Origin of the sequence: Tabrizicola sp. (genome assembly GCF_031377265.1) — a bacterium.
GTDB lineage: Bacteria > Pseudomonadota > Alphaproteobacteria > Rhodobacterales > Rhodobacteraceae > JAUYQR01.
In genome coordinates this window covers 1-42251 of the sequence record NZ_JANMET010000001.1, presented here as the reverse complement: position 1 = coordinate 42251, position 42251 = coordinate 1, and the positions used below count along the sequence as shown (strand labels likewise).

The 42251-nt window shown below is 63.8% G+C and carries 41 protein-coding genes and 1 pseudogene; 23 read left to right on the top strand and 19 right to left on the bottom strand.

Annotated elements, in window-relative coordinates; all coding sequences use genetic code 11:
- The 9 genes and pseudogenes from RMO18_RS00210 to trpS form a co-directional block, all read right to left on the bottom strand.
- A pseudogene (locus RMO18_RS00210) lies at positions 1–100 on the bottom strand (Type II secretory pathway, pullulanase PulA); the annotation flags it as partial.
- 7 nt (positions 101–107) lie between these two features.
- Positions 108–1058, bottom strand: coding sequence for a D-glycerate dehydrogenase (locus RMO18_RS00205; RefSeq protein ID WP_309663220.1), 951 nt, complete (start codon positions 1056–1058; stop codon positions 108–110).
- Complete coding sequence (locus tag RMO18_RS00200) at positions 1058–1393, bottom strand: tRNA-binding protein (RefSeq protein ID WP_309663219.1); 336 nt, start codon at positions 1391–1393, stop codon at positions 1058–1060. The genes RMO18_RS00205 and RMO18_RS00200 overlap by 1 nt, the downstream gene beginning before the upstream one ends.
- Positions 1390–2202 (bottom strand): pyrroline-5-carboxylate reductase, encoded by an 813-nt coding sequence (gene proC, locus RMO18_RS00195; RefSeq protein ID WP_309663218.1) that lies wholly within the window; start codon positions 2200–2202, stop codon positions 1390–1392. Before proC ends, RMO18_RS00200 begins: the two co-directional genes overlap by 4 nt.
- Positions 2203–2247: 45 nt before the next feature.
- A complete protein-coding gene (locus RMO18_RS00190) occupies positions 2248–2460 on the bottom strand; it encodes a helix-turn-helix transcriptional regulator (RefSeq protein ID WP_309663217.1) in 213 nt (70 codons plus the stop codon).
- Complete coding sequence (locus RMO18_RS00185; RefSeq protein ID WP_309663216.1) at positions 2457–2903, bottom strand: hypothetical protein; 447 nt, start codon at positions 2901–2903, stop codon at positions 2457–2459. The genes RMO18_RS00190 and RMO18_RS00185 overlap by 4 nt, the downstream gene beginning before the upstream one ends.
- A gap of 68 nt (positions 2904–2971) precedes the next feature.
- Positions 2972–3475: a YbjN domain-containing protein gene (locus RMO18_RS00180; RefSeq protein WP_309663215.1), complete on the bottom strand. Its 504-nt coding sequence runs from the start codon at positions 3473–3475 to the stop codon at positions 2972–2974.
- Positions 3476–4089: 614 nt separating this feature from the next.
- Complete coding sequence (locus RMO18_RS00175) at positions 4090–4380, bottom strand: hypothetical protein (protein WP_309663214.1); 291 nt, start codon at positions 4378–4380, stop codon at positions 4090–4092.
- Positions 4377–5444, bottom strand: a complete 1068-nt coding sequence (gene trpS, locus RMO18_RS00170) for a tryptophan--tRNA ligase (protein WP_309663213.1) — start codon at positions 5442–5444, stop codon at positions 4377–4379. The genes RMO18_RS00175 and trpS overlap by 4 nt, the downstream gene beginning before the upstream one ends.
- Before the next feature lie 81 nt (positions 5445–5525).
- Between trpS and RMO18_RS00165 the strand changes: the two genes are divergently transcribed.
- Positions 5526–6215, top strand: coding sequence for a rhomboid family intramembrane serine protease (locus RMO18_RS00165; protein ID WP_309663212.1), 690 nt, complete (start codon positions 5526–5528; stop codon positions 6213–6215).
- Here the strand turns inward: RMO18_RS00165 and murJ are convergent.
- The 3 genes from murJ to RMO18_RS00150 are packed head-to-tail and all read right to left on the bottom strand — an operon-like array spanning position 6206 to position 11713.
- Positions 6206–7750 carry a murein biosynthesis integral membrane protein MurJ gene (gene murJ, locus RMO18_RS00160; RefSeq protein ID WP_309663211.1) on the bottom strand — a complete coding sequence of 515 codons (1545 nt, stop codon included), beginning with the start codon at positions 7748–7750 and terminating at the stop codon, positions 6206–6208. The genes RMO18_RS00165 and murJ overlap by 10 nt on opposite strands.
- Positions 7747–10500 (bottom strand): [protein-PII] uridylyltransferase, encoded by a 2754-nt coding sequence (locus tag RMO18_RS00155; RefSeq protein ID WP_309663210.1) that lies wholly within the window; start codon positions 10498–10500, stop codon positions 7747–7749. The genes murJ and RMO18_RS00155 overlap by 4 nt, the downstream gene beginning before the upstream one ends.
- A 43-nt stretch (positions 10501–10543) precedes the next feature.
- Positions 10544–11713 (bottom strand): penicillin-binding protein activator, encoded by a 1170-nt coding sequence (locus RMO18_RS00150; protein ID WP_309663209.1) that lies wholly within the window; start codon positions 11711–11713, stop codon positions 10544–10546.
- Between the two features lie 136 nt (positions 11714–11849).
- On the opposite strand from RMO18_RS00150, the gene rsmI reads away from it, so the two are divergent.
- The 3 genes from rsmI to gshB are packed head-to-tail and all read left to right on the top strand — an operon-like array spanning position 11850 to position 14026.
- The gene (gene rsmI, locus RMO18_RS00145) at positions 11850–12674 is read left to right on the top strand and encodes a 16S rRNA (cytidine(1402)-2'-O)-methyltransferase (RefSeq protein ID WP_405053985.1); all 825 of its coding nucleotides are present in this window, start codon (positions 11850–11852) and stop codon (positions 12672–12674) included.
- Positions 12671–13024 carry a YraN family protein gene (locus tag RMO18_RS00140; protein WP_309663207.1) on the top strand — a complete coding sequence of 118 codons (354 nt, stop codon included), beginning with the start codon at positions 12671–12673 and terminating at the stop codon, positions 13022–13024. Before rsmI ends, RMO18_RS00140 begins: the two co-directional genes overlap by 4 nt.
- 57 nt (positions 13025–13081) lie before the next feature.
- Positions 13082–14026, top strand: a complete 945-nt coding sequence (gshB, locus tag RMO18_RS00135; protein WP_309663206.1) for a glutathione synthase — start codon at positions 13082–13084, stop codon at positions 14024–14026.
- A gap of 464 nt (positions 14027–14490) precedes the next feature.
- On the opposite strand, the gene RMO18_RS00130 is transcribed toward gshB, so the two are convergent.
- The 4 genes from RMO18_RS00130 to cobU form a co-directional block, all read right to left on the bottom strand.
- Positions 14491–16005: a YifB family Mg chelatase-like AAA ATPase gene (locus tag RMO18_RS00130; protein WP_309663205.1), complete on the bottom strand. Its 1515-nt coding sequence runs from the start codon at positions 16003–16005 to the stop codon at positions 14491–14493.
- Between the two features lie 43 nt (positions 16006–16048).
- Positions 16049–16921, bottom strand: coding sequence for a glutathione S-transferase (locus RMO18_RS00125; RefSeq protein WP_309663204.1), 873 nt, complete (start codon positions 16919–16921; stop codon positions 16049–16051).
- 78 nt (positions 16922–16999) lie between these two features.
- Positions 17000–17569: a histidine phosphatase family protein gene (locus RMO18_RS00120; protein ID WP_309663203.1), complete on the bottom strand. Its 570-nt coding sequence runs from the start codon at positions 17567–17569 to the stop codon at positions 17000–17002.
- Positions 17566–18126: a bifunctional adenosylcobinamide kinase/adenosylcobinamide-phosphate guanylyltransferase gene (cobU, locus tag RMO18_RS00115; protein ID WP_309663202.1), complete on the bottom strand. Its 561-nt coding sequence runs from the start codon at positions 18124–18126 to the stop codon at positions 17566–17568. Before cobU ends, RMO18_RS00120 begins: the two co-directional genes overlap by 4 nt.
- Before the next feature lie 66 nt (positions 18127–18192).
- Here cobU and RMO18_RS00110 point away from each other — a divergent pair, with 66 nt between their 5' ends.
- From RMO18_RS00110 to RMO18_RS00065, 10 genes are all read left to right on the top strand, one after another.
- Positions 18193–19071, top strand: coding sequence for an RNA polymerase factor sigma-32 (locus RMO18_RS00110; protein ID WP_309663201.1), 879 nt, complete (start codon positions 18193–18195; stop codon positions 19069–19071).
- Positions 19072–19221: 150 nt separating this feature from the next.
- Positions 19222–20472, top strand: coding sequence for an MFS transporter (locus RMO18_RS00105; protein WP_309663200.1), 1251 nt, complete (start codon positions 19222–19224; stop codon positions 20470–20472).
- Between the two features lie 87 nt (positions 20473–20559).
- Positions 20560–21753 carry a bifunctional phosphopantothenoylcysteine decarboxylase/phosphopantothenate--cysteine ligase CoaBC gene (gene coaBC, locus RMO18_RS00100; RefSeq protein WP_309663199.1) on the top strand — a complete coding sequence of 398 codons (1194 nt, stop codon included), beginning with the start codon at positions 20560–20562 and terminating at the stop codon, positions 21751–21753.
- Positions 21754–21798: 45 nt separating this feature from the next.
- Positions 21799–22266 carry a dUTP diphosphatase gene (gene dut / locus RMO18_RS00095; protein WP_309663222.1) on the top strand — a complete coding sequence of 156 codons (468 nt, stop codon included), beginning with the start codon at positions 21799–21801 and terminating at the stop codon, positions 22264–22266.
- Positions 22263–23288 (top strand): HesA/MoeB/ThiF family protein, encoded by a 1026-nt coding sequence (locus RMO18_RS00090; protein WP_309663198.1) that lies wholly within the window; start codon positions 22263–22265, stop codon positions 23286–23288. The genes dut and RMO18_RS00090 overlap by 4 nt, the downstream gene beginning before the upstream one ends.
- 315 nt (positions 23289–23603) lie before the next feature.
- Entirely contained in the window at positions 23604–25217 is a 1614-nt protein-coding gene (locus tag RMO18_RS00085) for a hypothetical protein (RefSeq protein ID WP_309663197.1), read from the top strand.
- A gap of 112 nt (positions 25218–25329) precedes the next feature.
- On the top strand, positions 25330–26112 hold the full coding sequence (locus tag RMO18_RS00080; RefSeq protein ID WP_309663196.1) for a transporter substrate-binding domain-containing protein: 783 nt from the start codon (positions 25330–25332) through the stop codon (positions 26110–26112).
- 37 nt (positions 26113–26149) lie between these two features.
- Complete coding sequence (locus RMO18_RS00075) at positions 26150–26956, top strand: amino acid ABC transporter permease (protein WP_309663195.1); 807 nt, start codon at positions 26150–26152, stop codon at positions 26954–26956.
- A gap of 105 nt (positions 26957–27061) precedes the next feature.
- On the top strand, positions 27062–29074 hold the full coding sequence (locus RMO18_RS00070; protein ID WP_309663194.1) for a M3 family metallopeptidase: 2013 nt from the start codon (positions 27062–27064) through the stop codon (positions 29072–29074).
- Between the two features lie 27 nt (positions 29075–29101).
- Positions 29102–29569 carry an MgtC/SapB family protein gene (locus tag RMO18_RS00065; RefSeq protein WP_309663193.1) on the top strand — a complete coding sequence of 156 codons (468 nt, stop codon included), beginning with the start codon at positions 29102–29104 and terminating at the stop codon, positions 29567–29569.
- Positions 29570–29576: 7 nt separating this feature from the next.
- Here RMO18_RS00065 and RMO18_RS00060 read toward each other — a convergent pair whose 3' ends face one another.
- Positions 29577–30539 carry a GlxA family transcriptional regulator gene (locus RMO18_RS00060; RefSeq protein ID WP_309663192.1) on the bottom strand — a complete coding sequence of 321 codons (963 nt, stop codon included), beginning with the start codon at positions 30537–30539 and terminating at the stop codon, positions 29577–29579.
- A gap of 68 nt (positions 30540–30607) precedes the next feature.
- Here RMO18_RS00060 and RMO18_RS00055 point away from each other — a divergent pair, with 68 nt between their 5' ends.
- The 7 genes from RMO18_RS00055 (at position 30608) to RMO18_RS00025 (ending at position 38290) form a co-directional block, all read left to right on the top strand.
- Positions 30608–31522 carry a 3-keto-5-aminohexanoate cleavage protein gene (locus RMO18_RS00055; RefSeq protein ID WP_309663191.1) on the top strand — a complete coding sequence of 305 codons (915 nt, stop codon included), beginning with the start codon at positions 30608–30610 and terminating at the stop codon, positions 31520–31522.
- A 4-nt stretch (positions 31523–31526) separates the two neighbouring features.
- On the top strand, positions 31527–31862 hold the full coding sequence (locus RMO18_RS00050; protein WP_309663190.1) for a hypothetical protein: 336 nt from the start codon (positions 31527–31529) through the stop codon (positions 31860–31862).
- Positions 31863–31884: 22 nt separating this feature from the next.
- Positions 31885–33342, top strand: a complete 1458-nt coding sequence (locus RMO18_RS00045; protein ID WP_309663189.1) for a carnitine 3-dehydrogenase — start codon at positions 31885–31887, stop codon at positions 33340–33342.
- Positions 33339–34091 (top strand): SDR family oxidoreductase, encoded by a 753-nt coding sequence (locus tag RMO18_RS00040; RefSeq protein ID WP_309663188.1) that lies wholly within the window; start codon positions 33339–33341, stop codon positions 34089–34091. Before RMO18_RS00045 ends, RMO18_RS00040 begins: the two co-directional genes overlap by 4 nt.
- A gap of 10 nt (positions 34092–34101) precedes the next feature.
- The gene (locus tag RMO18_RS00035) at positions 34102–35265 is read left to right on the top strand and encodes an acyl-CoA dehydrogenase family protein (RefSeq protein ID WP_309663187.1); all 1164 of its coding nucleotides are present in this window, start codon (positions 34102–34104) and stop codon (positions 35263–35265) included.
- Positions 35266–35517: 252 nt separating this feature from the next.
- A complete protein-coding gene (locus RMO18_RS00030; protein WP_309663186.1) occupies positions 35518–37494 on the top strand; it encodes an acetate--CoA ligase family protein in 1977 nt (658 codons plus the stop codon).
- A 7-nt stretch (positions 37495–37501) separates the two neighbouring features.
- Positions 37502–38290, top strand: a complete 789-nt coding sequence (locus RMO18_RS00025) for a carnitinyl-CoA dehydratase (protein WP_309663221.1) — start codon at positions 37502–37504, stop codon at positions 38288–38290.
- 6 nt (positions 38291–38296) lie between these two features.
- On the opposite strand, the gene RMO18_RS00020 is transcribed toward RMO18_RS00025, so the two are convergent.
- Positions 38297–38833, bottom strand: coding sequence for a dihydrofolate reductase family protein (locus tag RMO18_RS00020; RefSeq protein WP_309663185.1), 537 nt, complete (start codon positions 38831–38833; stop codon positions 38297–38299).
- Positions 38834–39010: 177 nt separating this feature from the next.
- Between RMO18_RS00020 and RMO18_RS00015 the strand changes: the two genes are divergently transcribed.
- Together RMO18_RS00015 and RMO18_RS00010 are read left to right on the top strand one after the other, a co-directional pair.
- Positions 39011–39490, top strand: a complete 480-nt coding sequence (locus RMO18_RS00015) for an OsmC family protein (protein ID WP_309663184.1) — start codon at positions 39011–39013, stop codon at positions 39488–39490.
- A 102-nt stretch (positions 39491–39592) separates the two neighbouring features.
- Positions 39593–41203, top strand: coding sequence for a GMC family oxidoreductase N-terminal domain-containing protein (locus RMO18_RS00010; protein ID WP_309663183.1), 1611 nt, complete (start codon positions 39593–39595; stop codon positions 41201–41203).
- Positions 41204–41392: 189 nt separating this feature from the next.
- Here RMO18_RS00010 and RMO18_RS00005 read toward each other — a convergent pair.
- Positions 41393–42251: sulfatase-like hydrolase/transferase (locus tag RMO18_RS00005; RefSeq protein ID WP_309663182.1), on the bottom strand; the 859-nt coding region annotated here is incomplete at its 5' end.

Here is a 42251-nt window from a genome sequence, read left to right as displayed (position 1 = left end):
CGTCCTTCAACGCCCGCGCCTCATAGGCCAGCGTGAACGCGGTGCCCCCGGTCTTGGGGATGTGGACGAACAGAAATCCCCGCCCCCGCGACACGATCATTCCGTCCTCACACCCGGTTCGGCGGATCGCGCCCTTCCAACTGCGCGATCAGGTTGTCGACGGCCATTAACCCCATGTTTTCACGCACTTCCAGCGCCGCTGTGCCCAGATGGGGCAGCAGGGTGACATTCTCCATCGTCAGGAATTCGGGCGGAACCGAAGGCTCAAACTCATAGACATCCAGCCCGGCGCCAGCGATCCCGCCCGCCTGCAGCACGGCGATCAGTGCTGCCTCATCCACCACATCCCCGCGCGAGATGTTCACGAAAATGCCGCCCGGTTTCATCGCGGCGAAGGCAGCGGCATTCATCAGATGATAGGTCGCCTTGCCACCAGGAACCGCGACCACCACAAAGTCAGCCGCCATCGCCTCGTCCATCGCAACCTGACGCGCCGGAAGCCCGGGGTCAGCCACGGCCGAACGGTTGAAGAAAATCACTGACATTCCAAAGCCATAGTGACACCGTCGTGCAATCGCCTTGCCGATCCGTCCCATGCCGATGATGCCCACCGTCTTGCCCGAAACATGGGCGCCCAGCATCTGCGTCGGACCCCAGCCGTGCCATTTTCTCGCCCGCAGCAGACGCTCACCCTCGCCCGCGCGCCGTGCGGTCATCAGAATCAGCGTCAGCGCAATGTCAGCCGTGGCATCGGTAACGGCACCGGGCGTGTTGGTCACCATCACCCCCGCCGCCCGCGCCGCATCGACATCGATGTGGTTGTAACCGACCCCAAAGTTCGCCAGAATCTTCGCGCGGGGTGCAGGAACATCAGCAAAAACATCAGGTTGAAAGCGGTCACCCAAGGTTGGCAGCACCGCGTCATAGTCCCGCAACGCCGCGCGCAACTCGGCTGCCCTCAGCGGGGCAGTGTCGTTGCGCAGCGTCACGTCAAAACGCGCGCGCGCTGCGGCAAGCACACGGTCAGGCAACTGTCGGGTGATCAGAAGTCGCTTCATCAGAACATCTTTCCGCCAAGGGGCACATCGTGGCTGGGGCCGATCAGGACAACTGCACCATCATCGTCTGGCAGCCCGAGGACAAGCACCTCGGACATCACCGGGCCAATCTGGCGCGGGGGGAAGTTCACCACCGCCAACACTTGTCGGCCAATCAATTCCTCAGGCCGGTAATGCACGGTGATCTGCGCGGAGGACCGCTTTTCACCGATCTGCGGCCCGAAATCGACCCAAAGCTTGTAGGCCGGCGTGCGCGCTTCGGGGAACGGTTCGACGCGGGTAATCCGGCCGACGCGGATGTCGACGGCCTCGAAATTGGCATAGGTGATGCTCATTTGCCCAACTCCCGCCCGCGGTCGGCTGCAGCTTTTACTGCCCGTTTAAGAAGGGCTGGAAAGCCGGTCGCCTCGTCCATCAGCACGGCCAGCGCCGCCGCCGTCGTACCCCCCGGCGAGGTGACATTGATCCGAAGTTGTGCTGCAGTTTCAGGCGATTGGTAGGCCAGCTCCCCCGCTCCGCAGACGGTGGCGCGGGCTAGTTGCATGGCGGTGGCGGGGGGCAAGCCTTCGGCCTCGCCCGCCGCGGCCAGGGTTTCGATCAGGTGGAACACATATGCGGGGCCGGAACCGGAGACGGCGGTCACCGCATCCATCAGGTGTTCGCCGTCAAGATCCACCACCTCGCCCACCGCCGCCATCAGCGCGCGCGCCATTGCCATGTCTGTGGCGCTGGCGCTGGCATTCCCGCAGAGCGCGGTGATGCCGCGCCCGACCATGGCGGGCGTGTTCGGCATGGTGCGGACAATGGGCGTGTCAGCCCCGAGGGCATGCTCGAAGGTGGCCATCGTGGTGCCTGCTGCGATGGAGATGAAAAGCGTGCCGCCATTGCCAAGAGCCTGGAGCGCGGGCAGGGCCGTGCCCATCATCTGCGGCTTTACGGCCACGAGCGCGACGGCAGGCTTTGGCGGCAGGGTTTCGTTCAGATGCACGCCGGTGGCCTGCAACCAGTCGCTGGGGTTTGGTTCGATCACCCAGATCGAGGCGGGCGGCACACCGGCGGCCAGCCACCCGGTCAGCAGCGCCGTCCCCATCTTGCCGCATCCCAAGAGAATCAAGCCCTGGCGGGCTACAGCTTCCAACGCCATCGACAGCTCCGTTTTAATGCAAGTTAGGCGTAGTGCCGCGTGCCATCAATCGCCATCTGGCGTGATGTCCAGCAGAAACAACTGCTCTACCGGAACGGCGAAGTGGCGCGCCAACCGGATTGCCAGCTCAAGCGAGGGCAGATAGCGCCCCTGCTCCAGCGAGATCACCGTCTGGCGCGAGACACCAAGCGCCTGCGCCAGATCCGCTTGAGTGAGGCCCCGTGCTTCGCGAGTCGGGCGCAGGATGTTGCGGATCATCGCCGGCGGGCCGCAATGTACCCGGCAAGGAAGCGGCTTGTGGCGGCGCTGGCCGAAACAGTGACAAGGGCGAAGATCAGTCCTTCCGTTCGGGTCAGCGCAAAACTGCCAAGCCAGTTCCATGCCGCATCGGTCAAAGCCAGCAGCACCAGCAGAAAGGCCGCGCTGTCCAGCACGCGATAGCCGACGCGTTCGGCCACGGCCTCGATCTGTTCCTCACGCTCATCTGCTACCGTTCGTCTGCCGTCTTGATACATCTGGCGCGCCCAAAGCAGCGCAAAGGTGATGCCGACCGCAATCACAAGCCCGACAACCAGAGCCGCAAGCTTGACAGCCGAGTGCTGTCCCAGCGAAAGGCCGTCGGTCATCACAACGACGAAAACCGCGTAGGCAAGAGCAATCGCCCCGGCACCGCGCAACTGGAACGTGGCAAAAGATGTCATGTCGTCCTCCAATGTAAAGTATCCTTTACGTAGGGGGGGAGCGACAGCTGAGTCAAGGGTACTTTACATCACGCGCGTCCGTAAGCCTCGGCAATGGCGACGTTCATCGCCTGCGCCGGGGTGTTGCCGCCCCATGCAACCATCTGGAACGCCGGGTAAAAGCGCTCCGCTGCCATCACCGCGCTGGCGATCAGCCGGTCGATCTGTTCAGGCCCCGCGATCTGCCCGCCCGAAAGCAGCAGGCCATAGCGCCAGACCATCAGCTTTTGCTCCAGCCAATAGGTGAAAGCGCCGGTCCAGACCATGTCGTTGCAGCGGTTCAACACGTCATACAGCTCGGAGAGCTTGTCTTCCGGCGGCTCCATTTCGAAGGTGCAGATCAGGCGCAGCGTCTCATCCTGCGGCGACCATGCGAGGGTCAGCGAATAGGTCCGCCATTGCCCCTCGACCGCCATGGCGATCTGGTCGTCGGTCACGCGGTCAAATTCCCAAGCATGGTGCTCGGCCAGCGTTTCGACGATGTCGATTGGGTGAAGGTCATCCATCGACGAGAAATCTTCGGAAAGCGACATTGCCCGGCCTCATTATGAAGCTTCTGGAGGGCCGCGACCCACTAGAAGCTGGGTGTCTGGCAAGGTTCAGCGTTTGCCCGACACTGCCCTTACTAGATATGGTGTGGGCAAAGCGAAAGCCTGTAAAGCTATTTCTTCCAAATTCTCCTGTGGAGAAGTCGAAAAACGCATTTGGAGTCGCAGGAGAGTCAATGGCTTGGCAAAAGCAGGTGTCTTGCGGGTGGCTGGTACGCGCGCTGGTTGCAAAGCCGTAGCCGCGGGCAAAAAAAGCCCCCGTGCGGGGGGCGCACGAGGGCATGTCGGGCGGGGACCTCAGGGCACAGGGGACAGACCCGATGAGGTTACAGGGATGGGGACAGACCAGCCCGTCCGGACAACATGAGTCGTAGCTGGGTTTGGAATCGGGAGTATGACATGCGAGGGCCTCGGCTGACGCCTTGGCCGCGGCGGCGCGAATACGGGGCGCGAACGCAGGCCGCAAAAAGTGATGGTCTGGATCAGGTTCGCCGCGGCCGCGCCAAAGCCCGCGACCAGCCCCGTCGTCAATTCGGCCACCGTATCTGACACCCGAAGCGAGGCGTGAAACAGCCGGAATCCTTATCGCACGCCCCGGCTTAACTGGTGGACAACGGAATGCAGGGTTCTCCACAGGGCGCGGCAGGGGCGTGCAGGGCAATCCTGTTGCGCGCACCTTCGGCCAGACGGCTGGATAGCAGCGTGAACGGAGGTTCGCGGGCGGATTCGTCCGCGATCATCCTGTCGGTTGGCGCTGCAATCCCTTCGGCGGTTCTTTCGACCAACAGGGTAGGAACGCGAATGGTTGCGATGGTGGCGGCGGACCGGTACGTCAGGCCCGCCGAGCCGAGCATCAGGAAAACGAGGAGAAGGCGGTAAAGCCCGCTCATCTGCCCCGGGAGCGGATCATGCCAGTGATGTCATGCACCTGATCAAGGATGGGCCGTGCTATGGCATCGGCGCGGTCAGCGCCTTCACCTAGGATGCGGTCTATCTCGCCGGGGTCTTTCATAAGGCGCGACATTTCGCTGGTGATCGGTGAAAGCTTGGCCACCGCAAGATCGGCCAGCGCCGGTTTGAAGGTGCCGAACTGGGCGCCAGCGTAGTCGGCAATCACCTGTGCGGGCGTGTGTCCGGCAAGGGCAGCATAGATGTTCACCAGATTGCGCGCTTCCGGCCGGTCGCGCAGCGCTTCAACAGTGTCAGGCAAAGGCTCGGCATCGGTCTTGGCCTTGCGGATCTTTTTGGAAATGGTGTCGGCATCATCGGTCAGGTTGATCCGCGATTGATCCGACGGGTCGGACTTCGACATCTTCATCGTGCCGTCACGCAAGGACATGACGCGCGTGGCGGCGCCCTCGATGATTGGTTCAACGATGGGAAAGAAGTTCACCCCGAAGTCGTTGTTGAACTTCATCGCGATGTCCCGGGCAAGCTCCAAATGCTGTTTCTGGTCTTCACCCACTGGCACCATCGTGGCCTGATAAACCAGAATGTCAGCCGCCATCAGCGAGGGGTAGGCAAACAGCCCCAACGACACGTTTTCCGAATTCTTGCCAGCCTTGTCTTTGAATTGCGTCATTCGGCTCATCCAGCCCATGCGGGCGACGCAGTTAAAGATCCAGCCCAGTTCGGCATGGGCCGAAACCTGGCTTTGGTTGAACAAGATGGACCGCGCCGGGTCGATCCCGGCAGCGATGAAGCCTGCGGCCGCCTCGCGCGTTTGCTGGCGCAGTTTGGCGGGGTCTTGCCAGACAGTGATCGCGTGCAGGTCGACGAGGCAATAGACCGTCTCGATCCCCTCGTCCTGCTTTTCCACAAAACGCTTCAACGCGCCAAGGTAGTTGCCAAGGGTCAATCCGCCAGACGGCTGAATGCCCGAAAAGATTCGGGGCTTGAAAACAGGTTGCGTTTGGCCGGCCAAATGGTCTGGCGAGGACTGTGACGCTGGCATGTGACGCTCCGTCTGGAATAACCGCTGGAACCCGCGTAATCGAAGGGGCAACGGGCGTCAATTGCCCGCACCGGAGGGAAAATGGACCAAGATCACAATGCCGCGCCGCTGAACCCGCTGCCCCCGATCGTTTGGCTGATGGTGCTGCCGATGCTGGCGATGGAGCTGGTGCTGAGCCTTGCCGATCGCGGCATCATCGGCGGTCCGCAAGCCATAGGTTGGCGCATCCAAGCGGTGGAGCGGTTTGCCTTCTTCCCCGAGCTGATGCGCTATATGGTGGAAACCGGAACGTATTCGCCAGACGGGCTGATCCGGCTGATCAGCTATCCTCTGATCCACGGCACGTTCACCCACGCCTTGTTTGCGATTGTGATGGTGCTGGCACTAGGCAAAATGGTGGGCGAAATCTTTCGTTGGTGGGCGGTGCTGGTGGTGGTACTGGGGGCGGCAATCGCGGGTGCCTTGGCCTATGGTTTCCTGGTGCCCGGCCTTCGCGCGCAACTGATGGGGGCCTATCCGTCCGTCTATGGGTTGATCGGGGCCTTCACCTTCCTGCTGTGGGTGCGGCTGGCGGGAACCGGGACAACCCGTTACCGCGCCTTTTCGCTGATCGGAATGCTGCTTCTGGTGCAGCTTTTGTTCGGGGTGCTGTTTGGCAGCTCGTGGGATTGGGTCGCCGATATCGCCGGGTTTGCCGCAGGGTTCCTGTTGTCATTCGTGGTCAGCCCCGGCGGGTTCGGGCGCGTGGTCGCCATGATCCGTCAGCGCTGACGTATCATCGCCTTCAATTCGGCAGGCCGGACGGCGCGCAGACCGACCGCCGCCACCGCATAGCTGGCAATGCCAAGAAAGATCAGCAGGAATAGCCCGAAGATCCGATAGGCGCGCAGCTCGAGCATCGGTTGCAGCAAACTCCAGCCCACCCACAGCGCGGCACCCATCAGGGCTGATGCCAGCGCGATGCGCCAAAGGCGTGACAGAAAGCGGGCATCGAAACGCGCTTCTTCGCCCATCGCCCGCGCTCCCCACCAAAGCTGCGCGACCATCACCCAGGCTGACAGCGTGGTGGCCCAGGCCGCTGCGGAAAAGCCGATCAAGGGCATGAGACTGAAGGCCAATGTCGCGTTCAGTGCCAGCGACCAGACCGCATAGCGTAACGGTCTGCGTGTGTCTTCGCGGGCATAGAACAGCGGTTGCAGGGCCTTTTGCAGCACGAACGCAGGCAGGCCCAAGCCGTAGATCGCCAGTGCAAGGGCGGTGGCAGCCGTGTCCTCCACCCCGAACGCACCGCGCTGATAAAGCACCTCGGTGATCGGAAGCGCGATCAGCACTAGCGCCACCGCGGCAGGCAGGGTCAGCAGCAAGGCAAATTCGGTGCCACGGTTGAAAGCCTCGCGCCCGCCTATTGCATCCCCGGCCTGAAGCCTGCGCGAAAGCTCGGGCAGCAGAACGGTGCCAACAGCGATCGCCACCACTCCAAGCGGCAGCTGATACAGCCGGTCTGCATATACCAGCCAAGAGATCGCTCCCTCGGTCCCCGAAGCGACCTGGCGCGAGACCAGCAGGTTTATCTGCAACACGCCGCCAACCAGAAGGACAGGCCCCATGTTGACCATCATCCGCCGGAAATCCGGGGTGAGGCGGGGTAGCCGCAGTCGGGGGATAAAGCCGATCCGCCGCGCTGCGTAAAGCGTCCAGCCAAGCTGCGCGATGCCGGTGATCGGCGTCGTCCAGGCAAGCGTCGTCCCTATGTCCCAGCCCTGCTGATGCGCCAGCACCATCGCTGCGATGAAGACAAGGTTCATCAAGACCGGCACAGCGCCCGCCTCGGCAAAATGGCCATGCGCGTTCAGGATGCCTGACAAAAGCGCGAACAGCGAGATAAAGCCGATATAGCAAAAGGTGATCCGGCCGAAATCCACCGCCATGTCAAAGCGGCCGTCGCCCACAAAGCCTGCGGCCATCGCCCAGACCAGAAGCGGCATGGCGACGGTGCCCAGGATGCTGACGAAAACAAGAAAGATGGTCAGGCCAGAGAAGGCATTTTGCGCAAACTCCTCCGCGCCCGTTCCTGACTGAAGCTTCTTGGAATAGAGCGGCACAAAGGCCTGATTGAAGGCACCCTCGGCAAAAAAGCGGCGGAACATGTTTGGCAGCGAAAATGCCACGTTAAAGGCATCGGCCACGGGGCCCGCACCAAGATACGCCGCCATCATCAATTCGCGCACCAGGCCTGCCCCGCGCGAAACCAGCGTCCAGCCGCCAAGGGTAACAATGCTGCGGATCATCCGGCGTTGGCCGCTCATGTGTTGGCCCTTTCGGCGCCTTCGGCAATCGCCTGCCGCAGCTTGCGATCCAGCGCTTCCTGCTTTGGCTTGGCGTGCAGTTTCAGGCCAAACATGTCTTTCACGTAGAACGTATCCACCACCTGCGCCCCATATGTCGCGATCACGGCTGAAGCGATGTAGATGTTGTTATTGGCCAGCGTGCGGGTCAGGTCATACAGCAGGCCGGGACGATCGCGGGTGTCAACTTCGATGATCGTGTAGATTTCGGACCCTTCATTGTCAAAGGCGATATGGGTTGGAAAGCGGAACTCGCGGTCGCGCTTTTTGATCTTGTCGCGGTCCTTCAATGCCTCGCGGGCCAGAACCTCGCCGCGCAACGTCTTGTCGATCATGCCGCGCAGACGGGGCAGGCGGCTGACCTCATAGGGCTTGCCCTCGATGTCCTGCACCCAGAACACCGCCGTCGCATAGCCATCTTTCGAGGTATAGGTGCGCGCGTCGACCACGTTGGCCCCAACCAGCGCCAGCGCCCCCGCAAGACGCGAAAAGATGCCAGGGTGATCGGCCAGCGCAAAGCAGGCGCGGGTGGCATCACGGTCGGGGTCCGGATGCAGGTCGATGCGGATCTCGTCATCGCCAAGCCCAAGAAGAAGGCTGGCAAAGACGGCATGGGTATCGGTGGACAATCCTTGCCAGTAGGGCGCGTAATGGCGGGATGTTTCATGGTCGAGCGCGGCTTTGTCCCACGTCACCAACTGTTGGCGCAGGGCGAGCTGGGCTTCGTCCTTGCGGTTTTCGCGGTTCACCGTTTCAAGCCCGCCTTCCAGCGCATCTGCCGTCTGTTTGTACAGCTGCCGCAGCAGCATGGCCTTCCAGTTGTTCCATGTGCCGGGGCCCACGCCGCGAATGTCGCATACCGTCAGCACGGTCAGCAGATCCAGCCGCTTGCGCGTTTTCACCGCCTTGGCAAAGTCGCGCACCGTGCGCGGATCGCCGATATCGCGTTTTTGCGCCATGTCAGACATCAGCAGGTGATACCGCACCAGCCATTCCACCGTTTCGCTTTCTTCAGCGTTCAGGCCCAGTCGCGGGCAGATCCGCCGCGCGATCTGCGCGCCCAGGATCGAATGATCTTCGGGCCGCCCCTTGCCGATGTCGTGCAAAAGCAGCGCCACATAGATCACCCTGCGGTTCACCCCATCTTTCAGGATGCCTGAGGCGACAGGCAGTTCCTCGACCAGCTCGCCGCGTTCGATCTGGGCAAGGATCGAGATCGTCTGGATGATATGCTCGTCCACCGTGTAGTGGTGATAGACGTTGAACTGCATCATCGCGACAATGGCTTCGAACTCCGGGATGAAGGCCCCCAGCACGCCCAATTCGTTCATCCTTCGCAGCGCCCGTTCCGGGTTGCCATGCAACAGCAACAGGTCGAGGAAAGTCCCGACTGCCTCAGGATCGGCGCGCATGTCATCGTCGATCAGGGTCAGGTTGCCCGCGATCAGCCGCATGATGTTGGGGTGCAACAGATATCCCGTCCGCAGCGCCTCTTCGAACACCCGTAGCAGATTCAGCTTGTCCGCAAGAAAGGCAGCGGGATCGATGACGTCAATTCGCCCTTGAACCAGCTTGTATTCCGGCCTCACACGCTTGGTGCGCTTGAAGATACCAAAGAGCGATGCCTCGCGCTTGGCGTGACGGGCCTCAAGCTCGGTCAGGAAGATGCGTGTCAACTCGCCAACCCGGGTGGCCTGACGGAAGTAGTCCTGCATGAAGTATTCCACAGCGCGCCGCCCCGCCGCGTCGCGATAGCCCATGCGAGCGGCCACTTCGACCTGCACATCAAACGTCAGCACATCGCTAGCACGCCCGGTGATGTAGTGCAGATGACAGCGCACTGCCCAGAGAAAGTCTTCGGCTCGGGTGAAGGTGTCATACTCTTCGCGGCTCAGCAGCCCGGCCCCAACCAGCCCCTCGGCAGAGGGCACGCGGTGCAGGTATTTGCCAATCCAGTACAAGGTCTGCAAATCGCGCAGACCGCCCTTGCCCTCCTTGACGTTGGGTTCCAGCACATAGCGTTGACCGCCTTGCCGCTTGTGCCGTTCGGCGCGTTCCGCAAGCTTGGCCTCAATGAACTCCGGTCCCGAATTGCGAAACAGATCTGACCACAGCCGGTCGCCAAGTTCCACTGCCAGAGGTTCATGCCCGGTGATGAAACGGTACTCCAGAAGGGCAGTCCGGATGGTGATGTCCTCGCGCCCAAGGCGGATGCAATCCTTCACTGTGCGGCTTGAATGGCCCACCTTCAGCTTCAGATCCCACAGCATGTAAAGCATGCTTTCGATCACGCTTTCCGCCCAGGGTGTGATCTTCCACGGCGTCAGAAACACCAGATCGACATCGGAATGCGGTGCCATTTCAGCCCGCCCGTAGCCGCCCACCCCCAGCACGGCGATCCGCTCGGATTCGGTCGGGTTGGCAAGCGGGTGCAGACGGTAAGCGATCGCCATTGCGGCTTTCACCAACCCGTCGGTCAGCTGCGCCTGCGCCGTAATCAAGCTGCGCGAGTTCTTCGGGCGCTCAAGGAACGTCTGGGCGAGACGCTCATTGGCCTGCGCGCGTGCTTCGGTCAGATGGCGGACGGCAATGGCGCGCGCTGACCGTGGCTCTTGTCCTACGGTCAGGTCAGCCGTGATCGCTTGGGTCAGTGCAACCGGATCGACAATGATGTCGAATTGGGCAAGGGGCAGCCCGGATTGAAGCGTCATTCTCGCTCTGACCCCTGTGGTGGGTTAAATGGCCCGCGCGCCGTCAGAACCCGGCACCGGAAAAGCTGCGGGGGCTTGGGTCAATCACCACAACCTGATTGTTGCTGATCTGCGCCACGGCCAAGCCTCGTTCGTTGGTGCCATTCGGAAGGAAGCGGAAGATGCCCGAAACGCCCACAAAACCTGCACCCTGCGTCAGCTCGGCTTGGGTCAGCGCATCGGCCTTGCCCTGTCGCACCAACGCGCCGATGGCCGCAATGCCGTCATAGGCAAGGCCTGCCACCTGCACTGGCGGCGACCCGTATGCGGCCTGGTATCTGGCCTGGAACTGGCTGGAGAGACCCGGATCAGGCATCGCGAACCAGCCCCCCTGCACTCCCGGCAGCGAAAGCGTTGCTGCCGGAACATCCCAGCGGGTCAGGCCGATGAGTTGCGCCGATGTCCGGCTCAGCCCGTTTTCGGCCAGCAGTTGCGTGACCAAAGGCAATGCCCCAACCGTATCCGCCGTCAGGAATACGGCGTTGGCACCCGAAGACTGCGCCTTCTGCACAATCCCTGCCGCAGTCTGCGCAATGCCGTTTTGCGAGAATTCATAAGAGGTTACGCCAACAACGCTTCCCCCTGCCGCTGCAATTCCACCTTCAATCGCGGTGCGGCCAACGTTGCCGGCCAGGTTCTGGTCGTGAACGATGAGAACCTTGTTCTTGCCGTTGCGCACCGCATAGGTCGCCAACCGACGCGCGGTGTTCTCAAAGGTTTGGCCCAGCACGAAGACATTGCCACCGGCGATGGCCGCGTTGTTCGAAAAGGCAAGTACGTTCACCCCGCGCGGCGCCACCGCTGCACCAGCCGCGTTTGCCTCTTCGGAATAAAACGGGCCGAGGATGATCTTTGCCCCCTCGTCGACAGCCTGAATTGCCATTGCACGGGCCGCCGCAGGGCTGCCGCCGGTCTTGTAGACCCGCAAATCAATGGTGACACCCGACAAATCGGCCATTGCTAAGCGGGCTGCGTTTTCAAGGTTTTGCCCGAAAACCTCATCTGTGGCCGAGCCTGAGCCCGACGGGATCAGCAGCGCCACCTGCACCGAGCCGCCGCTGCCCGGCTCGCTGACCGGCCCGCGTGAGGGCACACACGCCGAAAGCATCATCGCAATCAACACAAGAGCAAAGCCAGCCAGCGACTTGCGGGCCCGATGAATTGCGGACAACATAGTACTTCCTCACTTACAGAGACACGGCAACACGGGCCAAGTTAGTTGGTTCGGGAAGGGAAGTAAACTTGTGAGGCAGCCCAATTGGACAGCTTCTGGCGGTGATCAGCCAGCCCTCCGCCCTGTTTCGCCGGGGCTGCACTTCGTGTCGACGCCCATTGGTGCCGCGCGGGATATCACTCTGCGTGCGTTGGATGTTCTGGCGGGCGCGGATCTGCTGGTGGCTGAAGACACGCGCACTCTGCGGCACCTGATGGAGATTCATGGCGTGGCCTTGGGCACGCGACAGGTGATTTCATATCACGAACACAGCGGTGACGCCGTCCTCGCCCGCCTGCTGGCGGCGCTGCGCGAAGGCAAGTCGGTTGCCTATGCCTCCGAGGCGGGCACGCCGCTGATATCGGACCCCGGCTTTGTGCTGGCGCGTGCGGTCGTGGCGGAAGGGCTGCCGATACTGGCTGCACCTGGGCCGTGTGCCGCGATCTGCGCGCTGACCGTCTCGGGCTTGCCGTCGGACCGTTTCCTGTTTGCGGGCTTTCCTCCGACCACCCGTTCCGCCCGACACGCCTTTCTGGCCGAGTTGAAACCGGTGCAAGCAACACTGATCTTTTACGAAAGTCCCAAACGCGTTCACAGTTTGTTAGAAGATCTGGCGGAATGCTTGGGGGGCGCACGCGAGGCCGTCGTTTGCCGTGAAATGACCAAGAAGTTCGAAGAAACGACGCGCGGGTGTCTGGCTGATCTGGCCGAAGCATTTTCGACCCGCTCGCCAAAGGGCGAGATCGTGGTGCTGGTGGACCGGGCGAAAGAAGCCCCCGCAGAGGCAGGGGCACTGGAGGCGGCGTTGGGCAAAGCAATGGAAGGGATGACCATGAAGGACGCGTCGGCACTGGTCGCCGAAGCCTTTGGCCTGCCCCGGCGCGAGGTCTATCAGCTTGCCCTGAAACGGCAGCGGGAATGAGCGGGCTTACCTCCTACCACGCGGGGCTTGCCGCCGAGGATCAGGTGGTGCGCCACTATGCGCGGATCGGGATCGAGATTTGCGCTCGCCGTTGGCGCGGCACTCGCGGCGAGATTGACCTGATTGGTCGGCGCGGCGACGAGGTGATTTTCATCGAGGTCAAAAGCAGTAAGACCCATCAGTGGGCCGCCGCACATTTGTCGGTCGGCCAGATTGCCCGCATTTGCGACACCGCGACCGAGTTTCTGGCTGGCGAGCCGAAGGGGCAACTCACCGACATCCGGATTGATCTGGCGCTGGTCGATGGCACCGGCCGGATCGAAATCATCGAGAATGCCTTCGCCGGCTGAATTGCATCTGCCGCCGGGTTGGGCCATCAAAGGCGTCCAAACTACGCGGAGAAAGCGATGTCTTTGAAAGTTGCCCTGCAGATGGACCCGATCGGGTCGGTCAACATCAACGCCGACAGCACGTTTCGGATTGCCCTTGAGGCGCAGGCGCGGGGGCATTCGCTGTTTTTCTACACGCCCGACCGGCTTGCGTTTGTCGAAGGCCGGGTCATGGCGCGCGGCTGGCCGATCGAGCTGCGCCGTGAAGTGGGCAATCACGTGACCTACGGCGCGGAGATCGAGGTAGATCTGGGGGACTATGACGTAGTCTGGCTGCGGCAGGATCCGCCGTTCGACATGGGTTACATCACCACCACGCATCTGCTGGAGATGATCCACCCGAAGACCCTGGTGGTGAATGACCCCTTCTGGGTGCGCAACAGCCCCGAGAAGCTGCTGGTGCTTCGCTTTCCCGACCTGACGCCGCCCACCGCGATTGCCCGCGATCTGGCGACGATCCGGGCGTTCAAAGCGCGCCACGGGGATATCATTCTCAAGCCGCTGTACGGCAATGGCGGGGCGGGGGTGTTCCGGCTGGACCCGAACGATCGCAACCTGTCGTCCTTACATGAGATGTTCATGGGGATGAACCGGGAGCCGCTGATCGTGCAGAAATTCCTGCCCGCCGTTTCCAAAGGGGACAAGCGGGTGATCCTGGTGGATGGCGAGCCGGTCGGGGCGATCAACCGGGTGCCGCAGGACGGGGAGACCCGGTCGAACATGCACGCGGGGGGGCGGCCGGAGAAGGTGGGGCTGACCGCGCGGGATCTGGAGATTTGCGCGCGGATCGGGCCGGTGCTGCGCGAGAAGGGGCAGGTTTTCGTGGGGATCGACGTGATCGGGGACTGGCTGACCGAGATAAACGTGACCTCGCCCACCGGGTTGCAGGAGCTGGAAAGGTTCGACGGGACCAATGCTGCGGCGCGGATCTGGGAAGTGATCGAGGCGAAGCGGCGGGGGTGATGTCCACGCGTGGACAGCCTTCGCGTATCAATAGAATCAATGGGTTAGATTTTCACTTTAGGAAACTGTTAAGGTTTATGCCCCTGCCTGCGCCGATTTTTGGCTGATGCTGCCCGGGTGCCGCGGGACCGCGGTCTGTCCGCTCACCTTCAAACCCTGACGGGCTGGAGATCCACGTAAGAGCGTATCTGCAGCGTGGCATGCTTGGTGGTTGATCTCAGGCAAGTCTTCGGATGTGCAACCGGGGAAGTCAGGAGAAGACGCGAAACATTTCTGATCTGCAGCGGTCCTTCCGGGTGCGCCTCATAGTCAACCGCCGCAGAAGTTGTGGCTTACTTCGGCGTTGGCTTTGGAGTGTTCAACAACAGCTCTGAACCAACCGGCCCGTTCATCGACGGACACGGACGCGCGGTGTCCTACATGTTCTGAAGACATGGCTTGGCACCCTACCTTGCAGCGGGGTGCTAGCCTTTCACCCCTACGGCAAGGCGGAAGCTGACCGCTTCGGCCACGTGCGGCTGGCGGACCTGATCTGAACCCGCCAGATCGGCGATGGTGCGGGCCACGCGCAGCACCCGGTGATAGCCCCGCGCCGACAGGCCGAAGCGTTCGGCGACGCGGGCGATCAGGGCCTTGCCTTCGGCATCGGGGGTGGCCACCTCCTCGAGCAGCGCGCCTTCCAGATCGGCGTTGACCCGGGCGTCGGGGTGATCGGCGAAGCGATTGGTCTGTACGGCGCGGGCAGTGGCAACTCGGGCGGCCACGATGGCGGAAGATTCGCCGTTTGCGGGCAGGTCGAGGTCGGAATAGGCCACGGGTGGGACTTCGACCCGCAGATCGAAACGGTCCATCAAGGGGCCGGAAATGCGGCCAAGGTAATCTTCGCCACACAATGGCACGCGGGCGCAGGCGCGGGCCGGATCGGACAGGTAGCCGCATTTGCAGGGGTTTGCAGCGGCGATCAGGAGGAACCGGCAGGGATAGCGGATGTGGGCATTGGCGCGGGCCACCATGACGGTGCCGGTTTCAATCGGTTGGCGCAGGGTTTCGAGGACGGCGCGGGGAAATTCCGGGAATTCGTCGAGGAAGAGGACGCCGTTATGGGCAAGGCTGATCTCGCCCGGTTTAGCGCCTTTGCCACCGCCGACAATGGCGGCCATCGAGGCAGTGTGGTGCGGTTCGCGGAACGGGCGCTGGCGCGAGATGCCGCCTTCGCTGAGCAAGCCCGCAAGGGAATGGATCATCGAGGTCTCCAGTGCCTCGGTGGCCGAAAGCGGCGGCAGGATGCTGGGCAGGCGCGCGGCCAGCATGGATTTGCCAGACCCCGGCGTGCCGATCAGCAGGGCATGATGGCGGCCGGCGGCGGCAATTTCCAAGGCGCGTTTGGCGCGTTCCTGACCCTTTACCTCGCTGAAATCACGGCTGAAATCCGGGGGCAGCACTTCGCCCGCTTCGGCTGGTGTCAGCGGGGATTGGCCGCTGTAATGGCGCACCACCTCTTCCAGCGAGGCGGCGGCGAGAACTTGCGTTGCGCCGACCCATGCAGCCTCGGCCCCGCAAGCCTTGGGGCAAAGGAGCGCGCGGTCGTCCAGTGCTGCAGCCATCGCTGCGGGCAGCGCGCCGATCACGGGCACGAGGCGGCCGTCGAGGGACAATTCGCCCAAGGCCACCACGCCCTCGACCTCGTCTTTCGGGATGATGTCGAGGGCGGCGAGCAGGGCCAGGGCAATTGGCAGGTCGAAGTGTGAGCCTTCCTTGGGCAGGTCGGCAGGCGAGAGGTTGACGGTGATGCGCTTGGACGGCAGGGCGATCGACATCGATTGCAGGGCGGCGCGGACGCGTTCCTTGGCCTCGGACACTGCCTTGTCGGGCAGGCCCACGAGGTTGAAGGCGGGCACACCAGCCGACAGCGCGCATTGCACTTCGACAATGCGCGCCTCGACCCCTTCGAAGGCCACCGTGTAGGCCCGTGCGATCATTCCTGCCCCCGTTAAGCTTGGTTAACGGGTAGGGCGGAATGGTTTACGAGTGGTAAAGAGCCATGAACTTCGGCCAGGCATCGGCATCGGCCACGGTCTTGTCGCGGCAGACGGCGTTGCAAAAGCCGAAGCGGCGGCCATAGAGCTCCAACGCGTGGGTGACAGGCTTGCCGGAATAGGGGCAGGCGGCATTTTCAGTGTCGGTTCCGGGGATCGCGCGGGCGGGCAGGCGGACCGGGCCGGGCCAGTCGCGGCGGGGGTAATCGCGGCGGTAGAAGTCTTGATCGGCACCGTCGATCATGCCCATCGCCCGCCAGCGGCGGAACGAGGGGTGCGACAGATGCGCTGCGACATACATCGCCGCATCGGGGCCGACGGGCAGGTTGTAGCCGGCGATGCGCCCCGCGACCGGGGCGAAGAACACGTCGGCGGCGGAATAGGCACCGCAGAGCCAGGGGGTGGTGGATTTTGTCGTTTGGCGCGCCCAGGACCAAAGGGTTTCGAGGCGGGCGAGATCGGCCAGAACGGCCTCGGTCGGCTGGCAGTCGGTGTAGCTGGCGCGCAGGTTCATCGGGCAGTGGCTGCGCAGCGCGGTAAAGCCCGCGTGCATTTCGGCGGCCAGAACCCGGGCGGTGGCGCGGGCGTGCGGGTCGGCGGGCCACAGGCCTGCGTCGGGGTGGCGGGAGGCCAGTTCCTCGGCGATGGCGATGGTTTCGGGGACGACGGTGCCGTCCGGGGTGCGCATGGTGGGGGCGGTGCGGGCGGGGAAATAATCCTTGAGGACAGTGGCCAGCTCGTCTGTGTAAAGGCGAGCGCTGTGGGTTTTCACCGGAATGCCGAACGCGTCAAAAAGAAGCCAGCCGCGCAGGGACCAACTGGAATAGGCGCGGTCGCCGATCACGAGGTCATAGGTCATTTATGCTGTCCTTTCGGTGTGCCCGCATATGAACGACATGCAGATGGATCGGAAAGCAAAGATTTGTGGGGCAGGCCATCACGGAAGGTGATTGACGCTGGCGGCAGTCCAGTCGTTGCCGTCATGGGCAAGGCAGGTGACCGAGAGGTTGTCGATCCGTTGACCCAGCGCCTGATACGGGGTGAGGCCCGCAGAGCGTTGATATTGCGTCAGGATCACGCCAAAATGGGCGACGATGATTATGTCGGGATGGGCGGGGAGGCGGGTGACTGCAGCCGCGACCCTTGCCGCGGCCTCATGCCAGCTTTCGCCGCCGGGGGGCGTGACGTGGCCCGGTTCTTCCCAATACTGGCGGCTTAGGTCCGGCCAGCGATCTGACACCTCGGCAAAGCCAAGACCGTCCCAGTCGCCAAAGTGAAACTCGCGCAGGGCGGGATCGTGCGGCAGGCGGGGGCGGCCGTGGCACAGCGCGTCGGCGGTGGCTGTGGCGCGGACGAGGTCAGAGGAAATCACCGGCGCATGTGCGGGCAGGTATGCGTTCAACCGGGCAAGGGCGGCGGTGTCGGACAGATCGGCCGGAATATCACGCCAGCCGGCGAAGGCGTTGGTATGCGTCGGGCCATGACGCACCCACCAGAAGCGGGTCAAGAAAGCCCCTCCAGCGCACCTTTGAGCACGAGGGGCAGGCCCGCAACGACGGTGACGACAAGGCCCGCTTCGGCGGCAAGCCTCTGGTTCAGGCGGCCCTGCGCATCACGGAAGCTGCGCGACAAGGCATTGTCGGGAACTATGCCCCAGCCAACTTCGTTGGTGACGATGACAACGGGTGCGCGGCAAGTGGCAAGGGCTGCGCACAAGGCGATGGTTTCGGCATCAAGGTCGTGGTCGGCAAGCAGATGGTTGGTCAGCCAAAGGGTGGCGCAATCCACAAGCACGGCTTCGCCCGGCTGGGCGGCAGAGAGGGCGTCGGCGAGGGCAAGGGGCGCTTCGACGGTGGTCCAGGCGGGGCCACGGTCGGCCTGATGACGGGTGATGCGGTCGCGCATTTCGTCATCCCACGCCTCGGCGGTGGCGATGTAGCGGCGCGGGCGGGCGGTGGCGGTGATGAGGCGTTCAGCGAAGGTGGATTTGCCCGACCTCGCGCCCCCGATCACAAGCGCTAGTGCCGGCAGGAAGAAAGTCGAGGCGGCAGGTGATCCGTTCACACAGATGCTCCGTATAAAAACTGTAAAAGATGCGCACCTGCAGAGATTGCAGATTTGGGGGTCACCATGGCACTTGATGGATATAATGACCAAAAGATGTCCCGCCAAGCGATGAAGGCGGAACTGCTGGATGCCGAGACCGAATTGCGCCTTGCTTATGCCTGGCGCGACCAGCGTGATGAAAAGGCACTGCATCGTTTGATCACCGCCTACATGCGGCTGGCGATCAGCATGGCGTCAAAGTTCCGCCGTTATGGCGCGCCGATGAATGACCTTATTCAAGAGGCGTCGCTGGGCCTGATGAAGGCCGCTGACAAGTTTGACCCCGATCGTGGCGTGCGGTTTTCGACCTACGCCGTGTGGTGGATCAAGGCCAGCATTCAGGACTATGTGATGCGCAACTGGTCGATGGTGCGGACCGGGTCCACCTCCAGCCAGAAGGCGCTGTTTTTCAATCTGCGACGGGTGCAGGCCAAGCTGGAGCGCGAAGCAGCGCAGCGCGGCGAAACGCTGGATGGCTACCAGCTGCGCCAGATGGTCGCGACCGAAGTTGGCGTGTCGATGGCCGATGTCGAGATGATGGAGGGGCGGCTGTCGGGGTCCGACTATTCGCTGAACGCCACGCAATCAAGCGATGATGACGGGCGCGAATGGATTGACGCCCTGGAAGATGATGGCGTGCAGGCTGCCGAAGTGGTCGAAGGCACGCATGATCTGGCGCATCTGCGGACGTGGCTGGTCACGGCGATGCAGGGCCTGAACAAACGCGAACGCTTCATCGTGGCGGAACGCAAGCTGCGCGAAGAGCCGCGCACGCTCGAATCGCTTGGGGTGGAGCTGGGGCTGTCGAAAGAGCGGGTCCGTCAGCTTGAGGCGGCGGCGTTCGGCAAGCTGCGCCGCAGCCTTGAGACGCAAAGCCGCGAAGTGCACCACTTCCTGCACTGATCCGGGCGCCACCGTCGCAGTGCGATGGCCGGAGCGCTTGCCGCAGGGCGTTTGGTGTAGGACAAAGCGCTTGACGAGGCTGCAGCCCCGGCTGTGACCCAAAGCGCGGGGCTGAGTGATGCTTGCGGCCGAACCCTTGGCAAATGATCCATGACGGCGTTCGGTCGCCTCGATGTGCTGCGGGAGCCGTCGTATGTGCGGTTCGTGACCGGCTATGGTCTGTCCTACGTGTTTTACTGGATCACACTTCTGTCGATCGGCTGGTGGATGTGGGAAACCACCGGGTCTGCGGCATGGGTCGGCATTGCCTATTTCTGTGACCTTTTCCCTTCGGTCCTGATCACGCCTTTTGCAGCAGCGCTTGCAGACCGGGGTGACCGGTTTCGCATCTTGAAAACCATCCTGTGGCTGCAGGTCTGCACCGGGCTGACACTGGCTGCGGTGGCGGCGTCAGGGATGCTGACGCCACCGGTTCTGGCGGGATTTGCGTTTGTTGAGGGCACGTTGGTGGGGTTCAGCCAGCCTGCGTTCTTTGGCCTTTTGAACCGTCTGGTCACCGCACGGAACCTGTCGGCGGCCGTGGGGGTGAATGCCAGCGTGGTGCAGACGAGCTATATCCTTGGGCCGCTGCTGGCGGGGGTGCTGTTTTCATTCGGGCTTGGCATGGCACCCTTGGCCTTTGCCGCCAATGCGCTGGGAACATTGGGGTATCTGTGGTGCCTCGGCGGTATTGCGTTGCACCCGCAACCTGCCAAAGAGGCGGGTCCGGCGCCCGCGTTGCTGCAAGAGATGGCGGCGGGGCTGACGGTGTTCTGGACAAACCCGGTGGTGTTTCGCGCGACCGTGTTCATGCTGGCGGTGGCGGCGCTGCAACGGCCGCTGATCAGCCTGATGCCGGCGATCAATGACCGCTTTGCGCTGTTCGCGCCGGCCTATTTCACCCTACTGACCGCGAGCTTCATGGCGGGCGGGCTGTTGGCGGGGCTGATCCACGCAAGGCGCAACTCTGACGTGGGGCAGGAAGTGGCGACGGGGCGGGCGATGGTGGCGCTGCTGCTGCTGTTTGCGGCGTTGTTTCCACTGTTGGCGTGGTTTCCGGGTGGCACGGTTCTGGCGGTGGTTGGCCTGTTTCTGATTGGTCTGGCGGGCAGCTATGTGATGACCGGAAACTCCACCATCTTGCAGACCCGCACGCCTGAACACATGCGCAGCCGGGTCTTGGGCAACAACTTGATGCTGTTTCGCGGCGCGGGGGCGGTGTCGGTGCTGTGCGTGGGGCTGCTGGCGGACGCGTGGGGCTTTGGCATTGCGATGACTGCCGCCGTGGTCTTTGCTGGCGGAGTGTTGGCGATTGCGCTGCGGCGTGGGGGTCAGCCGGATCAACCGCGCGCGGGAAGTTGACGCGCGCGGGGAGTTGACGCGCGCGGGGAGTTGAGTTTGCCCGCCGTGGCCCCTAACGTGGCCAAGTCGTGAATGGGGAGCCCGCCGATGTTGCACGGAAAACGGATCCTGCTGATCGTGGGTGGCGGGATTGCGGCTTACAAGTCGTTGGAATTGATCAGGCTTGTGCAAAAGGCCGGGGGAACGGTGACCCCCGTTCTGACGCGCGCCGGGGCTGAATTTGTCACGCCGCTTAGCGTTTCCGCGTTGGCCGGGGCCAAGGTGTACACCGATCTGTTCGATCTGACGGATGAGGCGGAGATGGGCCATATCCAGCTGAGCCGTGCGGCCGATCTGCTGGTGGTGGCCCCGGCGACGGCGGATCTGATGGCCAAGATGGCGGGCGGGCGGGCGGATGACCTGGCCTCGACCCTGCTGCTTGCCACTGACAAGCGGGTGCTGGTGGCGCCCGCGATGAACGTGCGGATGTGGACGCATCCGGCAACCCAGCGCAACCTTGCAGTGCTGCGGGATGACGGGGTGCTGACTGTCGGTCCGAACGAGGGCGACATGGCTTGTGGTGAATACGGGCCGGGGCGGATGGCCGAACCGGCTGAGATTGTGGCAGCAATCGCGGCGGCGCTGGGTGGTGGGCCGCTGGCGGGGAAACACGTCATCGTGACCTCAGGCCCGACGCATGAACCGATTGATCCGGTGCGATACATTGCCAATCGGTCGTCCGGCGCCCAAGGCACGGCGATTGCGGCGGCGCTGCGCGATCTGGGCGCGCGGGTGACGTTTGTAACCGGGCCTGCGGTGATGCCTGCGCCATCGGGCGTGACGGTCGTGGCGGTGCAGACGGCGCACGACATGGCTACGGCGGTGGCTGTGGCCTTGCCTGCAGATGCGGCGGTGATGGCTGCGGCAGTGGCGGATTGGCGGGTGGCTAATGCAACCGGGCAAAAGATGAAGAAGGACGGGTCGGGGAAAGCCCCGGTGCTGGAGTTCGCGGAGAACCCGGACATTCTGGTGACCGTGTCGAAGGGGCCGGGGCGGCCCCGGCTGGTGGTGGGGTTCGCGGCCGAGACGGATGACGTGGTGGCGCATGCGACGGCCAAGCGGCTGCGCAAGGGCTGCGACTGGATTGTGGCCAACGACGTGTCGGCAGACACCGGGATCATGGGCGGAACCGAAAACGCGGTGACACTGATTTCAGACGCGGGATCAGAGGTTTGGCCACGGATGAGCAAAACCGAAGTCGCGCGGCGGCTGGCAGCAAGGATTGCCGGGGCCTTGGCCTGAGGCAGGCCGGTGGCGAAGATGTTTTCGAACGGAAAAGGGGATGCGATGCGCCCGGTGCTGAGGGTTCTGTGGGAGGATTGGGCGGACCGGGGCTTGCCCCTGCCGGCCTACGAGACGGCGGGGGCGGCGGGGGCGGATATCCGCGCGAACCTGTTGCCGGCGGAGCGTGCTGATGGCGTGACGCTGGGGCCGATGGAGCGGCGGATCGTCGCGACAGGCATCCGCGTAGAGATTCCGCCGGGGTTTGAGATGCAGATCCGGCCACGTTCAGGGCTGGCGCTGAAGCATGGGATCACGCTGCCCAACACGCCGGGCACCATCGACAGCGATTATCGCGGACCGTTGGGAGTGGCGCTGGTCAACCTTGGGGCGGAGCCTTATACGGTGCGGCATGGTGACCGGATTGCCCAGATGATCGTGGCACCGGTGGTGCAGGTGGCGTTCGAAGTGGTTGAAATTCTTGGTGAAACCAACCGCGGGGCAGGCGGGTTTGGATCGACCGGGCGGTCATGATCGGGCTTTTGGGATTTGCGGCGATCTGGGGCGCGGCGCGGTGGTTCAGGTGGCGCTGGCCTTGGGCTGCGCTGTGGGCCTGGTGGGCGGCGATCATGATCATCCACGCGCCGCTGCAGGTGGACAATCCGCTGCGCGCGGTGGTGGGCGGCGATTTCCGGGGCTGGTTGGTGTTTGGGCTGCTGGCGGCGGTGGTGTCGATCTATCGGCTGGTTTTCAAGGCGCTGCGGGGGCGAGCGGTGGTGGCACCGGTGGCGGAGGCGGGGCCGTTCCGGGCGGCGGAACTGGATCGCTATGCGCGCCACATCCTGTTGCGCGAGATTGGCGGGCCGGGGCAGAAGCGGCTGAAAGCGGCGCGCGTGCTGGTGGTGGGCGCGGGCGGGCTTGGGTCGCCGGCGATGCTGTATCTGGCGGCGAGCGGGGTTGGCGTGATCGGGGTGATTGATCCGGACGAGGTCGAAAACTCCAACCTGCAGCGGCAGATCATTCATACGGATCAGCGGATCGGGATGCCGAAGGTGTTTTCGGCGGAAATCGCGATGAAGGCATTGAACCCGTTCATCGAGGTACGGCCCTATCACCGGGCGTTGGACGAGGCGACAGCGGCGGCGTTGATTGCTGATTATGATCTGGTGCTGGACGGGACCGACAATTTTGACACGCGCTATCTGGTGAACCGGGTTTGCGCGGCATTGGGCAAACCGTTGATTTCCGGGGCGATCACCCAGTGGGAGGGGCAGTTGAGCCTGTTCGATACTGCCAAAGGAACCCCCTGTTACGCCTGCATCTTCCCGACGCGCCCCGCACCGGGATTGGTGCCAACCTGCGCCGAGGCCGGGGTGGCAGCGCCTTTGCCGGGCATCATCGGGGCGATGATGGCGATGGAGGCGGTCAAGCATATCACCGGGGCCGGCGAGACGCTGGCGGGACGGCTGCTGATCCATGACGCGCTGTTTGGCGAGACGCGGGTCATTGTAGCGAAGCGGCGGGATGATTGCCCAGTCTGCGGCGCGGCGCGTTGAGCACGCAGCGGCAGTGGGCAGCGCCTGCTGTGTGACCAGACGCGCGTTGCGACCGGACCTGACACCGATGTCGGCCGAATCGGCTTTCTGACCGAGGCAGGCTGACGGCGGGATATGCGCTGGCGGATCGGCAGACCTGCCGGGCTGTAGGCAAGGCCCCGACACAAGGCGCGGCTGGTGTGGGGGTAATTCTGTCAGGCACTGCACTTCTAGCAGGCATCTGCCGACGGCGAAACACAGCCTATTGATCTGGATCAGTTTTTCTGACCATCCGAACCTGCCGCGGTGCGGCATTCATCAGTCTTTGGAGCGATCATGGCACAGACGATTTCCATCGCGGCGGGCAGCAGTGCCGCATCCATCCAGTCGGCGATCAACGCGGCCCCGGCGGGGGCGATCGTGCGGCTGGCTGCGGGCAATTACAGCTTTGACCGCACGGTGGTGATTGACCGTGACGACATAACCGTGACCGGGGCAAGTGCCGGGGCGACGATGATCACCACGCGCGCGTCGATGGGCGGGGAGCCTGCGTTCCGGATTGGTGATGCGTTGTTCAAGGAAGATCTGGGTGTCGGGGTGACCATGTCTTATGCGCCGGAAGGGGCGCGGACGATTACGGTGGCGGGCGGGCATGCGTTCAGGCCGGGCGATGCGATCTGGATCGAGACCGCGAATGACGCCCAGCTGTTTCGCCAGATCGGCGATACGCAGTGGCGTGGTGATCAGCCGTTGCGCACGGCGCTGGCTACGGTGACATCGGTCAGCGGCAACAAGATCACGCTGGACCGGGACCTGCCGTTCGAGTTCAAGTCTCAGGGTACGTTGGTGCACGAGATCGATCTGGTGAGCGGGGTCGAGCTGCGCGACATGACGCTTAAGGGCAGTTACGGCACATCCGACCCGGCGGATTTCAGCAACAGTGAGGCGGGGGCAAATGGCGGGATGATGCTGCTGGTCAACACGAGCAAGGGTGTCACGGTCAGCGGGATCGAGATCGAGGAACCCGGATCAAACGGAATGGTGATCGCAAAGTCGATCGACGCGCAGGTGAGCGACCTTACGGTGACCGGCGCGCACAACAAGGGGGATGGCGGCAACGGTTACGGGCTGTGGATCCGCGATGTCTATGACAGCGATTTTCAGGGGCTGAACATCCACGACACGCGCCATGCGGTGCTGTTTGCGTCAGTCACCTCGGCCTCGGGGAACACGGTGCAGGTGGATGACACCAACCGGGACATCAACTTTCATGGTGGGCTGGACCACGACAATCTGGTCACGGTGGACCGGTCGGTGCGCAGCGGGGCGGAGCCGGGCTACCTTGGGTCGGTGACATTCGTGAATCCGGGTACTGACTACAGAGCGCCGACCGATCCCGATGCCAATACGATTCTGTTTCGCGAGGTGGTGGGCACGGTGCGCGCCGATGATGTGCGCGGCATGAACGGCGGGGCGCGGCTGACCACGCTTGGCGGCAATGACACGTTGACCGGTGGCAATGGCAGTGACCGGCTGGACGGCGGAAGCGGGAATGACCTGATCCGTGCCTCGCGCGGGTCGGATACGGTGATTGGCGGGTACGGGACCGATACGGTAGACTTTGACATCTGGCGCAGCACGGTGACGCTGTCGGTGTCGAACGGGCAACTGCTGGTGCGCGGCGAGTTTGGGGTGACGCGGCTGAGCGGGGTGGAATATGTGACGTTCGAGAACGGGCGGTATCTGGTGTCGGACCTGATCGGGCAAGCCTCGCGGGCGGCGGCCGATGCGTTCGTGTTCCGCGCGGCGCAGGCTTTGAGCGACGAGGCGGTGTGGCAGACGGAGCCGGAGCAAGGCCAGACCGGCGATGCGGCGGACAGTGCAGCACTTGCCGCGATGGACCTTGATCCCGTGGCGTTGGCGGCCACGGACCGGTTCGACTTTTTGTAAGCTGCTGAATTTTGCGGCGGTGCCGTCAAGAAAACGCAAGCAGGTGCCCGACGCCTTGCGCGGGGCGCGGGGTTTGGCCATAGTCTTGCGAAACGTGACAGGAGAATTTGCGATGAAACTGACTGCTGCCTTACTGGGTCTGACTTTTGCTGCCACCGGTGCCTTCGCACAGGACCTGCCGGATCTGGCCGGGCGCGAGATCGTCGTGGTGACCGAAAACGCCTATCCGCCGCTGCAGTTTCTGGACAAGGACGGCAAGGCGATCGGCTGGGAATACGACGCAATGGCCGAGATTGCCAAGCGGCTGAACGCGACGGTGACGTATGAAAACACCAGCTGGGACGCGATGATCCCGGCGGTGTCGGAAGGCCAGTATGACCTGGGCATGACCGGGATCACCATCAAGGACGAGCGCAAGGAGCAGGTTGATTTCTCTGATCCCTACATGCGGTCGGAAATGCTGATGATCGTGCGAGGCGACGAGGCGCGGTTCACCGATGCGGCGTCTTTCGCGGCGATCCCGGAACTGCTGGTTTCCGCACAGCCCGGCACCTCGCCGTTTTATGCCGCGATCTACAACATTCTGGACGGTAACGAGGAAAACGCCCGCGTCATCAAATTCGAGACATTTGGCGCGGGGCTGGAGGCGCTGAAGGCCGGGGACGTGGACCTGACGCTGTCGGATTCTACTGCGGCGAACGGTTATGTCGTGGCGTCAAACGGCGGTCTGAAGATCATTGGCGAGCCGCTGGCGTCGGAGGACTTTGGCTTCATCTTCCCGAAGGGGTCGGAACTGGTGGCGCCGATCAATGCAGCGATTGCCAGCATGAAGGCGGATGGCACGATCGATGCGCTGAACCAGAAGTGGTTTGTCGAGTACAAGATGGGTGAATGACGGCGGCTGGCCCCGGAGCTGAACCGGGGCCGCATCCATGACGCCGAACGTAAAGCCTGAAAAGGATTTTCCATGGTGGCTCCTCCTCGTGATCGGGGTGGGGCTTTATCTGTTTTACAAGGTCTGGGCTGACGCGAGTTACTCAGCTGTGCTGGCGACCCTGTCAAAGGGCATCTGGGTCACGGTCATGGTCACGCTGATCGCCTATGGCACGGCGTCGGCGATGGGTTTGCTGCTGGCCTTGGGGTGCCTGTCGCGGTTTGTGCTGATCCGGCAGCTGTGCCGGCTTTACATCGAGGTGATGCGCGGGGTGCCGATTATCGTGCTGCTGCTGTATGTGGCCTTTGTGCTGGCCCCGGCGGTGGTAGCTGCGTGGAACTGGGTGACCGGGCCGCTGGGGTTTGAACCGGCACGGGCACGGGATATTCCCCTGCTGTGGCGGGCGGTGGCGGCACTGGCGCTGGCCTATTCGGCGTTTCTGGCCGAAGTGTTCCGGGCCGGTTTGCAGGCAGTCGACAAGGGCCAGATCGAGGCGGCCAAGGCGCTGGGCCTGAGCAGCTGGCAGCGGTTTCGCCATATCGTGTTTCCGCAGGCGTTTCGCATGGTGCTGCCGCCCTTGGGCAATGATTTCGTGGCGATGGTGAAGGATTCCTCGCTGGTATCTGTGCTGGGCGTGGGGGACATCACGCAACTGGCCAAGGTGACGGCGGCGGGGAATTTCAAGTATTTCGAGACTTACAATGTGGCGGCGCTGATCTATCTTACGATCACCATCGGGTTGAGCTTGCTGCTGCGGCGGCTGGAGGCACGGTTGCGCGCCCGGTCTGGCGGCGATGAGCGCTGAAGGGGCAGGAGCGCTCCGCGCGGGGATATTTGTAGACAGATGAAATCGGGGCGGTGGACACTTTTCAGTGTGCAGTCCCAGCTTTGCAATTGAAGGAGATCATCGATGACCAATCCGCTGTTGTCTGTTTGGGACGGGCCGTTCGGTCTGCCACCGTTTGCCGCAATCAAGGATGCGGACTTTGCACCGGCATTTGACGCCGGGCTGGCCGAAGCGCGGGCGGCGATTGCGGGCATTGCTGACGGGCCGGGGGCGGGGTTTGCCGAGGTGATCGAGGCGCTGGAACTGGCCGAAGGCACCTTGGACCGGGTTGCGGGGGTGTTTTACAACCTTGCGGGCGCGGAGTCGACGGAAGCCCGAGAGGCGTTGATGCGCGATCTGGCACCGAAGATGAGCGCGTTTTCATCCGAGGTGACGAACAACAAGGCGTTGTGGGCGAAGATCGAGGCGTTGTGGCAGGGACGGGACGGGCTGGGGCTGACGGCGGAAGAGATGCGGGTGCTGACGCTTTACCGCCAGATGTTCGTGCGGGCGGGCGCGGAGCTTGACGGGGCAGAGGCTGCGCGGCTGACGGCGGTGAAATCGCGGCTGGCGGTGCTGGGCACGGCGTTTGGGCAGAACCTGCTGGCCGATGAGCGGGGCTGGTTCATGGAGCTGTCGGAGGCGGATCTGGGGGCCTTGCCCGCGTTTGTGCAGGATGCTGCGCGGGCGGCGGGGGCCGAGCGGGGATTGGGCGCGGTGGTGACGCTGAACCGGTCGCTGATCGTGCCGTTCTTGCAGTTTTCGCCCAATCGCGCGTTGCGGGCGCGGGCCTATGAGGCGTGGGGGTTGCGTGGGGCCAATGGCGGCGAAACGGATAACCGGGGCGTGGCGGCGGAGACTTTGGCGCTGCGGGCGGAGCGGGCGGCGTTGCTGGGGTACGCCGATTTCGCGCATTTCAAGCTGGAGCCGGAGATGGCGAAGACACCGGGGGCGGTGCGGGACCTGCTGATGCGGGTGTGGGAACCGGCCAAGCGCAAGGCGTTGGCGGATGCGGGTGTGCTTGAGGCGATGCTGGTGGCCGACGGGTTTGCCGGGCCGCTGGAGCCTTGGGACTGGCGGTATTACAGCGAGAAGCGGCGCAAGGCCGAGCATGATCTGGATGAGGCGGCGTTGAAGCCATACCTTGGGCTGGAGGCGATGCTGCGGGCGCAGTTCGATTGCGCCAACCGGTTGTTCGGCCTTGAGTTTCGGGAACTGGAGGGGCCGTTCTATCACCCGGATGTGCGGGGGTGGGAGGTGACGCGCCGCGGCGAGCATGTGGCAGTGTTCCTCGGGGATTACTTCGCGCGGGGATCGAAGCGGTCGGGTGCGTGGTGTTCGGCGATGCGGAGCCAGCGCAAGCTGGGCGGCGAACAGCGGCCGATCGTGGTGAACGTGTGCAACTTTGCCAAGGGGGAACCGGCGCTATTATCGTATGACGACGCGCGCACGCTGTTCCACGAGTTCGGGCATGCGCTGCATCAGATGTTGTCGGATGTGACCTATGGGTTCATCTCAGGGACATCCGTGGCGCGGGATTTCGTGGAACTGCCGAGCCAGTTGTACGAGCATTGGCTGGAGGTGCCCGCCGTGCTGGAGCAGCATGCGCGGCATTGGCAGACCGGGGAGCCGATGCCGGCAGATATGCTGGAGCGGTTGCTGGCGGCGGGGACCTATGATCAGGGCTTCGCGACGGTGGAATTTGTCAGCTCGGCGATGGTCGATCTGGAGTTTCACAGCGGGGCGCCTGCTGCTGATCCGATGCAGAAGCAGGCGGAGGTGCTGGAGGCGCTGGGGATGCCACGGGCGATCCGGATGCGCCATGCAACGCCGCATTTTGCGCATGTGTTTTCGGGCGACGGCTACAGTGCGGGGTATTATTCCTACATGTGGTCCGAGGTGATGGACGCCGATGCCTTTGCGGCCTTCGAGGAGGCGGGCGATCCGTTTGACCCCGAGGTGGCGGCGCGGTTGGAGACGTTCATCCTGTCGGCGGGCGGGTCGCAGGAGGCGGAGGCGCTGTATCTTCAGTTCCGGGGCCGGATGCCGGGGGTGGAACCATTGCTGCGAGGGCGGGGTTTACTGGAACCGGTATAGGGCTGGCGCGAAGACACAGGAGCGGATGTGGAACTTTTCCAGACGTGGAACATGGACGATGCGCTGTCGCATCTGGTGGGGCTGGTGGTCGCCTATCTTCTGGCGCTGCCGATCGGCTGGAACCGCGAGCGCGAAGAGCGCAGTGCCGGGCTACGCACCTTTCCACTGGTGGCGATGGGGGCCTGCGGCTTTGTGATGATCGCCATCGAGGTGCTTGGGGTCAGCTCGGACGGTCATGCCCGCATTCTTGAGGGGTTGATGACGGGCATCGGGTTCATCGGCGGCGGCGCGATCCTGAAGCAGGGCGACCGGGCAACCGGTACTGCGACGGCGGCAAGCCTTTGGGCAACCGGGGCCATCGGGGCTGCGGTGGGATATGGCCAGCTGGACATTGCGGTGATCCTGAGCGTCGTGGTCTTCTTGACGCTGACGCTGCTGGCGCCTTTGAAGAAGGTGGCACAAGACGTGGCCGACGCCCCTCCACGCGACTCCTGATCAACGGTCAGCCGCGCAGGGTGCCGGGCGGGTATCCGAACTGCCGCCGAAACGCGCGGCTGAGCGTGGACGGGCTGGAAAAGCCCGTTCGAAGCGCGATCTCGGACAGCGGGTGGCGGGTGTCGGTCAGCATGCGGCGGGCGGCGGCGAGGCGGAGGCTGAGAGCATAGGCGCCGGGGGTAAGGCCCAAAGACTGGCGAAACAGGGTTTCCAGCCGGCGGGGGGAGAGGTTGACCGCGCTGGCGATGGCGGCGATCGGGGTGGGGGTGTCGATCTGCGCCTCCATCATCGCGACGGCGCGGGCGACGCGGGGGTCGAGGGTGGGGTCTTGCGCCTCGGGGGCGATCTGGGGTTCGGAGCCATTGCGCACCGTGGCGAGGAAGCTGGCGGCGACCTGGCGCGCGAGGGCGGCACCGTGCCGGGCGCGGATCAGGTGCAGCATGAAATCGGTTGCCGCTGCGGCGCCGCCGATGGTGGCGCGGTTGCGGTCGATGACGTAGCGGTCAGGCACCACGTCGATGTTCGGATGCGTGGTGGCAAGGTCTTCAAGGTCTTCCCAATGCACGGTGGCGCGGTAGCCATCCAAAAGCCCGGCGCGCGCCATCACCCAAGGGGCGGCGTCGATGCCGCCGACAAGCTGAAACCGAGGGGCAATACGGCGCAGGTCGCGGATCAGCGGGCGGGTCGCAACCTCAGCGAGGCGGTAGCCTGCGATGACGATCAGCGCGTCGGCCCCGGTGGCGTGGGTCAAGTCCCCCGTTGAGGGGAGTTCGATGTCGCAGGTCAGAGGGACGGGCTGACCGTCGGGGGTGACGACGCGCCAGCGGTAGGCGTCATGGCCCAAGTGGCGGTTGGCATTACGCAGGGGGTCGAGCGCCGAGGCGACCTCAAGGATCGAGGCTTGTGGCAGCACGAAGAGGGCGATGGTCAGGGCACCGGTGGCGGGTGCGAACAGTGCGTTTTGCGTCATGCATATTTCGTAAAGTGCAAAGCACAGGCTTGCAAGCGGGGTAAGGTGGGCACAAAGGGGAGATCGCCATGCCGCTGACCATGAACCGTGAGGTTTTCATCACCTGTGCCGTGACCGGGTCGGGCGGGACACAGGACCGCAGCCCCCATGTGCCGCGGTCACCGAAGCAGATCGCGGAAAGTGCCATTGCGGCGGCCAAGGCCGGGGCGGCGGTGGTGCATTGCCATGTGCGCGACCCCGAGACGGGGAAGCCCAGCCGCAAGCTGGAGTACTACCGCGAGGTGACGGAGCGAATTCGGGATTCTGATACCGATGTTGTCTTGAACCTGACGGCGGGGATGGGCGGCGACATCTATTTCGAGGGCACCGAGAATATGGGCCGTATCGGCCCGCGCAGTGACATGGCGGGGGCCGAGGAGCGGGTGGCGCATGTGGTCGACTGCCGGCCGGAGATCTGCACGCTGGATTGCGGCACCATGAACTTCAACGAGGCCGATTATGTGATGGTCAACACGCCGGGCATGCTGCGCGACATGGCCAAGCGGATGACGGCGGCAGGCGTGCGGATCGAGATCGAGGCGTTTGACACCGGGCATCTTTGGCTGGCGAAGGAACTGGTGCGCGAAGGCGTGATCCCCGAGCCGGTTCTGGTGCAACTGTGCATGGGGGTGCCGTGGGGCGCGCCGGATGATCTGAACACCTACATGGCGATGGTGAACAATGTGCCCGCGGGGTGGCACTGGTCGGCCTTTGGCCTTGGGCGCAACCAGATGGGTTATGTGGCGGCGGCGGTGCTGGGTGGCGGCAATGTGCGCGTCGGGCTGGAGGACAACCTGTGGCTGGACAAGGGCGTGCTGGCGACAAATGCGCAGCTGGTAGAGCGGGCCTGCACCATCATCGAGAACATGGGCGCGCGGGTGATCACCCCAGCAGAAGTGCGGGCGCGGCTGAAGCTGGAAAAGCGCGCGCCGGTGGGCAAATAGGCCGATGTCCACAGCGCACGCATCTGCGGTGTTTGGGTCTGCAACGGCGTTAGGTTTTTCGCTGCTGATCATGGCCTGCGCACCGCAAGTGGTGTGGGAAACACCGACCGGCGCGCCGCTTGGGGTGATTGACTGCATCAGTCCTGCGCCGTTGGATGACCGGATGCGCGCGGAGGTCTGCCTTTCCCGCTTGATCGGAAACGCGCCGGAAGAGATCGACCGATGCAAACGGCAGGGTGGAACGACGGGCCCGGTATCGAAAGTCGATGGCCGATTTGCCTGTAACTACCAAAGCGCGGGGCTGGACGAGAACAGTGGCACTATCGCGGTGATGCAATGAATAGCCTGACAGGAATGGAAGCATGAACAGAAAAGCGGCAATCATCGGCGGGGGCGTTATTGGCGGCGGCTGGACCGCGCGGTTCCTGCTGAACGGCTGGGACGTGGCGGTGTTTGACCCCGGGCCAGACGCAGAACGCAATGTGGGCATCATGCTGGCCAATGCGCGCCTTGCCGTGCCTGCGCTTTCGGACGTGCCGATGCCACCGGAGGGCCGCGTCACCTTTGCCGCCACCATGGCCGAGGCGCTGGAAGGTGCTGAATACGTTCAGGAAAGTGTGTCGGAGCGGCTGGAGTTGAAGCACCGGGTCTATGCCCAGATGCAACAGGCCAATCCGGATATTCTGATCGGGTCCTCGACAAGCGGCTTCAAGGCGGTTGATCTGCAAAAAGGCGCGGTGGCCCCGGCAAACATCATCGTGGCCCACCCCTTTACCCCGGTCTACCTGCTGCCGCTGTGCGAGATATCCGCCTCGGCCGCCAATACGCCGGAGATCATTCAGCGAACGGTCGACATCGTGACCGATATCGGCATGTTCCCTTTGGTCATGCGCAAGGAGATCGACGCCTTCATCGGCAGCCGCTTTCTGGAAGCCGTCTGGCGCGAGGCGCTGTGGATGCTGAAGGATGGCATCGCCACGACCGAAGAGATCGACGACGCGATCCGCATGAGCTTTGGCCTGCGCTGGGCGCAGATGGGGTTGTTCGAGAACTACCGCATTGCGGGCGGCGAGGCGGGGATGCGGCATTTCATGGCGCAATTCGGGCCGTGCCTGAAATGGCCATGGACCAAGCTGACCGATGTACCGGAGTTCAATGACGAACTGGTCGATCTGGTGGCGGGACAGTCAGACGCGCAGTCGGGGCACATGCCAATCCGTGATCTGGAACGGCTGCGCGATCAGAACCTTGTGGGCATCATGCGATCCCTGAAAGAGCGCAATGTCGGCGCGGGCAAGGTGTTGCGCGCACATGACGCGCGGCGGGCAGCGGCGTTCCACAGGGGCGAGTTGACGGGCGCGCCGTTGAAGATGACCGAGATGCAGGTGCTGCCCGGCTGGATCGACTACAACGGCCACATGACCGAAAGCCGCTATCTGTTCTGCGCGTCGGAAGTGGCGGACGCGTTCCTGCGGCTGATTGGGGCGGACATGGACTATGTCGCAGGCGGCCACAGCTATTACACAGCGGAAAGCCATATCCTGCACAAGGGCGAGGCAAAGCTGGGTGACCGGATCACCGGAATCTTTCAGGTGATCCACGCCGATGAAAAGCGGCTGCATCATTTCATCACGCTGAAGCGGGGCGATGAGGTGCTGGCGACGATCGAACAGATGTGCCTGCATGTCGATATGGCGGCGGGCAAGACCTGTGCGGCAGCGCCCGAGGTGCTGGCGCGGCTGCTGCCGATTGCCGCGGCCCATGCGGGGTTGCCCAAGCCTGACGGTACTGGCCGGGCCATCGGGGCGCGGCGGGGGTGAGGCGGGTTCTGATCACGGCTGGCGCGGGCGGGATCGGACTGGTGATGGCGCGGGCCTTTGCCGGGGCCGGGGACCGGGTTTGGGTGACGGATCTCGATGCAAGCCTGATCGCGGCACTGCCGCCGGGCATCCGCGGGTCGGTGGTCGATGCCGCGTCGGAGCCGGGGATGGAGGCGCTGTTCGCCGAGGTCTTGGCGGCGTGGGGTGGGCTGGACGTGCTGTGCGCCAATGCCGGGATCAAGGGACCGACGGCGGCGATAGAGGATATGCCGCTGGTGGGCTGGCACCAGTGTCTGGCGGTGAACCTTGATGGCGCGATGCTGGCGGCCAAGCATGGCGCACGGCTGATGAAGTCGGCAGGTGCGGGGGTGATGATCTTCACCTCCTCGACCAGCGGTCTATACGGCACGAAATATCGCGCGCCCTATGTAGCGGCGAAATGGGCGGTGATCGGGCTGATGAAGACGGTGGCGATGGAGCTGGGTCCGCATGGCATCCGCGCCAATGCGATCTGCCCGGGGTCAGTCAGTGGTGAGCGTATCGACCAGGTGATCGAGGCGGAAGCAGCCACCAAGGGCATGACGCCCGATGCGGTCCGGCAGGGCTACGCGTCGGGCACTGCGCTGCAGCGGCTGGCCGATCCTGAGGACGTGGCCGGGGTGGCGCTGTTTCTGGCGTCAGACGCAGCGCGCATGGTGACGGGCCAGGCGCTGGCCGTGGATGGCATGACATATAACGTTGATCCGTAAGGGAAACATCATGGATTTCGGCCTGTCTGAAGAACAGCAGATGATCGTTGACACCACCCGCGCCTTTGTGGAGGCGGAGCTGTATCCGCATGAGGCGATGGTGGAGCGGACCGGAGTGCTGCCGCTGGAACTGATCCGGGAGATTCAAGCGAAGGCGGTGGCTGCGGGCCTTTATGCGGCCAACATGCCGATGGAGTTGGGGGGCGCGGGCCTCGATACGCTGTCGTGGCTTTTGTATGAAAAGGAGCTGGGGCGGGCGAATTACGCGCTGCACTGGACCTGCGTGGCGCGGCCGTCGAACATCTTGTTGGCCGGGAATGCCGAGCAGCGCGAACGCTATCTCATGCCGTGCATACGGGGCGAAACCTGGGATTGTCTGGCGATGACGGAACCCGGCGCCGGGTCTGACCTGCGCGGGATGAAGGCCACGGCGCGACAGGACGGCGATGATTGGTTGCTGAACGGGACCAAGCATTTCATCAGCCACGCCGATCTGGCTGGCTTTGCGATCTGCTTCATGGCTTCAGGCGAGGAACAGACCCCGCGCGGCCCCAAGAAGCTGATCACAGCTTTCTTCGTCGATAAGGGCACGCCCGGCTTCACGGTCCGCGACGGGTATCGCAACGTCAGCCACCGGGGCTACACCAATGCGGTGCTGGAGTTCGACGATTGCCGGGTTCCTGCCGCCAATGTGCTGGGCGAGGTGCACAAGGGCTTCGAGGTGGCGAACAGCTGGCTGGGGGCGACCCGGTTGCAGGTGGCAAGCACCTGTTTGGGACGGGCGGAGCGGGCGCTGGGGCATGCGGTCAGCTATGCGGCGGAGCGCAAGCAGTTCGGGCAGAGCATCGGCAAGTTTCAGGGGGTGTCGTTCAAGCTGGCCGACATGGCAATGGAATTGAAAGCAGCGGAACTGCTGACCCGCGAGGCGGCGTGGAAATATGATTCCGGCACGGTGACCGAGGCGGATATGGCGATGGCCAAGCTGAAGGCGACCGAAGTGCTGGCGATGGTGGCGGATGAGGCGATCCAGATCCATGGCGGCATGGGGCTGATGGACGAGCTGCCGCTGGAACGCATCTGGCGCGACGCGCGGGTGGAGCGGATCTGGGAAGGCACCTCCGAGATCCAGCGCCACATCATCAGCCGCGAATTGCTGCGCGCGGTTGGTGGGTGAACCTGCAGAAGCGGGGGCCGGCCCCCGCACCCCCGGGATATTTAGGGACAGATGAAACGAAATGTTAAGCTTAATCCATGACCCTGGCTATGCGGTACAGGCGGGGACGCCGATGACCGCGACGGGTGAAACCCTGCCTCGGACCACCGGGGCAGGGCGCCCGACCATCCATTTCATCTGTCCAAAAATATCCTCGGGGGTCCGGGGGCAGAAAGCCCCCGGCGCTGTCAGCATGGCCGAAGGCGGCAAATCATGCGCCTGAACCGCCTCCTCCGACCAAAATCCATTGCTGTCCTCGGTGCGGGTTGGGCGCTCAATGTCATCGAACAATGCGCCAAGATGAGCTTCGAGGGCGATGTCTGGCCGGTTCATCCGACCAAGGCGGAGATCGGCGGTCTTCGCGCCTTCGCATCGCTTGCCGATCTCCCGAAAGCGCCGGATGCGACGTTCATCGGGGTGAACCGGCTTGCAACCGTTGACGTTGTGGCCGATCTGGCGGCGATGGGCGCGGGCGGGGCGATCTGCTTTGCCAGCGGTTGGACCGAGGCGGGGGAGCCGGAGTTGCAGGCGCGGCTGGTTGCGGCGGCGGGCGACATGCCGATCCTCGGGCCGAACTGCTACGGGGTAATCAACTACCTCGACGGGGCGCTGCTTTGGCCTGATCAGCATGGCGGTGGCAGGGTGGAGCGGGGGGTGGCGCTGCTTAGCCAGTCTTCCAATATCGTGATCAATATGACGATGCAGCGGCGCGCCTTGCCGGTGGCCTATGTCGCCTGCCTGGGCAATGCGGCGGTCGTGGGCTTGGCGGAACTGGCCGGGGCGCTGCTGGATGATCCACGGGTGACGGCCATCGGTATGTATGTCGAGGGGATCGATGATGCCGCAGGGTTTGCCGCCTTGGCAGAGGCGGCGCGGGCGGCTGCCAAGGGGATTGTTTGTATCAAGTCGGGCAAGACCGAGTTGTCGCGGACGGCGGCAGCGTCGCATACGGCCTCGCTCGCCGGGGGTGGGGCGGCATCTTCGGCGTTCTTGCGCCAGATCGGGGTGGCGGAGGTGTCGACGCCTGCGGAGCTGATCGAGACGCTGAAGATTTTCCACGTGCATGGCAGCCTTGGTGCGCGGCTTTGCTCGCTGTCATGTTCGGGCGGTGAGGCAGGGCTGGTGGCCGATCTGGCGGCGCCTTACGGGATCGAGTTTCCGCCGCCATCGGATGCGACGCGGGCACGGCTGGGAGAGATCCTTGGTCCGATTGTCACGATTGCCAACCCGTTGGATTATCACACCTTCATTTGGGGGGACGGGCCGCGGACGTCGGATGTGTTTTCCACGATGCTGTCGGGCTATGACGCGGGCATGTTCATCATCGACCCGCCGCGCGGCGACCGCTGTGACCCTTCGGGTTATCAGCCGGCGCTGGATGCAATCGTGGCCGCGCAGGGGGTGACAGGGGTACCGGCGTTTCCGGTGGCATCCTTGCCGGAGAATTTTGATGAGGCTTATGCAGTCCGGCTGATGGATCAGGGCGTGGTCACGCTGATGGGGCTGGAGACGTCGTTGGCCGCGATCAAGGCGGCGCAGACCCTGCCCGGTGCTGCGGGGTGGCGGCCGGTGGCGCCTGTGCCTGGGGCAGGAGAGTTGCTCAGCGAGGCGGCGGCAAAGGATTTTCTGGCGGCGGCGGGGATTGCGGTACCGAAGGGGGTTTCGGGAGCGACGATTGCTGGGCTCGATGCGGCGGGGCTGATGCCACCTTACGCGCTGAAGGGCCTGGGCTTTGCGCACAAGACCGAAGCCGGGGCGGTGCGGTTGGGGCTGACGACGCTGGCGGATCAGGTGGAGATGCCGGGGGCCGAGGGGTATCTGGTGGAGGAGATGGTCACGGGTGCGGTGGCGGAGGTGCTGATTGGCCTGCGCCGCGACCCGGTTTACGGGATCAGCCTGACCGTGGGCATGGGCGGAGTGACGGCGGAAGTGCTGGCCGATACGGTGACGCTGATCTGGCCGGTGACTGGGGCGGAGGTTGTCGAGGGCATGCGGCTGCTGAGGCTTTGGCCGTTGCTCGACGGGTATCGGGGGCGGCCGCGTGCGGATGCGGCGGCGGTGGCGGCGATGGCGGTGCGGCTGGGCGCGTTGATGGCCGCCGATCCGACGCTGGAAGAGATTGAACTGAACCCGATCATGGTGCGCGCCGAGGGTGCCATTGCGGTCGATGCGTTGATCAGGAGGGCGTGAGATGGAGATGCTGACCGAAGGGCCGATCAAGACGCGGCGCGAAGGGGCGATTTTGGAGGTCACGCTGGACCGGCCCAAGGCGAACGCGATTGACCTCGTGACCAGCCGGATCATGGGCTTGGCGTTCAGGGCGTTCCGGGATGATGACTCGTTACGGGTCTGCATCCTGCGGGCGGCACGGAGCAAGTTCTTCTGCCCCGGCTGGGACCTGAAGGCGGCGGCTGATGGCGATGCAGTTGATGGGGACTACGGGGTTGGGGGCTTTGGCGGGTTGCAGGAGTTGCCTAACCTGAACAAGCCGGTGATCGCGGCGGTGAACGGGATTTGCTGCGGGGGCGGGCTGGAACTGGCGCTGGCGTGTGACCTGATCTTGTGTTCCGCGAACGCGACTTTTGCCCTGCCGGAAATCCGGTCGGGCACGGTGGCCGATGCGGCGTCGATCAAGCTGCCAAAGCGCATTCCGTATCATGTGGCGATGGATTTGCTGTTGACCGGGCGCTGGTTTGACGCAGACGAGGCGCTGCGTTGGGGGATCGTGAAGGAGATCACCACGTCAGAGGAGTTGCTGCCGAAGGTCTGGGCGCTGGCGCGGCTGTTGGAAAGCGGGCCGCCACTGGTCTATGCGGCGATCAAGGAAGTGGTGCGCGAGGCGGAAGCAATGCGGTTCCAGGATGCGCTGAACCGAGTGACGAAGCGGCAGCTGCCGACGGTGGATCGGCTGTATTCCAGCGAGGACCAGTTGGAAGGCGCGAAGGCGTTTGCCGAGAAGCGCGATCCGGTGTGGAAGGGGCGGTGACGAACGTCAGCCTTTCAGCCTGTAGAAGGACTGCACCAGCCCGGACGGAAAGGCTGTTGTCTTTGCATGCGAAAAGGCAATGTCGCGCCCGGTCGGACCGAAAAGGCACCGCCCCTCGCCGATGAGAACCGGAATGCGGGACACCACCATATCCGCAATAAGCCCATCACGCAGGAAAGCCTGCACGATCGGCCCGCCATCGACGTAAACGCGTGACGCCCCCTGCTGCCGCAGATGCTCCATCGCTGCTTGTGGTGTCATGTCTGCGAAGTTGACCTTGCCATGCAAAGCTGGTGGTACCGCAGTGCCTGCAAGCCGTTTGGACAGGACGAGGACCGGCTTGCTATAGGGCCAGCTGTCGAAGGCCAAGACAGCCTCATATGTGCCGCGCCCCATGACGATGGCATCGATATCCCGCATGAAGGCGTCGTAACCGTGATCTTCGCCCGCGTGATCGGGCGAGATCAGCCAGTCAAGGCTACCATCCGGGCGCGAAATGAAACCGTCGAGGCTGGTTGCGATAAAGACATGTCCTGTAGGCATCTGGTGCGATCCTTTTCTTAGCGGCGGTTTGTATGGTGCGGATCAATAGTGACTGGGACCATGTCATGCCACCAAGCTTTGGCATTGCCAAGGGGGTGTTTCCTGTTTGTTCCAGTCTTGGCTTGCCGTGTCAATTGTGGGTAGTTTGTGCGGGCGCAGTGACAAGGACCCGACCCCATGCCCACCCATGACTACACCACCCGCATTCTCTGGACCGGCAACCGCGGCGAGGGGACGGCGCATTACAAGGCTTATGACCGGACCTGGGATATCGCGGTGCCGGGGAAGGCGGTTGTGCACTGCTCCAACGATCCGCTGTTGGGCGGTGATCCGGGCAAGATGAACCCGGAGGACCTTCTGCTGACGGCGTTGTCAGCGTGTCATATGCTTTGGTATCTGCACTATGCCAGCGATGCGGGGATGGTGGTGACAGGCTATTCGGACGATCCGGTCGGCGTGGGCGAGGTGGGGCGTGGCGGCGCGGGGCGGTTTGTCAGCGCCACGCTGCGGCCCGTGGTGCGGATGCGGCCGGGGGCCGATCTGGCGGTGGCAGAGGCGATCCATCACCGCATTCACGAGGTCTGTTTCGTCGCCAGATCAGTGAATTTTCCAGTGAACTATGTCCCGGTTTTTGAATGGGATACAGACGCCGCCTGAACGCAGCGTCCGGGCGCGACATCTGATGTCGCAGAGCGTCACGTCGGGAATTATTGAGGCGGCTAGGGTGGCCCGGCGCGGGGGCGCGCGGCCGGGGACAACATGGACGAGACGGATTACATCATCGTGGGCGCGGGCAGCGCAGGTTGCGTGCTGGCGGAGCGGCTTTCGGCATCTGGCAAGCATCGGGTGACGGTGCTGGAGGCGGGCGGATCGGACCGGCGGTTCTATGTGCATCTGCCGCTGGGCTACGGCAAGCTGTTCTACGACCCGGCAGTGAACTGGATGTACAAGGCCGAACCCGATCCCGGCCTGGCGGGAAACCGCGATCACTGGCCGCGCGGCAAGGTGCTGGGCGGATCATCCTCGATCAACGCGATGGTCTATATTCGTGGGCATCAGGCGGATTACGAAGAATGGGGGGCGAACCCCGGCTGGGGGTGGGGTGACTGCCTTTCCGCCAACAAGGCGATAGAAGATACCGAAGCGGGCGGCGATGCCTGGCGCGGTGCGGGCGGGCCGTTATTCGTGTCGGCGAACCGGACGGGGCTGCATCCGTTGGTGAAGGATTATCTGGCCGCCTGTGACACGGCGGGCTTGCCTGAGACGCCGGATTTCAATGGTGCCCGGCAAGAGGGGGCCGGCATCTACCAGATGACGATCAAGGGCGCCCGGCGCAATTCGGCGGCGCGGGCCTTTCTGCGCCCTGCGATGAAACGGTCGAATGTGCGGGTGATCACGCATGCCATGGTGACGCGGGTGGTGATCGAGAATGGCCGCGCGGTGGGGGTGCAGTACCAGCGCGGCGGCAAGACGGTTGTTCTGCGCGCAAAGGCAGAGGTGATCCTGTCAGGCGGGGCGATCAATTCGCCGCAACTGCTGCAGCTGTCGGGCGTGGGGCCGGGGGCGTTGTTGCAGGGTTTGGGCATTCCGGTGCTGCGCGAGAATGCCAATGTCGGCGATCATCTGAGCGATCATCAGGGGCTGAACTACACCTGGTCGATGAACGTGCCGACTTACAACGACGCGCTGCGCCCGTGGTGGGGCAAGCTGCGGGCCGGGTTGCAGTATGTGCTTCTGGGTGGCGGGCCCCTGGCCAAAAGCATCAACCATGCGGGTGGGTTCTTCCGCACCTCGCCTGACCTCGCGCGGCCGAACATGCAGCTGTACATGCAGGCCTTCTCCACCCTGATCCCGCGCGATGGCGAGCGGCCGGTGCTGACGCCGGACCCGTGGTCGGGGATGAGCATTGGGCTGTCGAATTGCAGGCCGACCAGCCGGGGACATCTCCGGCTGCGATCGGCCGATCCGCTGCAGCACCCGGTGATCACGGCGAATGCGTTTTCCACCAACCACGATGTGGAGGAGATGCTGGCGGCAGTGAAATACGTGCGCAACATTGCAGCGCAGCCAGCGCTTGCGCGGTTGATCAAGGAGGAATTGCGCCCGGGGCCGCAGGTGGTGACGGATGAGGCGCTGATCGCCGATTTTCGCGCCCGGTCCGGCACGGTGTATCATCCGAGCTGTACCTGCCGGATGGGGCCGGACGCGGCGGGTTCGGTCGTGGACGCGCGGTTGAAGGTACACGGGGTTGCGGGGTTGCGGGTGATCGACGCCAGTGCGTTTCCCAATCTGATTGCGGGCAACACCAATGCGCCTGCGATGTTGATGGGTTGGAAGGGTGCCGAGATGGTGCTGGCGGACGCGCGCTGATCCCGGAACAGGGAGCCGCCGCCGGGGGCATCGAGCCCCCGACAGCGGCCTTGCCATCGCAGGCTTGGCCCGGTCGCCAAGCGGGGGGTGATGCGTGGGCTGCGTCGCGCGATCGAGTATGTGTGCAAAGAGCAAACTGGCTGATTTGCTCTTTGCACAAACACTCGTCTTGCAACGGCAGGGCTGGCGCTATTCGCCCCTTGGGAAGCGCTTGCTGTCTTCCAGCACGTTCAGGTCCATGTGGTTGCGCATGTAGCGTTCGGAGGCTGCGCGCAGCGGCTGGTGGTCCCAAGGGAAATGGCCGCCTTTGCGCAGGGCCTCGTACACCACCCAGCGGCGGGCCTGGCTTTCGCGGACGGCGGCGTCGAAGGCGGGCAGGTTCCAGCGCTGATCGGCAAGCTGCCGGAAATGCGCGACAATGTCTGCGGCGCGGGGATCGGTGGCGAGGTTCCGGCGTTCCTGAGGATCATTGACGAGATCGTAAAGCAGATCGGGGTCTGCGGAGCAGCGGATGTATTTCCACGCCCCGTCGCGCAAGGCGACCATAGGCGTGATGCTGCCTTCGGCGGCGTATTCCATGGCCACCGGGGGGCGCGGGCCACCTGCGGCAACGGGCAGCAGGTTCACGCCTTCGGTCCAAGGCATCACCTCGGCCATCGACAGACCGGCGAGGGCGGCGAGGGTGGGGGCGAGGTCGATGGTGGAGACGGGGGTGTCGATGCGGCCGGGCGGCAGGCCGGGAGCGGCGATCATCAGCGGGACGCGGGCGGAGCTTTCGAAGAAGTTCATCTTGAACCACAACCCGCGCTCGCCCAGCATCTCGCCGTGGTCGGAGAGAAAGAGAATGGTGGCCTCCTGACGCGTCGCCTCCAGCACGGCGAGGATCTCGCCGATCTTGTCGTCAACGTAGGAGATGTTGGCGAAATAGCCTTGGCGGGCGCGGCGGATCTGATCGTCCGAAATGTCGAAGGCGCGCCAATCGCAGGCGTCCATCAGGCGCCGGGAATGGGGGTCTTGGTCGGCGTAGGCGATGGGGGTGGGCGGGGCC

What these genes read in the sequence shown, in the direction of transcription:
- RMO18_RS00205 (WP_309663220.1), bottom strand. Translation starts at nt 1,058, where the DNA reads ATGAAGCGACTTCTGATCACCCGACAGTTGCCTGACCGTGTGCTTGCC.
- RMO18_RS00200 (WP_309663219.1), bottom strand. Translation starts at nt 1,393, where the DNA reads ATGAGCATCACCTATGCCAATTTCGAGGCCGTCGACATCCGCGTCGGC.
- proC (WP_309663218.1), bottom strand. Translation starts at nt 2,202, where the DNA reads ATGGCGTTGGAAGCTGTAGCCCGCCAGGGCTTGATTCTCTTGGGATGC.
- RMO18_RS00190 (WP_309663217.1), bottom strand. Translation starts at nt 2,460, where the DNA reads ATGATCCGCAACATCCTGCGCCCGACTCGCGAAGCACGGGGCCTCACT.
- RMO18_RS00185 (WP_309663216.1), bottom strand. Translation starts at nt 2,903, where the DNA reads ATGACATCTTTTGCCACGTTCCAGTTGCGCGGTGCCGGGGCGATTGCT.
- RMO18_RS00180 (WP_309663215.1), bottom strand. Translation starts at nt 3,475, where the DNA reads ATGTCGCTTTCCGAAGATTTCTCGTCGATGGATGACCTTCACCCAATC.
- RMO18_RS00175 (WP_309663214.1), bottom strand. Translation starts at nt 4,380, where the DNA reads ATGAGCGGGCTTTACCGCCTTCTCCTCGTTTTCCTGATGCTCGGCTCG.
- trpS (WP_309663213.1), bottom strand. Translation starts at nt 5,444, where the DNA reads ATGCCAGCGTCACAGTCCTCGCCAGACCATTTGGCCGGCCAAACGCAA.
- RMO18_RS00165 (WP_309663212.1), top strand. Translation starts at nt 5,526, where the DNA reads ATGGACCAAGATCACAATGCCGCGCCGCTGAACCCGCTGCCCCCGATC.
- murJ (WP_309663211.1), bottom strand. Translation starts at nt 7,750, where the DNA reads ATGAGCGGCCAACGCCGGATGATCCGCAGCATTGTTACCCTTGGCGGC.
- RMO18_RS00155 (WP_309663210.1), bottom strand. Translation starts at nt 10,500, where the DNA reads ATGACGCTTCAATCCGGGCTGCCCCTTGCCCAATTCGACATCATTGTC.
- RMO18_RS00150 (WP_309663209.1), bottom strand. Translation starts at nt 11,713, where the DNA reads ATGTTGTCCGCAATTCATCGGGCCCGCAAGTCGCTGGCTGGCTTTGCT.
- RMO18_RS00140 (WP_309663207.1), top strand. Translation starts at nt 12,671, where the DNA reads ATGAGCGGGCTTACCTCCTACCACGCGGGGCTTGCCGCCGAGGATCAG.
- gshB (WP_309663206.1), top strand. Translation starts at nt 13,082, where the DNA reads ATGTCTTTGAAAGTTGCCCTGCAGATGGACCCGATCGGGTCGGTCAAC.
- RMO18_RS00130 (WP_309663205.1), bottom strand. Translation starts at nt 16,005, where the DNA reads ATGATCGCACGGGCCTACACGGTGGCCTTCGAAGGGGTCGAGGCGCGC.
- RMO18_RS00125 (WP_309663204.1), bottom strand. Translation starts at nt 16,921, where the DNA reads ATGACCTATGACCTCGTGATCGGCGACCGCGCCTATTCCAGTTGGTCC.
- RMO18_RS00110 (WP_309663201.1), top strand. Translation starts at nt 18,193, where the DNA reads ATGGCACTTGATGGATATAATGACCAAAAGATGTCCCGCCAAGCGATG.
- RMO18_RS00105 (WP_309663200.1), top strand. Translation starts at nt 19,222, where the DNA reads ATGACGGCGTTCGGTCGCCTCGATGTGCTGCGGGAGCCGTCGTATGTG.
- coaBC (WP_309663199.1), top strand. Translation starts at nt 20,560, where the DNA reads ATGTTGCACGGAAAACGGATCCTGCTGATCGTGGGTGGCGGGATTGCG.
- dut (WP_309663222.1), top strand. Translation starts at nt 21,799, where the DNA reads ATGCGCCCGGTGCTGAGGGTTCTGTGGGAGGATTGGGCGGACCGGGGC.
- RMO18_RS00090 (WP_309663198.1), top strand. Translation starts at nt 22,263, where the DNA reads ATGATCGGGCTTTTGGGATTTGCGGCGATCTGGGGCGCGGCGCGGTGG.
- RMO18_RS00085 (WP_309663197.1), top strand. Translation starts at nt 23,604, where the DNA reads ATGGCACAGACGATTTCCATCGCGGCGGGCAGCAGTGCCGCATCCATC.
- RMO18_RS00080 (WP_309663196.1), top strand. Translation starts at nt 25,330, where the DNA reads ATGAAACTGACTGCTGCCTTACTGGGTCTGACTTTTGCTGCCACCGGT.
- RMO18_RS00075 (WP_309663195.1), top strand. Translation starts at nt 26,150, where the DNA reads ATGACGCCGAACGTAAAGCCTGAAAAGGATTTTCCATGGTGGCTCCTC.
- RMO18_RS00070 (WP_309663194.1), top strand. Translation starts at nt 27,062, where the DNA reads ATGACCAATCCGCTGTTGTCTGTTTGGGACGGGCCGTTCGGTCTGCCA.
- RMO18_RS00060 (WP_309663192.1), bottom strand. Translation starts at nt 30,539, where the DNA reads ATGACGCAAAACGCACTGTTCGCACCCGCCACCGGTGCCCTGACCATC.
- RMO18_RS00055 (WP_309663191.1), top strand. Translation starts at nt 30,608, where the DNA reads ATGCCGCTGACCATGAACCGTGAGGTTTTCATCACCTGTGCCGTGACC.
- RMO18_RS00050 (WP_309663190.1), top strand. Translation starts at nt 31,527, where the DNA reads ATGTCCACAGCGCACGCATCTGCGGTGTTTGGGTCTGCAACGGCGTTA.
- RMO18_RS00045 (WP_309663189.1), top strand. Translation starts at nt 31,885, where the DNA reads ATGAACAGAAAAGCGGCAATCATCGGCGGGGGCGTTATTGGCGGCGGC.
- RMO18_RS00035 (WP_309663187.1), top strand. Translation starts at nt 34,102, where the DNA reads ATGGATTTCGGCCTGTCTGAAGAACAGCAGATGATCGTTGACACCACC.
- RMO18_RS00030 (WP_309663186.1), top strand. Translation starts at nt 35,518, where the DNA reads ATGCGCCTGAACCGCCTCCTCCGACCAAAATCCATTGCTGTCCTCGGT.
- RMO18_RS00025 (WP_309663221.1), top strand. Translation starts at nt 37,502, where the DNA reads ATGCTGACCGAAGGGCCGATCAAGACGCGGCGCGAAGGGGCGATTTTG.
- RMO18_RS00020 (WP_309663185.1), bottom strand. Translation starts at nt 38,833, where the DNA reads ATGCCTACAGGACATGTCTTTATCGCAACCAGCCTCGACGGTTTCATT.
- RMO18_RS00015 (WP_309663184.1), top strand. Translation starts at nt 39,011, where the DNA reads ATGCCCACCCATGACTACACCACCCGCATTCTCTGGACCGGCAACCGC.
- RMO18_RS00010 (WP_309663183.1), top strand. Translation starts at nt 39,593, where the DNA reads ATGGACGAGACGGATTACATCATCGTGGGCGCGGGCAGCGCAGGTTGC.